General features: G+C 66.6%; 53 protein-coding genes and 1 tRNA gene (2 of these 54 running past the window's edge). 29 read left to right on the top strand and 25 right to left on the bottom strand.

Annotation, left to right across the window (positions count from 1 at the left end; genetic code table 11):
- Window positions 1–765 carry the 5' portion of a DMT family transporter gene (locus JC881_RS11575; protein WP_198785851.1) on the bottom strand. 144 nt of this gene lie to the left of the window's left edge, so 765 of the gene's 909 nt are visible here — the first part of the coding sequence; the start codon lies at window positions 763–765; its stop codon lies off the left edge, out of view.
- Between the two features lie 97 nt (window positions 766–862).
- Between JC881_RS11575 and JC881_RS11570 the strand changes: the two genes are divergently transcribed.
- From JC881_RS11570 to JC881_RS11560, 3 genes are all read left to right on the top strand, one after another.
- Window positions 863–1,849 carry a quinone oxidoreductase family protein gene (locus tag JC881_RS11570; RefSeq protein ID WP_198785850.1) on the top strand — a complete coding sequence of 329 codons (987 nt, stop codon included), beginning with the start codon at window positions 863–865 and terminating at the stop codon, window positions 1,847–1,849.
- A 155-nt stretch (window positions 1,850–2,004) separates the two neighbouring features.
- Entirely contained in the window at window positions 2,005–2,406 is a 402-nt protein-coding gene (locus JC881_RS11565) for a response regulator (RefSeq protein ID WP_198785849.1), read from the top strand.
- Between the two features lie 184 nt (window positions 2,407–2,590).
- Window positions 2,591–3,589: a bile acid:sodium symporter family protein gene (locus tag JC881_RS11560; protein ID WP_198785848.1), complete on the top strand. Its 999-nt coding sequence runs from the start codon at window positions 2,591–2,593 to the stop codon at window positions 3,587–3,589.
- A gap of 511 nt (window positions 3,590–4,100) precedes the next feature.
- Here the strand turns inward: JC881_RS11560 and JC881_RS11555 are convergent.
- From JC881_RS11555 to JC881_RS11510, 10 genes are all read right to left on the bottom strand, one after another.
- Window positions 4,101–5,759 carry a Na/Pi cotransporter family protein gene (locus JC881_RS11555; RefSeq protein WP_198785847.1) on the bottom strand — a complete coding sequence of 553 codons (1,659 nt, stop codon included), beginning with the start codon at window positions 5,757–5,759 and terminating at the stop codon, window positions 4,101–4,103.
- 64 nt (window positions 5,760–5,823) lie between these two features.
- Window positions 5,824–6,678 carry a phosphodiesterase gene (locus JC881_RS11550; RefSeq protein WP_198785846.1) on the bottom strand — a complete coding sequence of 285 codons (855 nt, stop codon included), beginning with the start codon at window positions 6,676–6,678 and terminating at the stop codon, window positions 5,824–5,826.
- The gene (locus tag JC881_RS11545) at window positions 6,675–7,736 is read right to left on the bottom strand and encodes an ABC transporter ATP-binding protein (protein WP_198785845.1); all 1,062 of its coding nucleotides are present in this window, start codon (window positions 7,734–7,736) and stop codon (window positions 6,675–6,677) included. The genes JC881_RS11550 and JC881_RS11545 overlap by 4 nt, the downstream gene beginning before the upstream one ends.
- The gene (locus JC881_RS11540) at window positions 7,726–8,526 is read right to left on the bottom strand and encodes an ABC transporter permease (protein ID WP_198785844.1); all 801 of its coding nucleotides are present in this window, start codon (window positions 8,524–8,526) and stop codon (window positions 7,726–7,728) included. The genes JC881_RS11545 and JC881_RS11540 overlap by 11 nt, the downstream gene beginning before the upstream one ends.
- Window positions 8,527–8,538: 12 nt before the next feature.
- Window positions 8,539–9,360 (bottom strand): ABC transporter permease, encoded by an 822-nt coding sequence (locus JC881_RS11535; RefSeq protein ID WP_198785843.1) that lies wholly within the window; start codon window positions 9,358–9,360, stop codon window positions 8,539–8,541.
- Window positions 9,361–9,378: 18 nt separating this feature from the next.
- Window positions 9,379–10,392 (bottom strand): ABC transporter substrate-binding protein, encoded by a 1,014-nt coding sequence (locus tag JC881_RS11530; RefSeq protein WP_198785842.1) that lies wholly within the window; start codon window positions 10,390–10,392, stop codon window positions 9,379–9,381.
- Window positions 10,393–10,432: 40 nt separating this feature from the next.
- Complete coding sequence (locus tag JC881_RS11525) at window positions 10,433–11,446, bottom strand: LacI family DNA-binding transcriptional regulator (RefSeq protein WP_198785841.1); 1,014 nt, start codon at window positions 11,444–11,446, stop codon at window positions 10,433–10,435.
- A gap of 161 nt (window positions 11,447–11,607) precedes the next feature.
- On the bottom strand, window positions 11,608–12,126 hold the full coding sequence (lspA, locus tag JC881_RS11520; protein ID WP_198785840.1) for a signal peptidase II: 519 nt from the start codon (window positions 12,124–12,126) through the stop codon (window positions 11,608–11,610).
- A complete protein-coding gene (ileS, locus tag JC881_RS11515) occupies window positions 12,126–14,990 on the bottom strand; it encodes an isoleucine--tRNA ligase (protein ID WP_198785839.1) in 2,865 nt (954 codons plus the stop codon). Before ileS ends, lspA begins: the two co-directional genes overlap by 1 nt.
- Window positions 14,991–15,113: 123 nt before the next feature.
- Complete coding sequence (locus JC881_RS11510; protein ID WP_198785838.1) at window positions 15,114–16,163, bottom strand: bifunctional riboflavin kinase/FAD synthetase; 1,050 nt, start codon at window positions 16,161–16,163, stop codon at window positions 15,114–15,116.
- Window positions 16,164–16,330: 167 nt separating this feature from the next.
- Between JC881_RS11510 and JC881_RS11505 the strand changes: the two genes are divergently transcribed.
- Window positions 16,331–16,891 carry an HNH endonuclease gene (locus JC881_RS11505; protein WP_013539832.1) on the top strand — a complete coding sequence of 187 codons (561 nt, stop codon included), beginning with the start codon at window positions 16,331–16,333 and terminating at the stop codon, window positions 16,889–16,891.
- A gap of 4 nt (window positions 16,892–16,895) precedes the next feature.
- Here the strand turns inward: JC881_RS11505 and JC881_RS11500 are convergent, their stop codons facing one another.
- The 4 genes from JC881_RS11500 to JC881_RS11485 form a co-directional block, all read right to left on the bottom strand.
- The gene (locus JC881_RS11500; RefSeq protein ID WP_198785837.1) at window positions 16,896–17,684 is read right to left on the bottom strand and encodes an enoyl-CoA hydratase; all 789 of its coding nucleotides are present in this window, start codon (window positions 17,682–17,684) and stop codon (window positions 16,896–16,898) included.
- A gap of 11 nt (window positions 17,685–17,695) precedes the next feature.
- Window positions 17,696–19,060, bottom strand: coding sequence for an alpha/beta fold hydrolase (locus JC881_RS11495; RefSeq protein WP_198785836.1), 1,365 nt, complete (start codon window positions 19,058–19,060; stop codon window positions 17,696–17,698).
- Between the two features lie 81 nt (window positions 19,061–19,141).
- Window positions 19,142–20,257 (bottom strand): acyl-CoA dehydrogenase family protein, encoded by a 1,116-nt coding sequence (locus JC881_RS11490; RefSeq protein WP_198785835.1) that lies wholly within the window; start codon window positions 20,255–20,257, stop codon window positions 19,142–19,144.
- Between the two features lie 36 nt (window positions 20,258–20,293).
- A complete protein-coding gene (locus JC881_RS11485) occupies window positions 20,294–21,487 on the bottom strand; it encodes an acyl-CoA dehydrogenase family protein (RefSeq protein ID WP_198785834.1) in 1,194 nt (397 codons plus the stop codon).
- A gap of 129 nt (window positions 21,488–21,616) precedes the next feature.
- Between JC881_RS11485 and purN the strand changes: the two genes are divergently transcribed.
- Together purN and JC881_RS11475 are read left to right on the top strand one after the other, a co-directional pair.
- Window positions 21,617–22,219 (top strand): phosphoribosylglycinamide formyltransferase, encoded by a 603-nt coding sequence (gene purN / locus JC881_RS11480; protein WP_198785833.1) that lies wholly within the window; start codon window positions 21,617–21,619, stop codon window positions 22,217–22,219.
- 29 nt (window positions 22,220–22,248) lie between these two features.
- Window positions 22,249–22,578, top strand: a complete 330-nt coding sequence (locus tag JC881_RS11475; RefSeq protein ID WP_198785832.1) for an I78 family peptidase inhibitor — start codon at window positions 22,249–22,251, stop codon at window positions 22,576–22,578.
- Between the two features lie 11 nt (window positions 22,579–22,589).
- On the opposite strand, the gene JC881_RS11470 is transcribed toward JC881_RS11475, so the two are convergent.
- Complete coding sequence (locus JC881_RS11470) at window positions 22,590–22,835, bottom strand: DUF1653 domain-containing protein (RefSeq protein ID WP_198785831.1); 246 nt, start codon at window positions 22,833–22,835, stop codon at window positions 22,590–22,592.
- 51 nt (window positions 22,836–22,886) lie between these two features.
- Between JC881_RS11470 and JC881_RS11465 the strand changes: the two genes are divergently transcribed.
- From JC881_RS11465 to JC881_RS11455, 3 genes are all read left to right on the top strand, one after another.
- The gene (locus tag JC881_RS11465; protein ID WP_198785830.1) at window positions 22,887–24,740 is read left to right on the top strand and encodes a M48 family metalloprotease; all 1,854 of its coding nucleotides are present in this window, start codon (window positions 22,887–22,889) and stop codon (window positions 24,738–24,740) included.
- A gap of 28 nt (window positions 24,741–24,768) precedes the next feature.
- Window positions 24,769–26,040, top strand: a complete 1,272-nt coding sequence (locus tag JC881_RS11460) for an RsmB/NOP family class I SAM-dependent RNA methyltransferase (RefSeq protein WP_198785829.1) — start codon at window positions 24,769–24,771, stop codon at window positions 26,038–26,040.
- Between the two features lie 132 nt (window positions 26,041–26,172).
- Complete coding sequence (locus tag JC881_RS11455) at window positions 26,173–27,387, top strand: DesA family fatty acid desaturase (protein ID WP_042580840.1); 1,215 nt, start codon at window positions 26,173–26,175, stop codon at window positions 27,385–27,387.
- A gap of 165 nt (window positions 27,388–27,552) precedes the next feature.
- Here JC881_RS11455 and rpmG read toward each other — a convergent pair whose 3' ends face one another.
- The 3 genes from rpmG to trxB all read right to left on the bottom strand — a co-directional run bounded on the left by rpmG (window position 27,553) and on the right by trxB (window position 29,114).
- Window positions 27,553–27,726: a 50S ribosomal protein L33 gene (gene rpmG / locus JC881_RS11450; RefSeq protein WP_007830291.1), complete on the bottom strand. Its 174-nt coding sequence runs from the start codon at window positions 27,724–27,726 to the stop codon at window positions 27,553–27,555.
- An 11-nt stretch (window positions 27,727–27,737) separates the two neighbouring features.
- A complete protein-coding gene (gene rpmB / locus JC881_RS11445; RefSeq protein ID WP_007830293.1) occupies window positions 27,738–27,971 on the bottom strand; it encodes a 50S ribosomal protein L28 in 234 nt (77 codons plus the stop codon).
- Between the two features lie 183 nt (window positions 27,972–28,154).
- Window positions 28,155–29,114 (bottom strand): thioredoxin-disulfide reductase, encoded by a 960-nt coding sequence (trxB, locus tag JC881_RS11440; protein ID WP_013539843.1) that lies wholly within the window; start codon window positions 29,112–29,114, stop codon window positions 28,155–28,157.
- A 181-nt stretch (window positions 29,115–29,295) separates the two neighbouring features.
- Here trxB and JC881_RS11435 point away from each other — a divergent pair, with 181 nt between their 5' ends.
- The 8 genes from JC881_RS11435 (at window position 29,296) to JC881_RS11400 (ending at window position 38,644) form a co-directional block, all read left to right on the top strand.
- A complete protein-coding gene (locus JC881_RS11435; protein ID WP_198785828.1) occupies window positions 29,296–29,970 on the top strand; it encodes a Crp/Fnr family transcriptional regulator in 675 nt (224 codons plus the stop codon).
- A 94-nt stretch (window positions 29,971–30,064) separates the two neighbouring features.
- Window positions 30,065–32,497, top strand: coding sequence for a DNA translocase FtsK (locus tag JC881_RS11430; RefSeq protein ID WP_198785827.1), 2,433 nt, complete (start codon window positions 30,065–30,067; stop codon window positions 32,495–32,497).
- A 194-nt stretch (window positions 32,498–32,691) separates the two neighbouring features.
- On the top strand, window positions 32,692–33,324 hold the full coding sequence (gene lolA / locus JC881_RS11425; RefSeq protein ID WP_198785826.1) for an outer membrane lipoprotein chaperone LolA: 633 nt from the start codon (window positions 32,692–32,694) through the stop codon (window positions 33,322–33,324).
- A gap of 22 nt (window positions 33,325–33,346) precedes the next feature.
- Entirely contained in the window at window positions 33,347–34,639 is a 1,293-nt protein-coding gene (locus JC881_RS11420; protein WP_269823157.1) for a replication-associated recombination protein A, read from the top strand.
- A gap of 263 nt (window positions 34,640–34,902) precedes the next feature.
- On the top strand, window positions 34,903–35,832 hold the full coding sequence (locus JC881_RS11415) for a branched-chain amino acid ABC transporter permease (RefSeq protein ID WP_013539848.1): 930 nt from the start codon (window positions 34,903–34,905) through the stop codon (window positions 35,830–35,832).
- A 10-nt stretch (window positions 35,833–35,842) separates the two neighbouring features.
- Window positions 35,843–37,051 carry a branched-chain amino acid ABC transporter permease gene (locus JC881_RS11410; RefSeq protein WP_198785824.1) on the top strand — a complete coding sequence of 403 codons (1,209 nt, stop codon included), beginning with the start codon at window positions 35,843–35,845 and terminating at the stop codon, window positions 37,049–37,051.
- 17 nt (window positions 37,052–37,068) lie between these two features.
- Entirely contained in the window at window positions 37,069–37,863 is a 795-nt protein-coding gene (locus JC881_RS11405) for an ABC transporter ATP-binding protein (RefSeq protein WP_198785823.1), read from the top strand.
- A gap of 16 nt (window positions 37,864–37,879) precedes the next feature.
- A complete protein-coding gene (locus JC881_RS11400; RefSeq protein ID WP_198785903.1) occupies window positions 37,880–38,644 on the top strand; it encodes an ABC transporter ATP-binding protein in 765 nt (254 codons plus the stop codon).
- Window positions 38,645–38,747: 103 nt separating this feature from the next.
- Here JC881_RS11400 and JC881_RS11395 read toward each other — a convergent pair whose 3' ends face one another.
- Both JC881_RS11395 and JC881_RS11390 read right to left on the bottom strand, forming a co-directional pair.
- Window positions 38,748–39,728: a Bug family tripartite tricarboxylate transporter substrate binding protein gene (locus JC881_RS11395; protein ID WP_198785822.1), complete on the bottom strand. Its 981-nt coding sequence runs from the start codon at window positions 39,726–39,728 to the stop codon at window positions 38,748–38,750.
- A 31-nt stretch (window positions 39,729–39,759) separates the two neighbouring features.
- Window positions 39,760–40,824 carry a CDP-6-deoxy-delta-3,4-glucoseen reductase gene (locus tag JC881_RS11390; RefSeq protein WP_198785821.1) on the bottom strand — a complete coding sequence of 355 codons (1,065 nt, stop codon included), beginning with the start codon at window positions 40,822–40,824 and terminating at the stop codon, window positions 39,760–39,762.
- A 56-nt stretch (window positions 40,825–40,880) separates the two neighbouring features.
- On the opposite strand from JC881_RS11390, the gene JC881_RS11385 reads away from it, so the two are divergent.
- Window positions 40,881–41,813 carry an SDR family oxidoreductase gene (locus tag JC881_RS11385; RefSeq protein WP_198785820.1) on the top strand — a complete coding sequence of 311 codons (933 nt, stop codon included), beginning with the start codon at window positions 40,881–40,883 and terminating at the stop codon, window positions 41,811–41,813.
- Between the two features lie 55 nt (window positions 41,814–41,868).
- Here JC881_RS11385 and JC881_RS11380 read toward each other — a convergent pair whose 3' ends face one another.
- Window positions 41,869–42,516, bottom strand: a complete 648-nt coding sequence (locus tag JC881_RS11380) for an SGNH/GDSL hydrolase family protein (RefSeq protein WP_198785819.1) — start codon at window positions 42,514–42,516, stop codon at window positions 41,869–41,871.
- Between the two features lie 66 nt (window positions 42,517–42,582).
- Window positions 42,583–42,667, bottom strand: a tRNA-Leu gene (locus JC881_RS11375).
- Between the two features lie 42 nt (window positions 42,668–42,709).
- Here JC881_RS11375 and cysM point away from each other — a divergent pair.
- The 3 genes from cysM to JC881_RS11360 all read left to right on the top strand — a co-directional run bounded on the left by cysM (window position 42,710) and on the right by JC881_RS11360 (window position 44,472).
- Window positions 42,710–43,612, top strand: coding sequence for a cysteine synthase CysM (gene cysM, locus JC881_RS11370; RefSeq protein WP_198785818.1), 903 nt, complete (start codon window positions 42,710–42,712; stop codon window positions 43,610–43,612).
- Between the two features lie 64 nt (window positions 43,613–43,676).
- Window positions 43,677–44,255, top strand: a complete 579-nt coding sequence (locus JC881_RS11365) for an NUDIX domain-containing protein (RefSeq protein WP_198785817.1) — start codon at window positions 43,677–43,679, stop codon at window positions 44,253–44,255.
- Window positions 44,245–44,472, top strand: a complete 228-nt coding sequence (locus JC881_RS11360; protein WP_013539858.1) for a sulfurtransferase TusA family protein — start codon at window positions 44,245–44,247, stop codon at window positions 44,470–44,472. The genes JC881_RS11365 and JC881_RS11360 overlap by 11 nt, the downstream gene beginning before the upstream one ends.
- Window positions 44,473–44,547: 75 nt before the next feature.
- On the opposite strand, the gene galU is transcribed toward JC881_RS11360, so the two are convergent.
- Both galU and JC881_RS11350 read right to left on the bottom strand, forming a co-directional pair.
- Window positions 44,548–45,438, bottom strand: a complete 891-nt coding sequence (galU, locus tag JC881_RS11355) for a UTP--glucose-1-phosphate uridylyltransferase GalU (protein WP_198785816.1) — start codon at window positions 45,436–45,438, stop codon at window positions 44,548–44,550.
- Between the two features lie 100 nt (window positions 45,439–45,538).
- Entirely contained in the window at window positions 45,539–48,418 is a 2,880-nt protein-coding gene (locus JC881_RS11350; RefSeq protein WP_198785815.1) for a valine--tRNA ligase, read from the bottom strand.
- 209 nt (window positions 48,419–48,627) lie between these two features.
- Here JC881_RS11350 and yaaA point away from each other — a divergent pair, with 209 nt between their 5' ends.
- The 8 genes from yaaA to JC881_RS11310 all read left to right on the top strand — a co-directional run.
- Window positions 48,628–49,413, top strand: coding sequence for a peroxide stress protein YaaA (yaaA, locus tag JC881_RS11345; protein WP_198785814.1), 786 nt, complete (start codon window positions 48,628–48,630; stop codon window positions 49,411–49,413).
- A gap of 129 nt (window positions 49,414–49,542) precedes the next feature.
- Window positions 49,543–50,385, top strand: coding sequence for a 2OG-Fe(II) oxygenase (locus JC881_RS11340; RefSeq protein ID WP_198785813.1), 843 nt, complete (start codon window positions 49,543–49,545; stop codon window positions 50,383–50,385).
- A 19-nt stretch (window positions 50,386–50,404) separates the two neighbouring features.
- A complete protein-coding gene (locus JC881_RS11335) occupies window positions 50,405–51,307 on the top strand; it encodes an alpha/beta fold hydrolase (protein ID WP_198785812.1) in 903 nt (300 codons plus the stop codon).
- On the top strand, window positions 51,304–52,188 hold the full coding sequence (queF, locus tag JC881_RS11330; protein ID WP_198785811.1) for an NADPH-dependent 7-cyano-7-deazaguanine reductase QueF: 885 nt from the start codon (window positions 51,304–51,306) through the stop codon (window positions 52,186–52,188). The genes JC881_RS11335 and queF overlap by 4 nt, the downstream gene beginning before the upstream one ends.
- 130 nt (window positions 52,189–52,318) lie before the next feature.
- A complete protein-coding gene (locus JC881_RS11325) occupies window positions 52,319–53,224 on the top strand; it encodes an SDR family NAD(P)-dependent oxidoreductase (protein ID WP_198785810.1) in 906 nt (301 codons plus the stop codon).
- An 87-nt stretch (window positions 53,225–53,311) separates the two neighbouring features.
- Window positions 53,312–54,202, top strand: a complete 891-nt coding sequence (locus JC881_RS11320) for a LysR substrate-binding domain-containing protein (RefSeq protein WP_198785809.1) — start codon at window positions 53,312–53,314, stop codon at window positions 54,200–54,202.
- A 14-nt stretch (window positions 54,203–54,216) separates the two neighbouring features.
- The gene (locus JC881_RS11315; protein WP_198785808.1) at window positions 54,217–55,104 is read left to right on the top strand and encodes a LysR family transcriptional regulator; all 888 of its coding nucleotides are present in this window, start codon (window positions 54,217–54,219) and stop codon (window positions 55,102–55,104) included.
- Window positions 55,105–55,205: 101 nt separating this feature from the next.
- A protein-coding gene (locus JC881_RS11310) for a mandelate racemase/muconate lactonizing enzyme family protein (protein WP_198785807.1) crosses the window boundary here: on the top strand, window positions 55,206–56,262 show its 5' portion. It continues 98 nt past the right edge of the window; the window shows 1,057 of its 1,155 coding nt (coding positions 1–1,057); its start codon is at window positions 55,206–55,208; the stop codon falls past the right edge of the window.

Below are 56,262 nucleotides of genomic sequence, written 5' to 3'. Positions count from 1 at the left end.
CGGCCCCGCGCGCTGCACGCCGGTGCCCCAGCAGCGGTAGGCCACCACCGCGGGGCCGATGCCGATGAAGGCCATCGCGGCGACGAGCGGCCAGCCCAGGTCGATGTGGGCCGGGGTCAACGCCCACTCGCCGGCGGCCAGCGCGCCCGACCATGCCAGGCCGAACACCAGCTGCGCCATGAGGAACGCGGCCCAGTCCTGCCGCACGGCCTTGGGCTCGTGCGTGCGCGCGAGCAGCCAGCTGTAGAAGGCCCAGGCGATGGTGCCCGCGATCATGTAGAGATCGCCCGGCACCAGCCGCAGCGCGAGCAGCTGGCGCCATTCGCCGCGGCTGAGCACCAGCAGCACGCCGAGCATCGAGAGCAGCGCGCCGCCGATCTCGCGCGCACTGGTACGGGCGCCGAAGAAGAGCATGCCCACCGCGAGCATCCACAGCGGCAGGCTGGAGCCCACCAGCGTCACGTTGATCGGCGTGGAGGTCTGCAGCGCCAGGTACTGGAAGGCGTTGTACAGGCCGATGCCCAGGAGGCCCAGCACCGCATAGCGCTTCCAGTGCGCCCAGAGCGGGCTCGCGCTGCGTAGCACCGAGGCTGCGAACGGCAGCAAAAGCAAGAACGCGATCACCCATCGCACGAAGTTCAGCGTGAGGGGCGACACCAGTTCGCGCACCAGCCGGCCGACGACGGCGTTGCCGGCCCACAGCAGCGGCGGCGTGGTGAGAAGAAGAACGGTGAGCGAGGTGAGGCGCGGCTGCGGTGTCGACATGGCCGCCGACTCTAACGGCCATCGCCCCTGGACGCCTTCGGAGGGCCAAACGTGGCACCATGCGCCTCTTCTTTTTCTGCGCGTGGAGACTGCAACGATGTTGAGCAAAGCTGTCCGTATCGACCGCCATGGCGGCCCCGAAGAACTGAAGATCGTGGAGGTGGAAGTCGGCGACCCGGGCCCCGGCGAGATCCGCATTCGCCACAAGGCCGTGGGCCTGAACTTCATCGACACCTACCAGCGCAGCGGGCTCTATCCGTTCCAGATGCCGCTGCAGCTGGGCATGGAGGCCGCGGGCGTGGTCGAGGCGGTGGGCGAGGGCGTCTCGCACCTGGCGCCGGGCGACCGCGCCGCCTACGCGAGCGGCCCGCCCGGCGCTTACTGCGAGTTGCGCGTGATGCCGGCCAAGAATGTCTGCAAGCTGCCCGACGCCATCTCCTTCGAGACCGGCGCGGCGATGATGCTCAAGGGCCTGACCACGCAGTACCTGCTGAAGAAAACGCTGCCCGCCGAAGGCCTGCAGCCCGGCGACTTCATCCTGTTCCATGCCGCGGCCGGCGGCGTCGGCCTCATCGCCTGCCAGTGGGCCAAGGCGCTGGGCCTGCAGCTGATCGGCACCGCGGGCAGCGATGCCAAGTGCAAGCTGGCGCTGGACCATGGCGCGGCGCACGCCATCAACTACAGCACCGAGAACTTCGCGGCCCGCGTGAAGGAGATCACCGGCGGCAAGGGCGTGAAGGTGGTGTACGACTCGGTGGGCAAGGACACCTACGAGGGCTCCATCGAGTGCCTGCGCCCCTTCGGCCTTCTGGCCGTCTTCGGCAACGGCTCGGGCCCGGTGCCGCCCATCAACCTGGGCACGCTGGCCTCCAAGGGCTCGCTCTACGTGACGCGCCCCACGCTGTTCACCCACATCGCCACGCGCGAGGCCACGCAGGCGATGGCCGACGACCTGTTCGCGGTGGTCGCGAGCGGCGCGGTGAAGATTCCGATCGACCAGCGCTACGCCCTGGCCGACGTGCAGCAGGCGCACCGCGACCTGGAAGCGCGCAAGACCACGGGCTGCACGATCCTCACGCTGTAAGGCGCAGGGTTTCAGGGGTGGGCAGGGCGGCCGCGCAGCCAGTCTTGTCCTACCCGCGGTGGGGTGTCATGCCTTCGACTTGTGGCGGGTGCACTTTGTAGGCTTGTGACCAAGCGCAAGACAGCCAGCAAGCAAGGCAAGGGCAGCAAGAAGTCATGACCACCATCCGCACCTTCATCGTCGAAGACAACCCCACCATCCGCGAGAGCCTCGTGGGCACGCTGCGCGAGGTGGCACGCGTCGATCCCATCGGCGAGGCCGAGACGGAGGCCGAAGGCTCGCGCTGGCTCACGCGCAACCCGGCGCTGTGGGACCTGGCGATCGTCGACCTGTTCCTGAAGGACGGCACCGGGTTCCGGGTGCTGGAGGCCTGCCGCCACCGCGACCCGGCGCAGAAGATCGTGGTGCTCAGCAACTACGCCACGCCCGAGATCCGCCGCAAATGCGCGCACCTGGGCGCCGACGCCGTGTTCGACAAGGCCACCGAGATCGACGACCTGATCGACTACTGCCAGCGCCGCCGCCACGAGCGGTTCAGCTCGCAACCTGCACACTGAAGCGGGGCATTCGGGCGCCGGCCGGCAACGACGCGGCGCTTCGCCGAAAATCATCCTCTATAGGGCGCGAGGAGCACGCGCCGGGCTCCGCAAATTGGCGACGAGATTCATGCGCGGAAATCACTCATCCATCTGCTGAATCTGCTGCCGCACGGGTCGTGTCGTGGGGCGCTCCTGTCCCGCCATGTCCCGCTCCCGCTTTCTTCCCGACAACTTCACCTTCGCGCTTCTCTCGGTCGTCACCTTGGCCAGTCTGCTGCCCGCGAGCGGCGATGTAGCGCACCTCTTCGAACGGGTGACGACGGTGGCCATCGGCCTCCTGTTCTTCCTGCATGGCGCCAAGCTGTCGCGCGAGGCGATCATGAACGGCATCACGCACTGGCGGCTGCACCTTTTGGTGTTCGGCAGCACCTTCGTGATGTTTCCGCTGCTGGGGCTGGCGCTCAAGCCGCTGCTCCTGCCGCTGATGACCCCGGAGCTCTACACCGGGGTGCTTTATCTCTGCGTGCTGCCTGCCACGGTGCAGTCGGCGATCGCGTTCACGGCGATGGCGCGGGGGAACCTGCCGGCTGCGATCTGCAGTGCTTCGGCGTCTACCTTGCTGGGGGTGTTCATCACGCCTTTGCTGGTCAATCTCGTGGTGCTGCCGAATGGCGGGCACGCGAGTTCTTCGCTGGGGTCGATCGGGCGCATCTTGCTGCAGTTGATGGTGCCGTTTCTCGTGGGGCATCTGCTGCGGCCCTGGATCGGCAAGTGGATTCAGCGGCGTGCTGCGGTGCTGAAGTTCGTGGACCAGGGGTCGATCCTGCTGGTGGTCTATACGGCGTTCAGTGCGGCTGTGATCGAGGGGCTTTGGCGGCAGGTGCCTGCGCATGCGCTCGTCGGGCTGCTCATTGCATGCGCGGTGGTGCTGGGGCTTGCGCTGGCCATGACGACGCTGCTGGCGCGCAAGCTGGGGTTCGATCGGGAGGACGAGATCACTATCGTCTTTTGTGGGTCCAAGAAGAGCTTGGCGAGTGGGATTCCTATGGCGAAGGTGCTGTTTCCTTCGCACGCTGTGGGGGCCATCGTTTTGCCTCTGATGCTGTTTCATCAGATGCAGTTGATGGTTTGTGCTGTGTTGGCTCAGCGGTATGCGCGGCGCGGGCGTGTTGAGACTTCTGTCTTGAAGACGGCTGAGTAGGGTTTGTTTTCCGAGGCCGGGTCTCGCCCCGGCGGGCGACCTACTTTTCTTTGCTTCGCCAAAGAAAGGTAGGCAAAAGAAAGGCGACCCCACTGTCTGCGACCCCTTCGCTGCGCTACGGGGCAACCTGCGGTGCTCACGTTTCGCGGGGTCTCGCCGAACTCGCTGCGCGTGTCCGCCTTGCATTGGTGGGTGTGGTCTGTTGAACGTCGGGGGGCGAGCGAAGCGTCGGCCCGAATTGTCTTGAACGCCGAGCGCAGCGATGGCGCGCCCGAAAGCCCTTCTGTATGCGCCGAGGAGCGGAGCGTTTCGCGGATCAGGGCTCGCCCTTGTTTGAGCGAAGCGAGTTTGGGCGAGACCCCGCGAAACGCGAGCACCGCAGGTTGCCCGCAGCGAAGCGAAGGGTCGCAGACAGCAGGGTCGCCTTTTCTTTGCTTACGTTCTTTTGGCGAAGCAAAAGAAAGTAAGTCGCCCGCCGGGGCGAGACCCGGCCTCGGAACAAAAAAGAAACCTACCCCTCGATCTTCCCAAGCCGCGACTCCCGCAACCGGCTAGGCGCCAAAGCCCCCGCCGATTCGAGAATCGGATAAGCAATAGAACAGATGTGCGAATTGATCCGCTTCAAATCGCTGATCAAGTCGATATGCAGCGAACTCGTCTCGATGCTCAGCGTCGTCCGGTCCGACAACCGATCCAGATGGGTCGTCGCATAGGCTCTTTCCAGATCCCGAAAGCGAGCCTTCTCCTCAAGCAGCTTCTGCGCATCCCGAACATTCCCGTTCAAAAACACGCTCATGCTCAACCGCAGGTTGGCCACCAGCCGACCATGCAGCTCGACGATCTCCGCCATCCCGGCCTGCGAAAAGTTGCGCTGCGGCTTGATCTTCTTGTCCTCGATGTCGATGATCACCCGCTCGATGATGTCGCCGATCTGCTCCATGTTGATCGTGAAGCTGATGATGTCCGTCCAGCGCCGGCTTTCCTCTTCGCCCAGCGCCTCGCGCGAGATGCGCGTCATGTAGTACTTGATGGCCGAATAGAGCTCGTCCACCGTGTCGTCCAGCTGCCGCAGCTCCTGCGAGAGCCGCGTGTCGTTGTTGCGGATCACGTCGAGCACGCCGATCAGCATCGTCTCCACGATGTCGGCCTGGTGCAGCGCCTCGCGCGCGGCGTTCGAGATCGCGAGCGAGGGCGTCGAGAGCGCCGAAGGATCGAGGTGATGCGGGCGGCTGGTGCTGGAAGCCTGCGGCGTCGGCAGCATGCGCGTCACCAGCTTGGCGACCCATTGCGTGAGGCCGATGAAGCCGACGCTGATGATGATGTTGAAGGCCAGGTGGAACAGCACCACGCCGTGCGTCTGGTTCGGCAGCTCGGGCTGCACGTAGCGGATCCACAGGCCCACGAACGGCGCGACGATCGCCACGCCCAGCGCCTTGAAGAGCAGGTTGCCCACCGTCACCTGCCGCACCGAGACGGCCGACTTCGCCGTGGTCAGCACGGCGAGCAAACCGCTGCCCAGGTTCGCGCCGAGCACCAGGCCCAGGGCCACGTCCAGCGGCACCACGTTCGACGTCGCCATGGCCGCGACCAGCAGCACCACCGCGAGACTCGAATAGGCCACGATGGCGAGCACCGCGCCGATGGTGATCTCCAGCAGCACGTCGCTGTTGATCGAGGCCAGCACCGCGCGCATCGCGGGGGCCGAGAAGAGCGGCTCGGTGGCTTCCACCACCAGTTGCAGCGCGAGCAGCATCAGCCCCAGGCCGATCAGCACCCGCCCCACGCGGCCCGCCACGGTGGCCGAGCGCGTGATGAACAGCACCACCCCCACGAAGATGAACATCGGCGAGAGCCATGAGAGGTCTGCCGAGAACAGCACCGAGATCAGCGCCGTGCCCACGTCGGCCCCCCGCATCACCGCCAGCGCCGCCGGCAGCGTGACCAGTCCCTGCCCGACGAAGGAGGAGGTCATGAGCGAGGTGGCGGTGCTCGACTGCACCAGCGCCGTCACGCCGATGCCCGAGAGGGCGGCCGTGAACCGGTTGCGCATGCTCTGCACGAGGATCTTGCGCAGGTTGGCGCCGAACACGCGCAGCACGCCGGTGCGAACCAGATGGGTGCCCCACACCAGCAGTGCGACTGCCGCGAGCAGATTCAGGAGATGCTTCATGGGTGTCGGGTTCTGTCCTTTTCGTTTTGGTTCGTTTTGACCCCCATTTTCCACAAGTGGCGATTCAGTCGATCAGCGCCCCGTTGTCGTGGAAGGGGAAAGGGCCTTCGAAGCGGCCGGAGGCCGCCAGATGGGTGACGAGGCGGCCGCTTCGCGCGGACCACGCATGCACGCGGAAACCGGGCGGCTCGAGCGTCCATGCGGAGGGCGCACCCGGTGCCAGGTCGAGGCAGACCTGGTGCGCCGGCGCTGGCGAAGTCGATGCGATGCTTCCGCCGAAGCGCACATCGATGGCGCGGTGCAGGTGGCCGCAGATCACGCGCTCCACGTTGGGGTGGCGGGCGATCAGCGCTTCGAGCGCACCGGCGCCTTCGAGCAGGCCGATCTCGTCCATGTGGCCGATCAGCGTCGTGAAGGGCGGATGGTGCATCGCGACCACCACCGGCTCGCCGCGGCAGGCGTCCAGCTGGGCTTCGAGCCAGCCCAGGCGCTTGTCGCACAGCGTGCCATGGCTCGCGCCGGGCACGCAGGTATCGAGCGTCAGCAGCCGCAACGCGCCGACGCGCGCGGAGTACTGGATGAAGCCCGCCGTGTCGTCGCCGGCGCCGAGGTACGCATGGCCGGGAAAGCTCCGGCGCAACTGGTCGCGGTCGTCATGGTTGCCGGGCATCAGGTAGACCGGCATGGCGAGCGGCGCGAGCAGGCGCGCGAGGTGCTCGTACTCGGCGGCGCGGCCGAAGTCGGTCAGGTCGCCGGTGATCACCACCGCATCGGGCTGCTGCGGCAGCGCGAGCACCGACTGCACCGCCTGCTGGAGATACGGCGCGGTGTCGATGCGGCCATAGGCGAGGCGGCCCGGCTCGCGGATATGGAGGTCGGTCAGCTGGACCAGGAAGGTGTCTTGCGTTGTGGTCGTCATGCGCTGGGCTCCTGCGACGTCATCAGGCGATCGGGGTCGACGCGCAGGCCCACCGGATCGCCCGGACCGAAAGGGTTGTCGCGTCCCACGTCGGCCACCAGCAGGGGCTGGTCGTGCACGCGCAGCTGAAGCTGCACGCGGTCGCCGAGGAAGGTGCGGCGCTCGACGATGGCGGTGCCCCAGTCGGGCTGGGGCGCGCCCACTTCGACGTCTTCGGGTCGCACCAGCAGCATCGCATGGCCCTGCCAGGCGGGCGGGCAAGGCAGGGTGCTTCCGCCGAGTCGGACAACGCCTTGCGCAATGGCCTCGGGCGCGCGCTCCAGCCGGTTGACCCGGCCGAGGAACTCCGCGACGAAGGGGTGCGCGGGTGCGCGGTACAGGTCTTCGCCGCGGCCCACCTGCACGATGCGGCCGGCGCGCATCACGGCGAGCCGGTCGGCAATGGCGAGCGCCTCCTGCTGGTCGTGCGTCACGTGGATGGCGGTGATGTGCAGGCGGCGCAGCAGCTCGGCGAGCTCGTCGCGCAGCGACTCCTTGAGCTTGGCGTCCAGCGCGGCCAGCGGCTCGTCCAGCAGCAGCACGCGCGGTCGCACGGCCACGGCGCGCGCGAGGGCCACGCGCTGGCGTTGGCCGCCGGAGAGTTCGGCGGGGCGCTTGCTTTCCAAGCCGTTCAGGCGCACGAGATCGACCAGTTCGCCCACGGCGCGCTTTTCTTCATCGGCTGACACACCGCGGATGCGCAGGCCATAGCCGATGTTGGCCGCCACCGTCATCTGCGGAAAGAGCGCGTAGCTCTGGAACACCATGCCCACGCCGCGGTGCTCGACCGGGCGCTGCGTGACGTCCTGGCCGCCGAAGACGATGCGGCTGCCCGCGTCGGGCGCCTCCAGCCCCGCGATCAGCCGCAGCAGCGTGGTCTTGCCGCAGCCCGAGGGGCCGAGCAGCGCGAGCACCTCGCCGGCCTCCACGTGCAGGTCGGTCGGCTGCAGGCCGCGCGTGCCGTCGGCGTAGGTCTTCGCGCAGTTGGCGATGTCGATGGGGATGCGTTCAAGTTCCATGGCGTTTCTGCATCAGGTTGGCAAGGTACTGCAGGCCCCACAGCACCGGGAGAATGACCGCGAAGAAGACCAGTGTGTAGGCCGATCCGACCTCGATGCGCATCGAGGCGTAGCTGTCGGCCAGCCCCACGGGCAGCGTGCGGGTGAGCGGCGTGTGCAGCATCCAGGTGAGGTTGAATTCGCCCACCGAGAGCGTGAACACCATCAGGCTGCCGGCCACGATGGCGGGGAACACCGCGGGCACCAGGATGCCCATGAAGCGCTGGCGAAAGTTCGCGCCCAGCGAGCGCGCGGCCTCCTCGAGCGCGAGCAGGTCGTCGCGCTGGAAGGCCGAGCTCACGGTGCGCACCATGAAAGGCAGCGTGAAGACGATGTGGCCCACGAGGATGAAGGCGAAGCTCTGGCGGAAGGCGGTGAGCTGGCCGTAGGCGAGGATGAGCGCGAGGGCGGTGGCAAGGCCTGGCACGGCGACGGGCAGCGTCAGCAGTTCCTCGAAGATGCGAGCGGCCCGCGAGCGGCTGCGCGCCAACGCATAGGCGCAAGGCACGCCCAGCAGCACGGTGCTCATCACGCAGGCGACGGCCAGCCCGATCGACCAGCCGACGGTGCCGCCGTAGTTCTCCCACACCTCGCCGAGCCAGCGCAGCGTGAGCCCGCTTTTCAGGCCCGCGCTGTAGTTGTTGACCAGCCCCGCCATCACCGACAGCAGCATCGGCGCGATCATGAAGAGGCTCACGAGCACGGTGATGGCCAGGAGGAAGGGCGCCTTGGGTTGCGATGTCGTGCGCATTCCGATTCCCTTTCAGCGCGCCACGGGGTTGGCCCCGAAACGCCGCGCGACGAACAGCACCAGCCAGGTCACGATGCCCAGCGCAATCGACAGCGACGCGGCGAGCGCGAAGTTGGCGTAGTTGGTGAACTCGTTGTAGATGGTGATCGGGATCACCTCGAACTTGCTGGCCAGCGTGAAGGCCGTGCCGAAGGCGCCCATCGAGGTCGCGAAGAGGATCGCGCCGCAGGCCAGTGTGGTGGGCGCGAGTTCGTGCATCCACACGTCGCGCGCCACGCGAAGCCGCGAGGCGCCGAGCGAGCGCGCGGCTTCTTCCAGCTGCACGTTCATCGCTTCGGCCGCCGCGGCGTAGGTGGCGATGGCGCGCGGCAGCGAGAAATACAGGTACGCGAGAAAGAGGCCAAGCAGGCCGTAGGCGAAGGTGATGCGCTCGCCGATGAGGCTGTCGCTCACGTCGGCCACGAGCCCTTGCCGCCCGCCCAGCAGGATCACGAAGAAGCCGATGATCACGCCCGGGAACGACAGCGGCAGCGTGAGCAGCGACAGCAGCACGCGCTTGCCGACGAAGGCGTGGCGCGCGAGGTAGATGCCCACCGCGGCGCCCAGCACCAGCGTTGCCAGCGTCACCGCCACCGACAGCACGACGGTGTTGACCATGCTCTGCAGATAGCGCGAATCGGTCAGCACCGCGAAGTAGGTGGCCCAGCCTTTCTCCGCTGGCAGTGCGAGCAGGCGCACCACCGGCAGCAGCCAGAAGGCCGTGAAGAAGGCGGCTGCGGGTGCCACGCAGGCGAGCAGCCGCCAGCGTGGGTTCCAGGCGTTGGCGGGCTTCATCTCAGAGGCGACCGAAGATCAGCGCACCTCTTTGAGGTAGCGGTCGGAGAACGCGCGCTGCGCCTCGGCCATGCGGGCGTAGTCGACGCTCTTGGCGCGCGCGTATTCGCTGGCCGGCAGGAACTGCGCCTCGATCTCCTTGGGCATCGCGTTCGCACGCACCGGGCGCAGGTAGGCCTTGGCCCAGATCGCCTGGCCTTCGTCGGACAGCGTGAAGTCGAGCACCTTCTTCGCGTCGGCCGCGTGCGGCGCCTTGGCGACCAGGCTCATCACGTAGGGCACGACCAGCGTGCCTTCGCTCGGGATGACGAAGGCGACGTTGGCCTTGTCCTTGTACTTGGCGCGGTAGGCGTTGAAGTCGTAGTCCAGCAGGATCGCGATTTCGCCCGAGAGCACGCGCGCGTAAGACGTCTGCTTCGGCACGATGGGCTCGTTCTTCTGCAGCGCCTTGAAGTAGTCGATGCCCGGCGCGAAGTTGTCCAGCGTGCCGCCGCGCGCCTGGTTGACCGCCACCGCACCCACGTAGCCGACGAAGGCCGAGGCGGGGTCGAGATAACCGATGAGCCCCTTGTATTCGGGCTTGAGCAGGTCGGCCCACGACTTCGGAATCGGCTTGCCCTTGAGCGCATCGACGTTGACCATGAAGCCGAGCGTGCCCGAGTGGATGGTGAACCAGTTGCCGGCCGGGTCCTTGAGGCCCTCTGGAATGTCTTTCCATGCGGCCGGCTTGTAGGGCTCGACCAGGCCGTCCTTGGCGGCCTGCACCGCGAAGGTCACGCCCAGGTAGGTGACGTCGGCGACGGGGCTCGATTTCTCTGCCGACATCTGCGCGAGCGACTGGCCCGAGTTCTTGTTGTCGGGCGGCACGGTGACGCCGGTCTTGGCCTTGATGGCCTTGAGCTGCGTGCCCCAGTCGGCCCATTCGGTGGGGCAGTTGTAGCAAATGGCGGTCTGGGCCATGACGCTGCCGGCGGCAACGAAGGTGGCTGCGATCAGGCCCAGGCGGGCCATGCGAGAGATGCGGAGGGACATGAAGAAGCTCCTTGAAGGGATGGAAGGTGTAGCGGGTTGATCAATCGGTGGTGGCGGCGTCGCACGCGGATGCGCACGACTCGCCATCGCGAAAGGTGTGCGGCAGCAGCAGGCTCGCATCGGCCTGCAGCGTGGTGCCGCCGGCCATCGCCTGGACCAGCAGCTCGACGCTGTGCCGGCCGATGTCGCTGTTGGGCTGGGCGATGGTGGTGAGCGCGGGCGTGAGGTCTTCGCCGAGCGCGATGCCGTCGAAGCCGATCACGCTCAAGTCGTCGGGCACCGAGAGGCCGCCCAGGTGCGCGGCGCGAATGCTGCGGATGGCGAGCAGGTCGTTCGAGCAGACGAGCGCGGTGGGGCGGTTGTCGGCCTGCAGCACATGGGCGAGCGCATCGACGGCGCTCTCGACGAAGGGCACTTCGATCAGCGGCGGTGCCTTCAGCCCCGCGTCGGCCATGCCCTTGCGGTAGCCGCGCAGGCGCTGCTGTGCGCGATCGGAGGCGGCGAGCGTGCCGCTGACCATCGCGATGCGGCGATGCCCGAGCAGCACGAGGCGCGCGACCGCATCGGCCACGGCGGCTTCGCTGTCGACGGTGACGCAGGGGTGGTCCGCGTGCCGGTTGTAGGCGAGCACATAGGGCGTGCCGGTGGTGCGCAGCCGCGCGAGCGCCTTCGAGGTGGACGGGTTGGAGACCACGAGGATCAGCCCGTCGACGTTGCCGGCGAGCAGCAGCTGCACCGCGCGCTCTTCCTCGTCGAGCCGGTAGCCCGTGGTGACCGGAAGGATCGCGTAGCCGCCCGCGATGGCGGCGCGCGCGATGCCCTGAAGGCACTCGGCGAAGGTCGGGTTCAGCAGCGTGGGCAGCACGACGCCCAGTGTGCGGCTGCGCTGGGTGCGCAGGGTGCGCGCGCTCGCGTTGGGCACGTAGTGCAGCTCGCGCGCCACGCGCTCCACCAGCTCGCGCGTGGCGGGCGTGACCTTGTCGGGGAAATTGAAGGCCCGCGACACGGTGGCCACGGAGACCTTGGCTTTGGCGGCTACGGCTTGGATGCTCATCGTGCGGTATTCATGTAATCGATTACATTGAACCGCGGCAGTATGACTTCGTCATGACATCGATTGAAGCGGGGAGAAACCCTCGGCGTGCCGCCAAAGGCGGGGCGCTTGCGGGCCGGGCCCAAAGAAAAAGGGCCCGAAGGCCCTTTGCAAAACTTGGCTTACTTGCCCCGGCGAACCCGCCGGATCTCGTCCACGATGAGGCAGATGGCCCCGAGCGTGATCGCGCTGTCCGCCGCATTGAACGCCGGGAAATACCAGTTGCCCGCGTGAAAGCTCAGGAAGTCCACGACGTAGCCGTGCATCATCCGGTCGACCACGTTGCCGATGGCGCCGCCCAGAATGCAGGCCATCGCGAACGAAAAGAGCTTCTGGCCCGCGTGCGACCTGAGCATCCAGACGATGAAGATCGCCGCTGCCACGCCGATCGCCGTGAAGAACCAGCGCTGCCAGCCCGAGTGGTCGGCCAGGAACGAAAACGCGGCGCCCGTGTTGTGCGCGCGCACGACGTTGAAGAAGCTCGTCACGTAGGTCGCGTCGCCGAGCTTGTAATAGCCCAGGATCAGCGTCTTGGTGAACTGGTCGATGATCACGATGATCACCGCCAGCCCGAGCCAGGGCCAGATGCCCAGGCTGCCGCCGCGCGAACGCGATGCAGATGCGGAGCGTGCGGTGGCCATCAGGCAAAGCTCCGCGATTCGCCGGCGCCGAACAGGTTGCTCGTGCAACGGCCGCAGATCGTCGGGTGCGCCGGGTCGTGGCCCACGTCCTCGCGGTAGTGCCAGCAGCGCTCGCATTTCTGCGCGGTGCTCGGCGCGACCGTGGTCGCGAGCGTGTCGCCCGCCGCCAGCGCGATGGCCGAGGTGATGAAGACGAACTTCAGGTCGTCGCCCAAGCTATCAAGTGCTTTCCAAAGTTCTGCGTGAGTATCTTGCGGAACGGTCAGCTGCACGTTGGCTTGCAATGACGAACCAACCATTCCGGCCGCGCGCTGAACTTCGATTTCTTTGTTCACGAATTCTCGGGCCCCTCGAATGCGTACCCACTTGTCGATGAGATTTCCGTCGAAGAAGTGGGTGAGGTCCGAATACGTCTCCGCGAAGATTGATTCGCCCGGCTTGCCGGTGCTCACGAACTTCCATGCTTCCTCGGCCGTGAAGCTCAGGAACGGCGCCATCCAGCGCAGCATCGCTTGCGAGATGTGCCAGAGCGCGGTCTGCGCGCTGCGGCGCGCGAGCGAGCCCGGTGCGCTCGTGTAGAGGCGGTCCTTCAGGATGTCGAGGTAGAAGCCGCCCAGGTCTTCCGAGCAGTAGATCTGCAGCTTGGAGACCACCGGGTGGAACTCGTACACCTTGTAGTGCGCAAGGATCTCGGCCTGGAACTGCGATGCGCGCGCGAGCGCGTAGCGGTCGATCTCGAACAACTGGTCCAGCGGCACCGCATCCTTGGCGATGTCGAAGTCGCTGGTGTTGGCCAGGAGGAAGCGCAGCGTGTTGCGGATGCGGCGGTACGAATCGACCACGCGCGCGAGGATCTTGTCGTCGCCCGCGATGTCGCCCGAGTAGTCGCTCGCGGCCACCCAGAGGCGGATGATTTCCGCGCCCAGCTTGCTGCTGATTTCCTGCGGGTCGATGCCGTTCTTGAGCGACTTGCTCATCTTGATGCCCTTGGCATCGACCGTGAAGCCGTGCGTGAGCAGGCCGCGGTACGGCGCGCGGTCTTCCAGCGCGCAGGCGATCAGGAGCGACGAATGGAACCAGCCGCGATGCTGGTCGTGGCCTTCGAGGTACAGGTCGGCTTCGGGCCCCGTTTCGTGGTGAACGTTCGGGTGCGTGCCGCGCAGCACGTGATAGAAGGTCGAGCCCGAGTCGAACCACACCTCCAGGATGTCGGTGCTCTTGGTGTAGCTGGGCGCGTCTTCGGCGCCCAGGATCTCTTCGGTCGTCACGCGGCTCCAGGCCTCGATGCCGCCCTTCTCGACGATGTCGGCGGCCCGGTCGAGGATTTCCATGGTGCGCGGATGCAGCTCGCCCGAATCCTTGTGCAGGAAAAACGGGATCGGCACGCCCCAGCTGCGCTGGCGGCTGATGCACCAGTCGGGCCGGCCGGCGATCATGTCGTGCAGGCGCGCCTTGCCGTTCTCCGGATAGAAGCTGGTCTGCTCGATCGCGTCGAGCGCGGTCTGGCGCAGCGTCTTGGGCGCCTTGTCCTTGGTGAACACGCCTTCGCCCTCGTCCATGCGGACGAACCACTGGGCGGCCGCGCGGTAGATCACCGGCGTCTTGTGGCGCCAGCAATGCGGGTAGCTGTGGGTGATGGTCTCGGTGGTCATCAGCCGGTTGGCGTCGCGCAGCGCGGCGATGATCACCGGCACGGCCTTCCAGATGTTCTGGCCGCCGAAGAGCGGAAAGTCGGGCGCGTAGCTGCCGTTGCCCTGCACCGGATTCAGGATGTCGTCGTAGGCGACGCCATGCGCGATGCAGGAGTTGAAGTCGTCCACGCCGTAGGCGGGCGAGGAGTGCACGAGGCCGGTGCCGTCGGTGGCGGTGGCGTAGTCGGCCAGGTACACGGGCGACAGGCGCTTGTAGCCGGCGTCCACGTCGTACAGCGGATGCTCGAATTCAAGCCCGCCGAGCGCCTCGCCCTTCACCGTGGCCAGCACCTTGCCGTCGAGCGCATAGCGCGTCATGCACATCTCGACCAGCGAGTTGGCCAGGATCAGGAGGCCGCGCTCGGTGTCCACCAGCGAGTACTCGATCTCGGGGTTGAGGTTGATCGCCTGGTTGGCGGGGATGGTCCACGCGGTGGTGGTCCAGATCACCGCGAAGATGTCGCCCAGGATCGTGTGGTCGGTGCCGAAGGCCTTGAGCACCTTCTCGTGATCGTGCGCCTTGAAGGCCACGTCGATGGTCTGGCTCTTCTTGTCGGCGTATTCGATCTCGAATTCGGCGAGCGACGAGCCGCAGTCGAAGCACCAGTACACGGGCTTCAGGCCCCGGTACACGAAACCGCGCTCGATCACGCGCTTGAACGCGCGCAGCTCGCCGGCTTCGTTGGCGAAGTCCATCGTCTTGTAGGGATGGTCCCATTCGCCCAGCACGCCCAGGCGCTGGAAGTCGAGCAACTGCTGGGCGATCTGCTCGGTGGCGTAGGCGCGGCTCTTGGCCTGCATCTCGTCACGGCTCAGGTTGCGGCCGAACTGCTTTTCGATGGCGTTCTCGATCGGCAAGCCGTGGCAGTCCCAGCCGGGCACATACAGCGCGTCGAAGCCTTCGAGCTGGCGCGCCTTGGTGATCATGTCCTTCAGGATCTTGTTCACCGCATGGCCCATGTGGATCTGGCCGTTGGCGTACGGCGGGCCGTCGTGCAGGATGAACTTGGGGGCGCCGTGGCGCGCGTCGCGCAGGCGGTGGTAGCGGCCTTCGTCGTTCCATTCCTTCACCCAGCCCGGTTCGCGCTTGGGCAGGTCGCCGCGCATCGGGAAGGGGGTGTCGGGCAGGTTCAGCGTGGAGCGGTAGTCGGTGGGGGAAGCAGCGTCAGACATGTTGGGAGTGCGAAACAGAGGGGCTTCGACAGGCTCAGCCCGAACTGCATTGAGCGGTCGGTGCGGAAGATATAGCCGTTCGCCCTGAGCTTGTCGAAGGGCGGCAGCACGGGGCGTGCAGGGCTAAATTCGGTCGCGCGTGGTCTGGCGGTGGACTTCCGCGTGGTGTTGGGCGTGGGTCGATGCAAAGAACGCGCGTGCGTCGCGCCCATCCTTGGCGATGCCCGCAGTGAGGGCCTCGAGGCTGGTGTAGCGCAATTCGTCGTGCAGTTTGTGCAGGAGTTCCACGCGGACGATTTTACCGTAGGCCCCTTCGGACCCCAGATGCGAGGGCCACTCCAGGCAGTGCGTCTCCAGCAGCACCCGGCCGGCATTGACGTCGTTGGCGTCCAGCGAGGGGCGCACGCCCAGGTTGGCCACGCCCGGCAAGGGCTTGTCGGCCAGGCCATGCACCAGCACCGCGAAGATGCCGCTGGCGGCCGGCTTCCAGTGCTTGAAGCGCAGGTTGAGGGTGCGAAAGCCGTCGTCCTTGCCCGGCGCCGAGGCGCCCAGCGCGCGGCCGAGCTTGCGGCCGTGGACCACGTGGCCCGAAATCGCGTAGGGCCGGCCGAGCAGCGTTTGCGCATCGGCCATGCGGCCTTCTGCCAGCGCCTCGCGCACCGCCGAACTCGAGACGCGCAGGCCGTGCACCTCGTAGCTGTTCATGCGCGCCACGTCGAAGCCGCGCGCGTCGCCGGCCGCGTCCAGCATGGCGTAGTCGCCGGCCCGCTTGGCGCCGAAGCGGAAGTCGTCGCCCACCAGCACGTAGCGCGCGCCCAGGCCGTCGACCAGCACGTTCTGGATGAATTCCTCGGGCGATTGGGAGGCCAGCCGGCCGTCGAACGGCAGCACGATGGTCTGCGCCACGCCGCAGGCCGCGAGCTCGCTCAGCTTGTCGCGCAGGGTGCCGATGCGGGCCGGCGCGAGGTCGGGTTTCTTGGTGAGCGCGGCGAAATAGTCGCGCGGGTGCGGCTCGAAGGTCAGCACGCAGCTGGGCAGCCCGCGCTGGCGGGCCTCGGTCTGCAGCAGCGCAAGCATGGCCTGGTGGCCACGGTGCACACCGTCGAAATTTCCAATGGTGAGGGCGCAGGCCGGAGCCACGCCCGGGTGCCGGAAGCCGCGAAAAACCTGCATCGGTGAGTATCTTTTTGATAGCGCCTTGCGCCCGTCGAATGGGCGAATCAGGCCGTTTTGTCACAAAGCCGGTATATTGTGACGCAGTGCGTCGCCTGGCGTGGGTCTCCGATGCGCTCCGTGTCCCTGGTCTTTCCGTGTTCTCTCACTTTCTTGAGGAGGCGTGTGTGAAGGTCTTGAAGCTGTCGGCCCAAGGGCTGCCCCAGTCATGGATATCGCTCGAACAGGCGGTGATCCACTACGCGGCGGACGAAGTTCGCTGGGAAGTGGGCGCGCAGGTGGCGGTGTTTCGCGGGGGCCACAACGCCGTCACGGGCGAGCAGTCGCAGATCGCGATCAACAGCATCATCGGCACCAAGGGCGTGCCGCGCATCAATCCCTTCACCCAGCGTCCGGGCCTGACCAACAGCAAGCTGTTCTCGCGGGACCGCAATGTCTGCGCCTACTGCGGCGGCCATTTCCACGAAGACGAGCTCACGCGCGAGCACATCATTCCCTTCGCCCAGAAGGGCATCGACACCTGGATGAACGTGGTCACGGCCTGCAAGCCGTGCAACCACCGCAAGAGCAGCCGCACGCCCGAGCAGGCGAACATGCCGCTGCTGTACGCGCCCTACGTGCCCAGCCTCTGGGAAGACTTCATTCTGCGAAACCGCCGCATCCTGGCGGACCAGATGGAATTCCTGATGGCGCACCTGCCGCAAAGCTCGCGGCTGCACGACACCTAGCCTTTCAGCGTTTCCAGTCCGGCGGGCGCTTTTCGATGAACGCCTGCACGCCTTCGAGCGCGCTCGCGTCCATCATGTTGCAGGCCATGGTCTGGCTGGCGTCGGCCAGCGCCGCTTCGATGCCGGTCTCCAGCTGGCGGTAGAACAGGGCCTTGCCCAGCGCCAGCGCCTTGCGGGGCTTGGCGACGATGCTGGCGACCAGCGCTTCGACGGCCGCATCGAGTTCAGCCGGTGTCGCCACCCGGTTGACCAGCCCCTTCTCCCGCGCTTCCTGCGCGCTGATGAATTCACCGGTCACCAGCATCTCGAACGCTTCCTTGCGGCCGAGGTTGCGCGACAGCGTGACGCTCGGCGTGGCACAGAACAGCCCCACGTTGACGCCGCTGACGGCAAAGCGCGCATCGCTCGACGCCACGGCCAGGTCGCACACCGCGACCAGCTGGCAGCCGGCCGCGGTGGCGATGCCGTGCACCCGCGCGATCACCGGCACGGGCAGCCGCTGGATCGACAGCATCATCGCGCCGCAACGCTCGAAGAGCTGCTGGTAGTAGCCGAGCGACGGCTCGGCGCGCATTTCCTTCAGGTCATGTCCCGCGCAGAAGGCCTTGCCTTCGGCTGCGATGACGACTGCGCGCATGGTCTCGTCGGCTGCGACGTCGCCCAACGCCTTTTCCAGCGCGCCGAGCATGCCTTCGGAGAGGGCGTTGAAGGACGCCGGACGGTTCAGCGTCAGCGTGACCACGCCGCGCGCATCGCGCGCCGCGAGCACGAAAGGGGAGGCCGTGTCGTTCATCTCGGTGATCCTCAATAGGTCAGTTCGAGCACGGTCACATGCTCCTTCACCGCGGGCCATGTCAGGCCGGTGAGGCGTTCGCCGTTGAACTCGCCGGTGACCGCGCGCTGCTGTTCGCTCGCCGCGATGCGCAACCTTGAGCTCGACACGCCCGAGCCCTTGGGCGGCACGCCGGCCGGCAGGCTTTGCCCGTCGAAGCGCATCGTGTCGCGCTCCGCGTCGAAATACCCGCGCGGCCGCGTGAAGACCACGACCACGTTGGCGCTGCCATCGGCCGGCGTGAGGCGCTCGGGCCGCAGGTTCACGACGCCGCTGCTGCGCGGGAAGGGGCTGCGGTAGATGTGCGTGGTGCCGTAGCCGGCCGCGCTCAGCACGAACTCGTAGGCCGTACCACTGCCGGCACTGAACGGGCCCCAGCGGCCGTCGGCGCCAATGTTCTTGCTGTGCACCGCGTCGCCCTGACGCACGCCCGTGGCCGGATCGACGGCGTAGATGCGCAGCTGCCCGCCGTTCAGCGAGAGGTTTTCCGCGCCGATCGCGCGGCCGTTGAGCACGACGTTCGGCTCGGCCACGACCGCTGTGGTGCGCGGCGCCTCGCCGGTCAGGAACTGCCACGTGGCCGCGAATGCGGCGGGCGAGAACGAGGTCTCGCGGTGATCTGCGCGCGGCAGCACGACATTCGTCGCGCCCTTGAGCGCCGGCCCGTCGAAACCGATGTTCGTCGGCTTGCCGGGCACGCCGATCCAGACGCCGTCGGGCTGCGCGTACTTGTCGTTGTTGTCCGAGCGCAGCGTGAGCCACTTCACGCCGGGCGTGACCTCGTCGCCGTTCGCGCCCTTGGGCGCATTGAGCTGCTGCATGAAGCCCGAGAGGCCCGAGAACTCGTTGTTCTCGCGGAAGCCCTTCACCGCCCAGATGCCGTGCGCCGGGTTGCCGCCCAGCACCACATGGCTCACCACGGCCGCGCCGCCGCCGTTCTGCACGTAGTTGCGGATCGTGTTGCCGCCGCGCGAGTTGCCGATCAGCACCACCTTGCTCGCGCCCGTGGCCTTGAGCACCTTGTCGACCTCGGCCTTCAGGAAGACGGCCGAATCGGTGGTCGAGCTGCGACCGGTTTGAGCAACCGCGTCATCGTCGCGGGCGACCGGGTTCGGCTGGTCGACCGCAAAGAGCCGGTCGCGCGGCCAGCCGTTCGACTCGAAGCGCCAGATGGTGGTCTGCCACAACGCCGCCGAATCGCCGTTGCCGTGCATGAAGACGATCGGCGGGCGCTCGGTGTACGAAGGCGTTGGCGCCGTGGCGCAGGCGGTCAGCATGGCGGTCGATGCGAGCCCCAGGGCGAGGGGCAGTGCGAGGATGGTGCGGCGGGAGTGCATGTTTCGTTCCTGGCGGAGTCCAAGTGAAAACGCCCGCCGGCGCAAGGCGGGCGGGCGTTGGATGCTATGGGAAAACGGCTCTCAGGCAAAAACGCCGGCCGTGTCCTGCATCCGGGCGGAGACTTCGCTCAAGTGATGCAGCGTGTCGCCGAAGGTCATCTCCAGCTGCGTGAGCTTGCGGAAATAGTGGCTGCCGATGTACTCGTCCGTCACCCCGATGCCGCCGTGCAGCTGCACCGAGTTCGCGGCCACGTAGCGCATCGACGTGCCCAGCTGGTACTTGGCGCGCGCCAGCGCCTGGCGCCGTTCCTCGGCTGGGGCGTTGAGCTTGAGCGTCGCGTAGTAGCTCATCGAGCGCGCGAGTTCCAGCTGCATCTTCATGTCGGCGACGCGATGGCGCAGCGCCTGGAAGGTGGAGATGGTCACGCCGAACTGCTTGCGCTGGTTCATGTATTCGACGGTGAGGGCGACGGTCTTGTCCATCACGCCGACCGCTTCGGCGCAGGTGGCGGCAATGCCGACATCGACCGCGTATTCCAGCGCGGCCAGGCCATCGGCCGTGACCAGCGTGGCGTCGGCCTTGTCGAACACCACCTCGGCCGCGCGGCCGCCGTCCTGCGTGCCGTAGCCGCGGGCCTCGACGCCGCTGGCGCTGCGCTCGACCAGGAAGAGGGCGATCTTGCCGTCCACCTTGGCCGGAACGAGGTACGCATCGGCTTCGTCGCCCACGGGCACCACGCTCTTGGCGCCGGTCAGCGACCAGCCGTCGCCGGCCTTGGCGGCATGGGCGTCGCACACGTCCAGGCGGTAGCGGGCCTTGCGCTCCTGGTAGGCCAGCACCACGATGGCCTGGCCGCCGGCGATGCGCGGCAGCCAGTTGTCCTTGGTGCTGGCGTCGGCGTAGCCGCCGAGCACGGCGCCGGCGATCAGCGTCTGCGCGAAGGGCTCCAGCACGATGCCGCGGCCCAGTTCTTCCATCACGACCATGCCGGCCACCGGGCCCATGCCCAGGCCACCGTCGTCTTCGGCGATGTAGAGGCCGCCCAGGCCCAGCTCGGCCAGTTCGTCCCACGCCTCGCGCGAGAAGCCGCCCTTGGCCTCGATGCCGCGGCGGCGCTCGAAGTCATAGCCCTTGTCGACCCATTTGCGGACGGCGTCGCGCAGCTGTTCCTGGTCGTCGGTGAAATTGAAATCCATATTTATCTCCGTTCGTCCTGAGCTTGGTCGAAGGGCTCAGCCCAGGACCGTCTGCGCGACGATGTTGCGTTGCACTTCATTGCTGCCACCGTAGATCGTGGTCTTGCGCATGTTGAAGAAGGTCGACGACAGCGGCGCGATCGCCGGGTTGCCGCCGGGGAAGTTGCCTTGCCAGCCGGCTTCCATCGCTTCGCGGATGAGCGGCAGCGCGTACGGGCCACCGGCCAGCATCATCAGTTCGCTGTAGCGCTGCTGGATCTCGCTGCCGCGGATCTTCAGGAGGCCCGCGACATCCAGCGAGTTCTTGCCCGAGGTGGCGGCCGACAGCACGCGCAGCACCATCATCTCGAGCGCGACGATGTCCACTTCGAGCTTGGCGATCTCGTCGCGGAAGCGCTGGTCTTCATAGACGCCTTCGCTCTTGGCGATGCGCTTGAGGCGTTCGAGTTCGCGCTTGGCGCGGTTCACGTCGGCGATGTTGGTGCGCTCGTGCGAGAGCAGGTGCTTGGCGTAGGTCCAGCCCTTGTTCTCCTCGCCGATCAGGTTCTCGGCGGGCACCTCGACGTTGTCGAAGAACACTTCGTTGACTTCATGGCCGCCGTCCAGCAGCTTGATCGGGCGCACGGTGACGCCGGGCGACTTCATGTCGAGCAGGAGGAAGCTGATGCCGGTCTGCGGCTTGCCTTCGTTGCTGGTGCGCACGAGGTTGAACATCCAGTCGCCGTACTGGCCGAGCGTGGTCCAGGTCTTCTGGCCGTTGACGATGTATTTATCGCCCTTGCCGTCCGTGACGCGTTGGGCCTTGGTCTTCACGGAAGCCAGGTCGGAGCCCGAGCCCGGTTCGCTGTAGCCCTGGCTCCACCAGACTTCGCCGCTCGCGATGCCGGGGAGGAAGCGCTTTTGCTGCTCGGCGTTGCCGAAGGCCATGATCACCGGGGCGACCATCACGGGGCCGAACGGAATGATGCGGGGCGCGCCGGCGAGGGCGGTTTCTTCCTCGAAGAGGTGGCGCTGGATGGCGGTCCAGCCGGGGCCGCCGAATTCGGTGGGCCATCCGTAGCCCAGCCAGCCCTTCTTGCCGAGGATCTTGGCCCAGTTCTGCAGATCGTCGCGCGTGAGTTCGAGCGCGTTGTGCACCTTGTGCGAAATCTCTTTGGGGAGGTTTTCCTTGACCCATGCGCGAATCTCTTCGCGGAACTTCTGTTCTTCGGGCGTGAAGCTCAAATCCATGCGTGCCTCGCTGTGTTGATCGGTCACCGCAGACGCGGTGTGTCTCCGGAACGTCGAGTTTTAGCACGGTCGTGCTGTGAATCGGTGTCCGCGCGGCGACAAGCGTGGCACGGATAATCCCGCCCTCCCATGAAGAACATCGTGATCCTGATTTCCGGCGGCGGCTCCAACATGGCGGCCATCGTGCGTGCCACCGAGCGCGACCGCTGGGCCGAGCGCTTCGGCGCGCGCATCGCCGCGGTCGTGAGCAACAAGGCGGAAGCCGGCGGACTGGCGCTCGCCGCCGCTCATGGCATTGCCACCGAAATCGTTCCGCACAAGGAATTTCCGACGCGCGAGGCTTTCGACGAGGCGCTGGCGAAGGTCGTCGACGCGCATTCGCCCGATCTGGTGGTGCTGGCGGGGTTCATGCGCATCCTGACGCCCGGCTTCGTCGAGCGCTATGCGGGGCGGCTGGTGAACATCCATCCCTCGCTGCTGCCGGCCTTTCCGGGGCTGAACACCCACCAGCGCGCCATCGACGCCGGCTGCAAGGTGGCCGGCGTGACCGTACACCAGGTCACCACCGAACTCGACCACGGGCCGATCCTTGCCCAAGCCGTAGTGCCCGTGCTGCCCGACGACACCGCGGCTACTCTGGCGGGCAGGGTGCTGGCGCAGGAACATCAGTTGTATCCACGCGCCATTGCCGGATGGCTGGCAGATACATCACGTCACATTCGTAAATTTTGATTATATTGACGGGTTTTCGGGAGCTCGAAGTGAGGAAGAAAACCCCAACGCTGCTGGTCGCCATTGCCGGCGCCGCCCTTCTGGCCGGCTGCGCAGCGTCGTCGTCACCGGCATCCGCACCCGCCCAGGCTCCCGCCGCGCGGGCGGAGCCCGTCTACCAATGCAATGCCGATGGCGCCAGGTTCGCGGTCGGCCAGCCTCTGACGCCGCAGCTGGAAGCCGCGGCCCGGGTCCGGGCCGGCGCAGGAATCGTCCGTGTGCTGAAGCCGGGCGAGGCCGTCACGATGGAACTCAACGGCGGCCGGCTCAACCTGGATGTCGATGCGCGCAACCGCGTGACCGACGTTCGCTGCGGTTGACCCGGGGCCCCTCAGCCGGGCTGGATCGGCGTGAACCTGCGCTGCATCTGGCCGTCGATCTCGATCGTTTCGCCGAACATCGCGGCGGGGCGGACCCAGAGGCCGTGGGCCCCATAAAGCGCGCGGTACAGCGTCATGGGCTCCAGGGTCTCGCTGTGGCGCACGGTGCCCAGGACGTCGTACTCGCCGCCCTTGTAGTGGCGGTAGCGGCCTGGCGGCGTTTCGATCAGGGGCGGCAGGTCGTTGTCGTTGTTCAACGGGAGCTTCTTTCTTTGAAAACGGTCAGTGCTTGATTTGACGGGAGTCGAATGGATCGCGCGGATTTTGTTCACCTGGTTCGACTGAGCGAGCATGCCAGCGCCGACAACAGCGCGCGCTACCGGCGCAGCGTGGCGGCGTTTGCCGCGCTCGGTTATGCGTGGGTGCTGGGCTGTCTCGGAATCGCGGTGGGCCTGATTGTCTGGGTGGTTTCGTCGCTCGGGCGCGAGCGCTTCAGCCTGACGCGCGGCTGGCTGCTGGTCTTTGCGCTGGGGCTGCTCTGGGCCACGGTGCGCGCGCTCTGGGTGCGTTTCGACGAGCCGGAGGGCAAGGAACTCTCGCGCGCCGACGCGCCGGCGCTCTTCGAGGCGCTGGACCGCATCCGCGGCAAGATCAAGGGCCCGCCGGTCCACCGCGTTTATCTTGACGACGACTTCAACGCCAGCATCCGGCAGGTGCCGCGCTTCGGCCTCTTCGGCGGCGCGGTCAATTCCCTGAGCATCGGCCTGCCGCTTTTGATGATGCTGAACCGGCAGCGGCTGCTGTCGGTGCTGGCGCACGAATACGGCCACCTGCGCGGCAACCACGGCAAGCTGAGCGCCTGGATCTACCGCACGCGGCTCTCCTGGCTCAAGCTGGACGCCAGCCTGCAGCGCGATGAAGGCGTGATGGCGCTGTTCTCGCTCGCCTTCTTCCGTTGGTACTTTCCGCGCTTCGCGGCCAAGACCTTCGCGTTGGCCCGGCAGGACGAATACGAGGCCGACCGCATCTCGGGCCGGCTGCTGGGCACCGCGGTGGCCGCGGCCGCGCTGACCGAGATCGCGATCAAGGGCAACTGGTACGCCAACGAGTTCTGGCCCTCGCATTGGGCCCGGGCCGAACTGGAGCCCCAGGCGCCGGGGCCGTTCGCTGCCCTGCGCAAGCTCGCCCACACGCCGCCGGACGACGATTTCGCCCGCCAGGCGCTGCGCGAGGCAATGCGCCGCGTGAGCGACCTGGACGACACCCACCCCGTGCTGCGCGACCGGCTCGAAGCGCTGGGCCAGAAGGCGGTTCTGCCGCCATGGTCGGAGCGACCGGCGCTCGATCTGCTGGCCGACAGCGCGAAGTGGATCGGCCATTTCGACAACCTGTGGCGCCGCGCCCACGCCGGCGACTGGAAGCAGCACCATGCGCACCGCTCGCGCATCCGCGAGCGCATCGCGGTGCTGGCGGCGCGCGGCGAGCGCAACACGCCCGACGAGATGGTCGAGTGGGCCGATTCGGAGCGCCGGCTCGATCCGGCGGCGCCGGTGCGCGTGCGCTACGAGAGCGCGTTGCGCATCGCGCCGGAGCATCCGGGGGCGCTGCGGGGGCTGGTCCAGATGCTGCCCGTGAGCGACCGCGCCAGCCGCCTTGCGGTGCTGGAGCGGCTGCACCAGTCCGGCGCCGCGAGCCGCTGGTGGGCTGCCAGGAATGCTGTCGCTTCGCTGGAAGACCCGGATGCCGGGTCGCACGACGAAGACGCGCTCAAGCTGTGGCGCGGCCGGCTCAAGGAAGCGGAGGAGGCCGAGGCGCGCGCCTGGGAGGAAATCACCGAGACGCCGTTCTTCAGCCAGATCACGCGGCATGACCTGAACGACTACGAGTTGGGCGAACTGCGGGCGGACCTCGTTCGCTGCCTCCCCGCGTCGCGGGCCTGGCTGGTGCGCAAGACCCTGCGCGAATTTCCGTGGCGCCGCGCCTACATCGTGTTCGTCGAGCTGCCGGCGCTGGACGACGACGACCGCTGGCAGCTGTGCCGGCAGCTCGAGCAGACGCTGACCCTGCCGGGCGCGGCGCTGGTGCTCTGGGCCGGCCATTCGCCCACGCTGGCTGATATCGAGCAGCATGCTTTCGGGGCGGTCTGGACCCGCGAGGCCTAGCACGGCGACCGCCTGAGACAATCGGGGGATGCACCCCAAAGCCCTGTTGGAGGCCACCGCCGATCTGGTGGGCCTTGTCCTGAAATTCGATCACCCGGCCGACCAGGTCGTTTCCCGCTTCTTTCGCGACCACCGCGAGTTCGGTCCGCGCGAGCGCGCCACGCTGGCAGAGACCGTCTACACCGTGCTTCGCAAGAAGCTGCTGTTTGACCATCTCTCGCCCTCGGGCAGCGGCTCGAAGGAGCGCCGCATGGCGATCCTCGGCTTTCACGGCCCGCGCGACTTCCTGAAGAGCGCGCTCAACGACACCGAAAAGCGCTGGCTTGACAACTGCGATGCCGTCAAGCCGGACGACTTGCTGGAGCGCCATCGCCACAACCTGCCGGAATGGCTGGTGACGCCGCTCAAGGCGCAACTCGGCGACGGCTTCTGGCCGCTGGTCGAAAGCCTGCAGCAGCCGGCGCCGCTCGATCTGCGCGTCAATGCGCTGACCGACAAGCGGGCGGAAGTGAAGGCGGAGCTTGCGAAGGCTGCTATCAAATCTGAAGCGACGCCGTTCTCGCCGTGGGGCTTGCGCATCGAAGGCAAGCCGGCGCTGACCAAACTGGACGCGTTCGCCCGCGGCGCCGTCGAGGTGCAGGACGAGGGCTCCCAACTGCTCGCGCTGTTGCTGGACGCCAAGCGCGGCGAAATGGTGGTCGATTTCTGCGCCGGCGCAGGCGGCAAGACGCTGGCCATCGGTGCCACGATGCGAAATACCGGACGGCTTTACGCCTTCGACACCTCGGCGCACCGGCTCGACGCGCTCAAGCCACGGCTGGCGCGCAGCAAGCTTTCGAACGTCCATCCGGCGGCCATCGCCCATGAGCGGGACGACCGGATCAAGCGCCTCGCGGGCAAGATCGACCGGGTGCTGGTCGACGCGCCGTGCTCGGGGCTGGGCACGCTGCGGCGCAATCCCGACCTGAAATGGCGCCAGTCGCCCAAGTCGGTGGAGGAATTGACGGTCAAGCAGACGGCGATCCTGCAAAGCGCGGCCCGGCTGGTGAAGTCGGGCGGCCGGCTGGTCTACGCCACCTGCAGCGTGCTGCCGGAGGAAAACGAGGCCATTGCCGAGGCTTTCAGCGCTGCCAACCCCGATTTCGAGGCCGTGGACGCCGCAGAACTGCTGCAGGGGCTGAAAGTGGAGGGTTTCGAGGCGCTTTGCGCTGGGGGGGCGGACGGCAGGCGCTATCTGCGCCTCTGGCCGCATCGCCATTCGACCGACGGTTTCTTCGCCGCCGTGTGGAACCGCAAATAGGGGCAGGACTCCAAACTAGGGTTAATCAGCGCTTTTCTTGAAGGGTAAACGGCCTCGTTTTGACCCTCTCGCTTTAAAATCGCTGGTTAGCTTAAGGCTGCACCTTCGTGTGGCTATGGAGTACCTGACTCAATGTTGCTTCCTGACTCTGCCGTTCTCAATGCGGCCATCCAATGGCTCGGACACGGCTTGTGGGACATCACATGGTGGCAAGTCGTGTTGTACACGCTCGTCACCACGCACATCACGATCGCTGCGGTCACGATTTTCCTGCACCGCACGCAAACGCACCGGGCCATGGATCTGGGCCCGATTCCTTCGCATTTCTTCCGCTTCTGGCTGTGGCTGGGCACCGGCATGGTGACCAAGGAATGGGTTGCCATTCACCGCAAGCACCACGCCAAGTGCGAAACGCAGGAAGACCCGCACAGCCCGCAGGTCAAGGGCATCGACGAGGTGTTCTGGCGCGGCGCAGAGCTCTACCGCAAGGAATCGAAGAACAAGGACACGATCGATCGCTACGGTCACGGCACGCCCGATGACTGGATCGAACGCAACCTGTATTCGCGCTACAGCTGGCAAGGCGTGGGCCTGATGCTGGTGATCAACCTGGCGCTGTTCGGCACGCTCGGGATGGCCGTGTGGGCTGTCCAGATGCTCTGGATCCCGATCACCGCCGCCGGCATCATCAACGGCATCGGTCACTACTGGGGCTACCGCAACTTCGAGGCACCCGATGCCAGCCGCAACATCATGCCCTGGGGCCTGATCATCGGTGGCGAAGAGCTGCACAACAACCACCACACCTATCCGACGTCGGCCAAGTTCTCGGTCAAGAAGTACGAATTCGACATCGGCTGGATCTACATCCAGGCGATGCAGGCCATCGGCTGGGCCAAGGTCAAGAAGGTGCCGCCGAAGATGCAAATGGGCGACATCCAGCCCGTGGCCAACGAGAAGACGCTCGAGGCCGTCATCGCCAACCGCTACGAAGTCATGGCCGGCTATGCCCGCGAGATGCGCCGTGCGACCAGTGAAGAGCTGGCCCTGCTGAAGACCAAGGGCGCCGACCTGTCGGTGCTCAAGGCGGCCAAGCGCTGGCTGCACCGCGACGACGACAAGGTGCCGGCATCGGCCCGTACGCACATCGTGCAGGCGCGTGCCGCTCACCCGGTGCTCGACAAGATGGTGACGATGCGCGAAGAGCTGCGCCAGCTCTGGCTGAACACCTCGCAGTCGCGCGAGCAATTGGCGGCCGATCTGGCAGCCTGGTGCCATCGTGCTGAGGCCAGCGGTATTGCGGGTCTAAGGGAGTTCTCGACGCGTTTGCGCGCTGCACGCGCTTAAGAGATTCAGTCCTCAATAAAAAAAGCCGACCTTGGGTCGGCTTTTTTGTGCCCGTCGTATTTGCGTCTTGGTATTGCGCAATGGTATTGAATGCAATGCAAATCGACAGTCAACAAAAAACCCGCTGGGTAAGCAGCGGGTTCTTCTTTGAAAATCAGGGCTGAATTACTTCAGTTTGATTTCCTTGTATTCGACGTGCTTGCGCGCCTTCGGGTCGAACTTCATGATCGACATCTTTTCAGGCATCGTCTTCTTGTTCTTGCTGGTCGTGTAGAAGTGGCCGGTACCCGCGGTGGATTCCAGCTTGATCTTTTCGCGTCCGCCTTTGCTCGTTGCCATGATTCAGCTCCTTAAGCTTGGCCGCGTGCGCGCAGGTCTGCGAGCACGGCGTCGATACCGTTCTTGTCGATCAGGCGCAGTGCAGCGCTCGAAACGCGCAGGCGAACCCAGCGGTTTTCAGTCTCGACCCAGAAACGGCGGTATTGCAGGTTCGGCAGGAACCGGCGCTTGGTTTTGTTGTTGGCGTGGGAAACGTTGTTTCCGACCATCGGGCCTTTGCCCGTTACGTCGCATACGCGTGCCATGTGGACACTCTTTCTTGAACAGCTGGCACCGGCGCAATCAAAGGTGATTGCAGGTGTTTTGCAGCTTGACCTCGCCAGAAACGGGTGGCGGTACCCCGGCTTTGCCTGAATGCAGCAAGCCCCCGTGAGAGGGCCTTGTTTCGGCAAAGCCTCGGATTATAGCCCTTTTGGGCCGCACTCCGATCAGAGCGTACCGTCCTGCTCCAGGAAGCGCTGTGCGTCCAGCGCGGCCATGCAGCCCGTGCCCGCACTCGTGATGGCCTGGCGGTACACGTTGTCCTGCACGTCGCCGGCGGCGAAGACCCCCGGAATGCTGGTCATCGTCGCGAAGCCCTGCAGGCCCGAACGGGTCAGGATGTAGTTGTCCTTCATCTCCAGCTGGCCCTGGAAGATGTCGGTGTTCGGATGGTGCCCGATGGCGATGAAGCAGCCCTTCAGATCGATCTGCTCGGTCTCGCCGGTCTGCGTGTTCTTGATCCGGATGCCGGTCACGCCCGTGCCGTCGCCCAGCACCTCGTCGAGCTCGTTGTGCAGCTTCAGCACGATCTTGCCCTCGGCGACCTTTTCCTTGACCTTGTCGATCAGGATCGGCTCGGCGCGGAACTTGTCGCGGCGATGCACCAGCGTCACCTTGTTCGCGATGTTGGCCAGGTACAGCGCTTCCTCGACAGCCGTGTTGCCGCCGCCGATCACGCAGACTTCCTGCTCGCGATAGAAGAAGCCGTCGCAGGTCGCGCAGGCCGAGACACCGCGGCCCATGAACTTCTCTTCGGAATCGAGGCCCAGGTATTTGGCCGAAGCGCCCGTCGCAATGATCAGCGAATCGCAGGTGTAGGTGCCGCTGTCGCCGGTCAGGGTGAAGGGGCGCTTGCTCAGATCGACCTTGTTGATATGGTCGAAAACGATCTGCGTCTTGAAGCGTTCGGCGTGTTCGAGAAAGCGCTGCATCAACTCGGGCCCCTGCACGCCATGCACGTCCGCCGGCCAATTGTCGACTTCGGTGGTGGTCATCAATTGACCGCCCTGGGCAATGCCCGTGATGAGCAAAGGCTGCAGGTTTGCGCGGGCTGCATAGACCGCTGCGGTATAGCCGGCGGGGCCGGAGCCGAGAATCAAAACCTTGGCGTGTTGGGGAGCGGACATGAGTAGAAAACCTAGGATATACGCTGCGTCAGCGTGTACATTTTCAGGGTGGTAGCGATATATGTGGAGTATCACCGCCCGGTTCAACACCGGGTGCACGGTGTTTTCAATGCGCGCGATTGTAGTAATCCATTGGCTTGCCTTTTGGACCAACTCCGCGCGCTGTATCAGGGATTGATAAATGTCGATGCTGTCCAACCTTGAATTGCTTCGGCGCGTTCCTTTGTTCGCGTCGTTGACAGCCACGCAGTCCGCAAGCATCGCGGACGCGATCATCAAGAAGCGCTTCAAGCGTGCCGAAGTCGTGGTGGAGCAGGGCAAGAAGTCCGATGCGCTCTACATCATCCTCACCGGGCGCGCCCGCGTGACCAGCGCCGACAGCCGGGGCCGCGAAGTCATCCTGGCCACGCTGAACCCCGGCGACTACCTGGGCGAAATGAGCCTGATCGACGACGAGCCGCACTCGGCCACCGTGCGCACCGAGATCCAGTGCGACGTCCTCATGCTGGGCCGCGACGCGTTTGCGCGCTGCCTTCCCGAGAATTCCTCGATGGCTTACAACATCATGCGCGGCCTGGTGCAGCGCCTGCGCCACGCCGACCGCAAGATCGAGTCCCTGGCGCTCATGGACGTCTATGGCCGCGTGGCCCGCTCGCTGCTCGACTTCGCCGTCGACGACGGTGCCGGCAATCTCAAGGTGCGCGACAAGATTTCCCGCCAGGACTTGGCAAAGATGGTCGGCGCCTCGCGCGAAATGGTGAGCCGCGTGATGAAGGACCTGGAAGAGCGCGGTTTCGTTCAGACCCTGGATGACGGGGCAATGATCGTCAAGGAACGGCTCCTGACGCTCACTTGAGCCTTCGGGCCGGACGCCGCGGGCGGTCCCGGCCTTTTGTTGTAGTGTTCGGGCGTCCGGCCTCCGATTCACAGGGCCGGGTGCCGTGTTTTTCATGACCTATTCGCTCAATACGCTTCAATCTTCTTCCGCCGCCGATGGGCAACCCGTGCGCCTGCGCGCCATGCGCTTCGCCCACGAAATCACGCTGATCGCAGGATTCGCAGCGCTGCTGTTCTGGCTGCTCGCCATGCTGAGCTTCACGCCCTCCGATGCCGCCTGGTCGACGTCGGGCACCGGCGGCGAGGTCAAGAACTGGGGCGGCCGCATTGGCGCCTGGCTGGCCGATGGCAGCTATTACGCGGCCGGCTATTCCGTCTGGTGGTGCCTTGCGGCCGGCCTGCGCGCCTGGCTCTCCTCGCTGGCGAACTGGCTGCGCGGCGGCGAGACCGCCCCGGCCGAGCAGCCGCCCCGCGGCCGCTTCAACCGCAGCCGCGTGGCGTTCTGGTTCGGTCTCATCCTCCTGCTGTGCGCGAGCGCCATGCTCGAATGGTCGCGCCTGTACCGGCTCGAATCGCACCTGCCGGGCTCGGGCGGTGGCGCGCTCGGCTACCTCGTGGGGCCGGCCAGCGTCCGCTGGATGGGCTTCACCGGATCGGCGCTGGTGGCCATCGCCGGCGGCGTGATCGGCTCGGCACTGGTCTTCCGCTTCTCGTGGAGCCTGATTGCCGAGCGCATCGGCGCCCGCGCCTATTCGCTCTTCGAATCGCGCCGCGAAAAGCGCGAAATGGCCGCCGACATCGCCATGGGCAAGCAGGCCGCCCGCGAGCGCGCCGAGGCCGACGAGCCCTCGTTCACGCGCAGCGGCGATCCGGGCAGCAAGGGCAGCACGGGCGAGGGGCCCGCCATGACGACCGATTTCCCCGACGACGAGGAAATCCTCATCGAGCCGCGTCCCAAGCGCCGCCCGCCGTCGCCGCCGGTTCAGATCGAGCCCGCGATGACCGAGGTGCCCCGGAGCGACCGCGTCGTCAAGGAGCGCCAGAAGCCGCTCTTCAAGGAACTCCCCGACAGCAAGCTGCCGCAGGTCGACCTGCTCGATGCGGCGCTGGTGCGCCAGGAAACCGTCTCCGCCGACACGCTCGAGATGACCTCGCGCATGATCGAGAAGAAGCTCAAGGACTTCGGCGTCGAGGTGCGCGTGGTGCTCGCCTCGCCGGGCCCGGTGATCACGCGCTACGAAATCGAGCCCGCCACCGGCGTCAAGGGCTCGCAGATCCTGGGTCTTGCCAAGGACCTCGCGCGCTCGCTCTCGCTGGTGTCGATCCGCGTGGTCGAGACCATCCCGGGCAAGAACTACATGGCGCTCGAGCTGCCCAACGCCAAGCGCCAGTCGATCAAGCTCAGCGAAATCCTGGGCTCGCAGATCTACAACGAAGGCAAGTCCATGCTCACCATGGGCCTGGGCAAGGACATCATCGGCAACCCCGTGGTGGCCGACCTCGCGAAGATGCCGCACGTGCTGGTGGCCGGTACCACCGGCTCGGGCAAATCGGTCGGTATCAACGCGATGATCCTGTCGCTGCTCTACAAGGCCGAGGCACGCGACGTGCGGCTCTTGATGATCGATCCGAAGATGCTCGAAATGTCGGTCTACGAAGGCATTCCGCACCTGCTGGCGCCCGTGGTCACCGACATGCGCCAGGCCGCGCACGGCCTGAACTGGTGCGTGGCCGAAATGGAGCGCCGCTACAAGCTCATGAGCAAGCTGGGCGTGCGCAACCTGGCCGGCTACAACACCAAGATCGACGAGGCCAAGGCGCGCGAGGAGTTCATCTACAACCCCTTCAGCCTCACGCCCGACGATCCGGAGCCGCTCAAGCGCGAGCCGCACATCGTAGTGATCATCGACGAACTCGCCGACCTCATGATGGTGGTCGGCAAGAAGATCGAAGAACTCATCGCCCGCCTCGCGCAGAAGGCGCGCGCCGCCGGCATCCACCTCATCCTGGCCACGCAGCGGCCCAGCGTGGACGTGATCACCGGCCTCATCAAGGCCAACATCCCCACGCGCATCGCGTTCTCGGTGGGGTCCAAGATCGACAGCCGCACCATCCTCGACCAGATGGGTGCCGAGGCGCTGCTGGGCATGGGCGACATGCTCTACATGGCCAGCGGCAGCGGCCTGCCGATCCGCGTGCACGGCGCCTTCGTGAGCGACGAGGAAGTGCACCGCGTGGTGGCCTACTTGAAGAGCCAGGGCGAGCCCGACTACATCGAGGGCGTGCTCGAAGGCGGCACGGTCGATGGCGACGGCGACGGCGACCTCCTGGGCGGCGGCGATGCCGAAAAGGACTCGATGTACGACCAGGCGGTCGAGGTCGTGCTCAAGAACCGCAAGGCCAGCATCTCGCTGGTGCAGCGCCACCTGAAGATCGGCTACAACCGCGCCGCGCGCCTGGTCGAGGACATGGAAAAGGCCGGCCTCGTGAGCGCCATGAGCGGCAGCGGCCAGCGCGAAATCCTGGTGCCCGCGCGCAGCGAATAATCGGTGCGGCGGCGGCTCGCGATTCCGGATCGCGCGGATCGCGCGAAATTGCGGTTACGTGCTGAAAGGCAATTTGCACAAGCGCCCGCCGGCATTGCAAATCTTCATGAAGACCTACACATGCCGCAATTCGCGGCGGGTAGGGTCGATGCCCAGTGCAATAGCTTTTTCCGAGCTTTTTCGAGGAATCCAAATTGAAAATCCGCCATTGGCTACTGATCGGCCTTCTCTGCTCCGCCAACGCCTGGGCCGGGGGGCTTGAAAGCCTCGAGACCTTCGTGAAGACGGTCAAATCGGGCCGCGCCGAATTCACCCAGACCGTGACCGCGCCTTCGCGCGAAGGCCAGCCCGGCCGCGTCAAGACATCGACCGGCACCTTCGAATTCCAGCGTCCCGGCAAATTCAAGTTCGATTACCGCAAGCCCTTCGCCCAGAGCATCGTGGCCGATGGCAAGACGCTCTGGCTCTACGACGCCGACCTGAACCAGGTCACGCAACGCGCCCAGGCGCAGGCGCTGGGCTCCACGCCCGCCGCGCTGATCGCCGCGGCCCCCGACCTGCGCGCGCTGCAGGCCGATTTCGCGCTCGAAGCCGCGCCCGAGCACGACGGCCTCGAATGGGTCAAGGCCACGCCCAAGAACAAGGACGGCCAGCTGCAAAGCGTGCTGGTCGGCTTCCAGGGGGACGCGCTGGCGGCGCTCGAAATTCTCGACAGCTTCGGCCAGCGCTCGGTGCTCAAGTTCAGCAAGGTCGAAGTGAATCCTCCGCTCGCGGCCAGCGTGTTCGATTTCAAGGCGCCCGCCGGCGCCGATGTCGTCAAGCAGTAACCATCACGCAAGCAGCGCAAGTTTGGCCACCAGCTCTCACCAACCCCTTGCCGAGCGCCTTCGCCCGAAGACGCTCGGCGAAGTGATCGGCCAGCAGCACCTGCTCGGCCCGGGCATGTCGCTGCGCATCGCCTTCGAGTCGGGCCAGCCGCATTCCTGCATCCTCTGGGGGCCGCCGGGCACCGGCAAGACCACCATCGCGCGCCTGATGGCCGATGCCTTCGACGCGCAGTTCCTGAGCATCAGCGCGGTGCTGGGCGGCGTGAAGGACATCCGCGAGGCCGTCGAGCGCGCCACGGCCGCGCGCGACGGCCTGGAACAGCAGCGCACCATCGTCTTCGTGGACGAGGTGCACCGCTTCAACAAGAGCCAGCAGGACGCGTTCCTGCCGCATGTGGAGTCGGGGCTTTTCACCTTCATCGGCGCGACCACCGAGAACCCGTCGTTCGAGGTCAATTCGGCCCTGTTGTCGCGGGCAGCGGTGTACGTGCTGCAGCCGCTCACCGAGGGCGACCTCAAGGAGATCGTCGCCAAGGCGCAGTCGATCCAGGCGGTCCCGGCCATCGAGGAGGCGGCCATCGACCGGCTCGTGGCGTATGCCGACGGCGACGCGCGCCGCCTGCTCAACACGCTCGAGACGCTGGCCGTCGCGGCCCGTGCCGAGAAGCTCGAGAACATCGGCGACGAATGGCTGCTGCGCGTGCTCGGCGAGCGCATGCGGCGCTACGACAAGGGCGGTGAGCAGTTCTACGACACCATCAGCGCGCTGCACAAGTCGGTGCGCGGCAGCGATCCCGACGCCGCGCTCTACTGGTTCGTGCGCATGCTCGATGGCGGCGCCGACCCGCGCTACATGGCGCGGCGCCTCGTGCGCATGGCGAGCGAAGACATCGGCCTGGCCGACCCGCGCGCACTGCGCCTGGCGCTCGATGCGGCCGAGGTCTACGAGCGGCTGGGTACCCCGGAGGGCGAACTCGCGCTCGCCGAATGTGTGGTGTATCTCGCGATCGCGCCCAAGTCGAATGCGGTCTACAAGGCCTACAACGCGGTGCGCGCCCTCATCAAGAAGGACAGCACGCGCCCGGTGCCCATGCACCTGCGCAATGCGCCCACCAAGCTCATGAAGGAGCTCGACTACGGCAAGGGCTACCGCTACGCGCACGACGAGGCAGGCGGTTTCGCGGCCGGGGAGAACTATCTTCCCGAGGGCCTGGAGGGCCAGGTCTTCTACGAGCCCGTGGAGCGGGGCCTGGAAATCCGCATCGGCGAGAAGCTGCGCGAACTGCGCCGCCTGAACGCTGAAAAGGGCGACTGATACCCCACCGATACCCTCTTGCGCGCCTTCGCTCGCCCTCGCGCGAGCCGCGCATGAACTTACGCCCATACAGCATGGCGTGAGCGGGTAAACCCCGGTCGCTGCGCACCAAATCAGCGCTGGTGCGTGCTTACAATCCCGCCCACAAATCCGCCTGCGACACATGCTGGCTGGTTTTTTGCTTGTCCAGCCAAGGGCGCCAAACCGGTGCCACGGTGGGTGAATGGCACCCCGCAACGGTGCAACACATAGGGAATCGCGTTATGGAAATATTGCTGCAGCAGATCATCAACGGTCTGGTACTCGGCAGCATGTATGCCTTGATAGCCTTGGGCTACACCATGGTGTACGGCATCATCAACCTCATCAATTTCGCGCACGGAGAAGTGCTGATGGTGGGGGCTCTCACAAGCTGGACCATCATCGGACTCATGAAGGACGGCATGCCCAACACGCCGGGCTGGCTGGTCCTTCTCATCGCATTGATCATTGCCTGCATCGTCGCGGCCACGCTCAACTTCGTGATCGAGAAGGTGGCCTACCGGCCGCTGCGCAACAGCCCCAAGCTCGCGCCGCTCATCACGGCCATCGGCATGTCGATCCTGCTGCAGACGCTGGCCATGATCATCTGGAAGCCGACCAACAAGGCGTATCCCAACCTGCTGCCCACCGACCCCATCCACGTGGGCGGCGCGGTCATCTCGCCCACGCAGGTCATGATCCTGAGCGTCACGGCGTTCTCGCTCGTGGTGCTGATGTGGCTGGTCAACTACACCAAGCTCGGACGCGCCATGCGCGCCACCGCCGAGAACCCGCGCGTCGCCGCGCTCATGGGCATCCGCCCCGACATGGTCATCTCGGCCACCTTCATCATCGGCGCTGTGCTCGCGGCCATCGCCGGCGTGATGTACGCATCCAACTACGGCATCGCGCAGCACGCGATGGGCTTCCTGCCCGGCCTGAAGGCCTTTACCGCGGCCGTGTTCGGCGGCATCGGCAACCTGGCCGGCGCGGTGGTCGGCGGCATCCTGCTGGGCCTCATCGAGGCCATCGGCTCGGGCTACATCGGCACCCTCACGGGTGGCGTGCTGGGCAGCAACTACAGCGACATCTTCGCGTTCATCGTGCTGATCGTCATGCTCACCCTGCGACCGTCGGGCCTGCTCGGCGAACGCGTGGCGGACCGTGCGTAAGGAGCGAGACATGAAGAACAGCAAAAACCTCGCTCTCTACGTCATCGGCGCCATCGCGGTGCTCGCGCTGCCGCTGCTCCTGCAGATGCAGGGCAACGCCTGGGTGCGCATCGCCGACATCGCACTGCTCTACGTGCTGCTGGCCCTGGGCCTCAATATCGTGGTCGGCTATGCCGGTCTGCTCGACCTGGGCTACGTGGCCTTCTTCGCGGTGGGCGCGTACCTCTTCGCGCTCATGGGCTCGTCGCACCTGACCGAGACTTTCCCGTGGTTCGCGCAGATGTTCCCGAACGGGCTGCACACCTCGTTGCTCATCGTGATTCCGCTCGCGCTCGTGGTGGCCGGTTGCCTGGGCGTGCTGCTCGGCGCGCCCACGCTCAAGCTGCGCGGCGACTACCTGGCGATCGTCACGCTCGGCTTCGGCGAAATCATTCGCGTGTTCCTGAACAACCTGGACCAGCCGGTGAACATCACCAACGGTCCGAAGGGCATCACGGCGATCGACTCCATCAAGTTCTGGGGCCTCGACCTCGGCAAAGCCTGGAAGTTCGACGGCTTCACCGTTTCTTCCGTGTCGCTGTACTACTACCTGTTCCTGGCGCTCGTGATCGCCACCATCATCATCTCGCACCGCCTGCAGGTCTCGCGCATCGGCCGCGCCTGGATGGCCATCCGCGAAGACGAAATCGCCGCCAAGGCGATGGGCATCAACACCCGCAACATGAAGCTCCTGGCCTTCGGCATGGGCGCGAGCTTCGGCGGTGTGTCGGGCGCGATGTTCGCGGCCTTCCAGGGCTTCGTGTCGCCCGAGTCCTTCAGCCTGATGGAGTCGGTGATGATCGTCGCGATGGTGGTGCTGGGCGGCATCGGGCACCTGCCCGGCGTCATCCTGGGCGCGGTGCTGCTGGCGGCATTGCCCGAAGTGCTGCGCTACGTGGCCGGCCCGCTGCAGTCGCTGACCGACGGGCGCCTGGATGCATCCATCCTGCGTCAGCTCTTCATCGCGCTCGCCATGATCATCATCATGCTGGTGCGTCCGCGGGGCCTGTGGCCCTCGCCCGAGCACGGCAAGACGCTGACCCGCAAGGGCGGCGTGCCGGTCGACCCGGCCCATGCGGCCGTCGCCCCCGGCTCGCTGCAGACCCATGCGCCGGGCATCGATACGCCCGCCGACGAATTGCCCGGCGGTGCCGAGCGTCCCATGTCGATCAATCCGTGAGCAAAGGAGCAACCGACATGACGACCACTACCTCCACCACCACCACCGACACCATCCTCGACGTCCGCGGCATCTCCAAGCGCTTCGGCGGCCTGCAGGCGCTTTCCGACGTCGGCATCACCATCAAGCGCGGACAGGTCTATGGCCTGATCGGCCCGAACGGCGCCGGCAAGACCACCTTCTTCAACGTGATCACCGGGCTCTACACGCCCGACAGCGGCACCTTCGAGCTGGCCGGCAAGCCCTACCAGCCGACGGCGGTGCACGAAGTGGCCAAGGCCGGCATTGCGCGCACCTTCCAGAACATCCGCCTCTTCGCCGAAATGACGGCGCTGGAGAACGTGATGGTCGGGCGCCACATCCGCACCCATTCGGGCGTCTTCGGCGCGATGCTGCGCACCGGCAGCTTCAAGGCCGAGGAAAAAGCCATTGCCGACCGCGCGCACGAGCTGCTCGACTACGTGGGCATCGGCAAGTTCGCCGACTACAAGGCGCGCACGCTGAGCTATGGCGACCAGCGCCGCCTCGAAATCGCCCGGGCCCTCGCCACCGACCCGCAGCTCATCGCGCTCGATGAACCCGCCGCCGGCATGAACTCGACCGAGAAGGTGCTGCTGCGCGAGCTGATCGACCGCATCCGCAAGGACGACCGCACCATCCTGATCATCGAACACGACGTCAAGCTCATCATGGGCCTGTGCGATCGCGTGACCGTGCTCGACTACGGCAAGCAGATTGCCGAGGGCACGCCGGCCGACGTGCAGAAGAACGAAAAAGTGATCGAGGCTTACCTCGGAACGGGGGGCCATTGAAATGAGCACAGCAACGATGACGAGCGAAGAAGAAACCCGCGCCACCGCGGTCGAGGCCAAGGCCGCTGGCAAGACGCTGCTCAAGGTCAGCGGCCTGAAGGTCGGCTACGGCGGCATCCAGGCCGTCAAGGGCGTGGACTTCGAGGTGCGCGAGGGCGAGCTGGTCTCGCTGATCGGCTCCAACGGCGCCGGCAAGACCACCACCATGAAGGCCATCACCGGCACGCTGCCGGCGGGCGCGGGCAACATCGAATTCCTCGGCCGCAGCATCAAGGGCCGCGGCGCCTGGGACCTCGTGGGCGAAGGCCTCGTGATGGTGCCCGAAGGCCGCGGCGTCTTCACCCGCATGACGATCACCGAGAACCTGCAGATCGGTGCCTACATCCGCACCGACAAGGCCGGCATCGCGAGCGACATGGAGCGCGTGTTCGTCACCTTCCCGCGCCTTCGCGAACGCAAGGACCAACTGGCCGGCACGATGTCGGGCGGCGAGCAGCAGATGCTGGCCATGGGCCGCGCGCTGATGGCGCGCCCCAAGGTGCTGCTGCTGGACGAACCCACCATGGGCCTGTCGCCGATCATGTGCGACAAGATCTTCGAGGTGGTGCAGACCGTGGCCGCGCAAGGCGTCACGATCCTCCTGGTGGAGCAGAACGCCAACCGCGCGCTGCAACTGGCCGACCGCGGTTACGTCATGGAGTCCGGCCTCATCACGATGGACGGCGACGCCAAGGAACTGCTGCGCGACCCGCGCGTGCGGGCCGCCTACCTAGGCGAGTAAATGACGGCCCCCCGGCTTTTCACTTCGCTTCGCTGCGTGTAATTCGCCACCCCCCGAGGGGGAGGCGCGGCCCGCCTTGGGGCGGCCCGGCGACGGCCGCCTTTCAGTCGACTTTTGCGCCGGTGGCCTTGACCACTTTTTCGTACTTGGCCAGTTCGGTCTTCATGAAAGCGCCGAACTGCTCGGACGAGTTGCCCACCGGCTCGGCCAACAACGATGCGAAGCGGGTCTTCGTTTCCGGCGCATTCAGCGCGGCGACGAAGGCCTGGTTGAGCTTGGCGACCACGTCCTGCGGCGTGCCGGCCGGCGCAACGAGGCCCCACCAGGTGTCGATCGAGAAGCCCTTGAGCGTGTCGGCCACCGGCGGCACGTCGGGCAACGAGGCGCTGCGCTGCAGCGTCGTTACCGCAATGGCCTTCAGCTTGCCCGAGCGGATGTTCGGCGCGGCGGTCGCGAGGTTGTCGAAGTTGAAATCGACCTGCCCCGAGATCAGCGCCAGCTGCGCCGGGTTGCCGCCGTTGTACGGAATGTGCAGCGCGAAGATGCCCGCTTCCTTCTTGAAGAGCTCGCCCGCCAGGTGGCCGGCGCTGCCGTTGCCGCCGCTGCCGTAGTTGAGCTTGGCGGGGTTGGCCTTGGCGTAGCGGATCAGGTCGGCCACCGAATTGATGTTCAGGCGCTTGGCCGTGTCGGCGTTCATCACCAGCACGTTGGGCACGCGGACCATCTGGGTGATCGGTGCGAAATCGGTCGCGGCGTTGAACGGCATCTTGCTGTAGAGCCACGGATTGACCGCATTGGTGGCCGTGGCCGCGATGCCGATCGTGAGGCCGTCCGGCGGCGCCTTGGCCACCATATCGGAGCCGATGTTGCCGCCCGCGCCGGGCTTGTTGTCGATGATGACCGGGCCCAGCACGTCCTTCACGCGCTCGGCCAGCATGCGTGCGGTGACATCGACGGGGCCGCCCGCCGCATAGGGCACGACCAAGCGGATGGGGCGCTGCTGCTGCTGCTGGGCCGTGGCGTGGCCCGCGGCGAGGGTTGCGGCGCCTGCGAGCAGGGTGAGGAGGAAGTGTCTCGTTTTCATTTTTCTGTCTGCGGATGGGAAATCGAAAAAATCAGGGCAAGGCCTTGTCGGCCTCGGTGGTGAACGCGTCGGCAAAGAACTCTTCTTCGGGCAGGCCTGCCAGCGCCACGTAGTCGCGCTTGGCCGAGTCGACCACGATGGGCGCGCCGCAGGCATAGACCTGGTGGCCCGACAGGTCTGCGAAGTCTTCCAGCACGGCCTGGTGAACGAAGCCGGTGCGGCCGGTCCAGTTGTCGTCGGGCGTGGCGTTGGAGATCACGGGCACGTAGCGCAGGTTCGGCATGCGGGCCAATTGGCCGCGCACCCATTCGTCCATGTACAGGTCCTCGGGCCGGCGGCCGCCCCAGTAGAGCGTGGCAGGCCGGTCGATGTCCTTGAACTTCATGTGCTCCAGCAGCGCCTTGATCGGTGCGAAGCCCGTGCCCGAGGCCAGGAGGATCATCGGCTTGTCGGAGTCCTCCCGCAGGAAGAAGCTGCCGAACGGGCCTTCGATGCGCAGGATTTCCTTTTCCTTCATGACGCCGAAGACGTGGTCGGTGAACTTGCCGCCCGGCAGGTGCCGCAGGTGCAACTCGATGCCCGTGCCCGGCTGGGCCAGCGTGTGCGGCGCATTGGCCATCGAGTAGCTGCGGCGCGCGCCGTCGCGCAGGATGAACTCCACGTACTGCCCCGCGTGGAACTGCAGCGGCTCGCCGGCCGGCAACTGCAGGCGCAGCATCATCACGTCGTGCGATTGGCGCGTGAGGGCCAGCACCCGCACCGGCATCTTGCGGATCGGCAGCGCCCCGGCCTCGGTGACCTGGCGCGATTCGAGCACCACGTCGCTCGTGGCGTGCGCGCAGCAGGTCAGCACGTAGCCCGCGAGCTGTTCCTCGGCGCTCAGGGCCTTGCTCTGGTGGGGGCCGAGGGTGACCTCGCCCGAGAGCTTCTTGCACTTGCAGGAGCCGCAGGCGCCGTCCTTGCAGCCATAGGGCAGGCCGATGCCCTGGCGGATGCCGGCCGCGAGGATGGTTTCGTCGCCATGAACCGTGAAATGGCGCCCGCTGGGCTCGACGGTGATGGAAAAGCCGGCTTCGTGCGGCGGTGCAGCAGTCATCTGTATTCTTCGGCTTGTTTTTCAGCCTGGGTCTGAAACGGAAAGGGAACAGGATTTTGCCTTCAATCAATAGCCCCTCCGGCGCGCTGCCGGCGCGGTTCCGGCGCGAGCGCCTTCTGATCGTCGGTTGCGGCGATGTCGGCCAGCGGGTGGCGCGCGACCTGCGCGGGCGCATGCAACTGGTGGCGCTCACGTCTTCGGCCGAGCGGGTCGCCGCGCTGCGTGCCGCCGGCATCCGCCCGCTGGTGGGCAACCTGGACGAGCCGGCCACGCTGCGCCGCCTGGCGGGCATCGCGACGCGGGTGCTGCACCTGGCGCCACCCGCGCGCGATGGCGGCGCCGCCTGGTGGCGCGACCAGCGCACCACGGCCCTGGCACGCGCCTTGAGGCTGCGCTCGGTGCCTCTGGCCCTGGTCTACGGCTCGACCAGCGGCGTGTACGGCGATTGCGGGGGCGCCCGCGTGAGCGAAACGCGCGCCGTGCGGCCCGACACGCCGCGCTCCCACCGGCGCGTGGACGCCGAGCGCGCCGTGCGCTGGCTCGGCCGAAGCGCCGGCGTGCGCGCGAGCATCCTGCGCATTCCGGGCATCTATGCGCCGGACCGCGAGAACGGCACGCCGCGTGGCCGCCTGCAGCGCGGCACGCCGGTGCTGCGCCGTGAAGACGACGTCTACACCAGCCACATCCATGCCGACGACCTGGCGCGCGCCTGCATTGCGTCGCTGTTCCGCGGCCGGCCGCAGCGCATCGTCCACGCCTCGGACGACACCGAGCTGCGCATGGGCGACTACGTCGACCTCGCTGCCGATCTCTACGGCATGGCGCGCCCGCCGCGCGTGGCACGCGAGGAGGCCGAGCGCCAATTGCCGCTGCAGTTGCTGAGCTTCATGGGGGAATCGCGCCGGCTCGACAACACGCGGCTCAAACGCGAGCTGCGCGTGCGGCTCGCGCATCCGACGGTGCACACCGGCCTGCGCGCCGAGGCCTGATGGCGTGATGCCCAGCCTGCCCGCGGAAGCCTTTCACCGCGATTGAAGCGATCGGCTAACCCTGTCGGGCGGGCGGCGCGCACTCGGGCGCGACCTGGTCGAGCGCCAGCACGAGCCGCTCCACGAGGCGCGTGCTGTACGGTTGCCGTGGGTGGATGTCGTCCACCATGTCGGCGGTGTCGAAGCGCGCGGCGCCCCAGTCGGCAAACAGCACGCCTTCTTCCTGGGCCACGCGACGGGCCGTGGCGTCGTAGCCGTCCCGCTGCGGCATGCGGTCGGCCTTCACTTGCGAGAGACCGGTGACGATCGATGTCTTGCCGGCCGCCTGGACGTAGTCGACCATCCCGCGCAGGGCCGGCTCGTACTGGTAGCCGTTGCCGGCATCGTTGATGCCGTACTGCAGCACCACGACGCGCGCCGGCATCGGCTGCAGCACGAAGCTCGGCAGGCGCTTGTGGGCGCTGTCGCCGGGCGTGCTGTAGTCGGCAATCGTCCAGGCGGGGCGAATGCGCTTGAGCGCGGCGGCCGGCGGCTCCTCGATGCGGTTCGTGAGCGACGCGCCGAACCCGCCGTAGAGGATCGAATCGCCCCACAGGGCGACGGTGCAATCGGGTGCGGCAACAGCGGACGTGGCACCCAGTGCCAAGGCCAGCCAGAGAAGAACGGGGAGGGTGCGCACGGTGCGGCGCGAGCGATTTCGCATGGCGTCCAGTGTGCCTTCCGAAGATGACGAGGAAGCCCTTTTCCCATTTCGACATCAAGGTATCGATGGTGCCCGGGGCCGGAATCGAACCGGCACACCTTTCGGTGGGGGATTTTGAGTCCCCTGCGTCTACCAATTTCACCACCCGGGCAGGGTTCTGAACGAAGCCCAAAATTATGGCACAGTGGCTGCCATGAATTATCCGACGATCGAAGATGCCATCGGCAAGACCCCCCTGGTCGCCCTGCAACGCATCGATGCAGCCGAAAACGCCAAGCGCGGCAACGTGATCCTCGGCAAGCTCGAAGGCAACAACCCCGCCGGTTCGGTGAAAGACCGGCCGGCCCTCTCGATGATCAAGCGCGCCGAGGAGCGCGGCGAAATCAAGCCCGGCGACACCCTGATCGAAGCCACCTCGGGCAACACCGGCATCGCGCTCGCGATGGCCGCGGCCATCAAGGGCTATCGCATGGTGCTGATCATGCCGGAGGACCTCTCGGTCGAACGCGCCCAGACCATGAAGGCCTTCGGCGCCGAGCTCGTGCTCACGCCCAAGAGCGGCGGCATGGAATACGCCCGCGACCTGGCCGAGCAGATGGTCACGCAGGGCAAGGGCCGGGTGCTCGACCAGTTCGCCAACCCCGACAACCCGCGCATCCACTACGAGACCACGGGCCCCGAGATCTGGGCCGACACCAAGGGCAAGATCACGCATTTCGTGAGCGCCATGGGCACCACCGGCACCATCACCGGCGTGTCGCGTTTCCTGAAGGAAAAGAACCCCGCGGTGCGCATCATCGGCGCGCAGCCGGCCGAAGGCTCGCGCATCCCGGGCATCCGCAAGTGGCCCACCGAGTACCTGCCAAAGATTTACGACCCGAGCCGCGTCGATGAAGAAATCAACGTGAGCCAGGACGACGCCGAGGAAATGTGCCGGCGCCTCGCGCGCGAAGAGGGCATCTTCGGTGGCATCTCCGCCGCCGGCGCGCTGTGGGCGGCGCTCGAAGTCGCCAAGAAAGTCGAGAACGCGACCATCGTGTTCGTGGTGTGCGATCGGGGCGACCGCTATCTGTCGACCGGCGTCTTTCCCGCATAAATCAACCGATCCCGCTGCAGCCCTGATCACCGGGCGCTGCAAGCCATAACAAGAGCAGAGCCCCATGCCCCACCCCAAGTTTTGCCAGGTCTGTGCCACGCCGCTGGAATGGATCGCGTTGATGGAAGACGGCGGTCCCAAGGAACGCCTGCGCTGCCCGAACTGCGGCCACACGCACTGGAACAACCCGACGCCCGTGCTCGCGGCCATCGTCGAATACCGCGGCCAGGTGCTGCTGGCGCGCAATGCGGCATGGCCCGGCAAGATGTTCGCGCTCATCACCGGCTTCATGGAAGCCGGCGAAACGCCCGAGGAAGGCATCGCGCGCGAGGTGAAGGAAGAAACCAACCTCGACGTGAGCGCCACCAAGCTCGTGGGCGCCTACGACTTCCAGCGCATGAACCAGATCATCATCGCCTACCACGTGGTGGCCGATGGCGAGGTGAAGCTCTCGCCCGAGCTGGTGGACTACCGCCTCTACGACCTGCCGGACCTCAAATGCTGGCCCGCGGGCACCGGCTATGCGCTGGCCGACTGGCTGCGCACGCGCGGCCACGAGCCCGTGTTCTTCACCGCGGCCGAGAACGAGGAACGCCGCCGCGGGCTGCAGCTGCCGCCCGAGGAGCCCAAGCATGGAAGTTGATCGCGAAATCGACACGCGCGGACTGAACTGCCCGCTGCCCATTCTCAAGGCCAAGAAGTCGCTCAACGACATGGCAAGCGGGCAACTGCTCAAGGTGGTGTCGACCGATCCGGGCTCGGTGCGCGACTTCCAGGCCTTCGCGCGCCAGACCGGCAACGAGCTCATGGAGCAGCAGACGGTCGGCACCGACTTCATCCACGTGCTGAAGCGGCGCTGACGAGTACACGCGCACACGAGCGCAAAAGGAAAGGGGCCCTGCGGCCCCTTTTTCTTTCGTGCTTTCCGGTGTGCCTCAGAGCTTCAGGCTCTTGAGGTATTCACGGAATTCAGCGCCCACTTCGGGGTGCGCGAGCGCCAGTTCGACGCTGGCCTGCAGGAAACCTTCCTTGCTGCCGCAGTCGTAGCGGATGCCCTTGTACGAGTAGGCGTAGACCGATTCCTTCTTCATCAGCGCCGCGATGCCGTCGGTCAGCTGGATTTCGCCGCCCGCACCCTTGGGCTGGTTGCGGATCTCGTCGAACACGCCCGGCGTGAGGATGTAGCGGCCCGCCACGCCCAGGCGCGAGGGCGCGTCTTCGGGCTTGGGCTTCTCGACCATGCGGTTGACCTTCACGAGGCCCTCTTCGATCGCATCGCCGGCCACGATGCCGTAGCGCTTGACGTGCGCGAGCGGCACTTCCTGCACCGCCAGCAGCGAGCCGCCCAGGCGCGCGAACGCAGCGGTCATCTGCGCGAGCACCGGCTCGCCGCCTTCGGGGCCGACCATCAGGTCGTCGGCCAGCAGCACGGCGAAGGGCTCGTTGCCCACGAGGTGCTCGGCGCAGAGCACCGCATGGCCCAGGCCCAGCATGCGTGGCTGGCGCACGTACGAGCAGGTCATGTCGTCGGGCATCACCGAGCGCGCGATCTTCAGCAGCGCATCCTTGCCGCTGGCTTCCAGCTGGCTTTCGAGTTCGTAGGCGGTGTCGTAGTGATCTTCGATCGCACGCTTGTTGCGGCCGGTCACAAAAATCATGTCGCGAATGCCTGCGGCGTAGGCTTCTTCGACGGCGTACTGGATCAGCGGCTTGTCGACCACGGGCAGCATTTCCTTGGGTTGCGCCTTGGTGGCTGGCAGGAAGCGAGTACCAAAGCCTGCAACGGGGAATACGGCCTTGCGGATGCGGGTCGAGGAAGTGGACATGGGCAAGTCAGCGTCTTTCTTCAAAGGGAGAGGGCAGGATGCGGCAGAGCGGCGCGAGGCCGCTCCAATCATCCTAAACGCCTTCCGGGCCCCGTGTGTGTCAGCCGAGACGCACAAGCTGGTCGCGCAAACGCTCCAACATGGCGGTGAAGTCAGCCAGACGTTTACGTTCTTGCTCGATCACCGCCGGCGGGGCCTTCGCGACGAAGGCTTCGTTGCCGAGCTTGCCGTGCACCTTGGCGATTTCGCCCTCGATGCGCGCGATCTCCTTGCCGATGCGAAGCTTCTCTGCCGCCTTGTCGATCTCCATGTGCAGGCACAGGCGCGCCGCACCCACCACCGCGACGGGCGCCGCCTCGGCCGCGGCCGACCACGAGGCTTCGTCGTCGAAGACCTTCACTTCCTTGAGCTTGGCCAGCGCCTGCAGCACCGGCGCCGATTCGCGCAAAAACGCCGCGCCTTCGGCATCGTCGGCCACCGCGTAGAGCGGCAGGCGCGTGGCGGGCGACACGTTCATCTCGCCGCGCAGCGTGCGGCATGCATCCACCAGCGCCTTCAGGCGCGCCACATGCGCCTCGGCTGCCGCGTCGATCTTCTCGGGCTGGCTCTTCGGATAGGCCGCGATCATGACCGACTCGCCTTCGCGACCCGCCACCTTCGAGACCTTTTGCCAGAGCTCTTCGGTGATGAACGGAATCACCGGATGCGCCAGGCGCAGCAGCGTCTCCAGCGTGCGGATCAGCGTGCGGCGCGTGGCGCGCTTTTGCGATTCGTCGCCAGTCTGGATCTGCACCTTGGCGATTTCCAGGTACCAGTCGCAGAACTCGTCCCACGCGAACTGGTAGATCGCGTTGGCCACGTTGTCCAGGCGGTACTCCTCGAAGCCCTTGGCCACTTCGGCCTCCACGCGCTGCAGCTGCGAGACGATCCAGTAGTCCGCGCGGCTGAACTTCAGGTACCCGTGCGCGGGGCCGCCGACCTTGCAGTCTTCCTTCGTGTGCTCCAGGAGGCCGCAGTCCTGGCCCTCGCAGTTCATGAGCACGAAGCGCGTGGCGTTCCAGAGCTTGTTGCAGAAGTTGCGGTAGCCCTCGCAGCGCTTCGAATCGAAGTTGATGCTGCGCCCGAGCGAGGCGAGCGATGCGAACGTGAAGCGCAGCGCATCGGCGCCGAAGGCCGGAATGCCCTCCGGAAATTCCTTCTGCGTGTTCTTGCGCACCGCGGGCGCCGTCTCGGGCTTGCGCAGGCCCTGCGTGCGCTTGTCCAGCAGCGCGGGCAGCTCGATGCCGTCGATCAGGTCCACCGGGTCGAGCACGTTGCCTTCGGACTTGCTCATCTTCTTGCCCTGCGCATCGCGCACGAGGCCGTGGATGTACACGTCCTTGAACGGCACCTTGCCCGTGAAGTGCTTGGTCATCATGATCATCCGGGCGACCCAGAAGAAGATGATGTCGTAGCCCGTCACCAGCACCTGCGAAGGCAGGTAGAGCTCCAGGTCCTGCGTCTTCTCGGGCCAGCCCAGCGAAGAGAAGGGCACCAGCGCCGCCGAGTACCAGGTGTCGAGCACGTCCTCGTCGCGCACGAGCGTCTTGCCGGGCGCCTTGGCCTGTGCGTCGGCCTCGTTCTCGGCCACGTACACGTTGCCTTCCTGGTCGTACCAGGCCGGGATCTGGTGGCCCCACCAGAGCTGGCGCGAAATCGTCCAGTCCTGGATGTTCTCCATCCAGTGGTTGTAGGTGTTGACCCAGTTCTCGGGCACGAAGCGCACCTCGCCCGACTTCACCACGTCGATGGCCTTCTGCGCGATCGACTGGCCGTCGGCGCCCGAGCGCGTCATCGCCACGTACCACTGGTCGGTGAGCATCGGCTCCACGATGGCGCCCGAGCGCGCGCAGCGCGGCACCACGAGCTTGTGCTTCTTCACCTCGACGAGCAGGCCCAGCGCCTCCAGGTCGGCCACGATGGCCTTGCGCGCCACGAAGCGGTCCATGCCGCGGTACTTCTCGGGCGCGTTGTCGTTGATGGTCGCATCCAGCGTGAGGATGCCGATCACCGCGAGCTTGTGGCGCTGGCCGACCGCATAGTCGTTGTAGTCGTGCGCGGGCGTGACCTTCACCACGCCGGTGCCGAAGGCCTTGTCCACGTAGTCGTCGGCAATGATCGGGATCAGCCGGTCCACCAGCGGCAGCTTCACGCGCTGGCCGATCAGGTGCTTGTAGCGGTCGTCCTCGGGGTGGACCATCACGGCCGTGTCGCCGAGCATGGTCTCGGGCCGGGTGGTGGCCACGGTCAGTGTGCCGCTGCCGTCTTCGAGCGGGTAGGCGATGTGCCAGAGCGAGCCGTCTTCCTCTTCGCTCTCCACTTCGAGGTCGCTCACCGAGGTCTTCAGGACCGGGTCCCAGTTGCCCAGGCGCTTGCCGCGGTAGATGAGGCCCTCTTCGTACAGCTTCACGAAGGTCTGCGTCACGACCGCCGAGAGGTCGTCGTCCATCGTGAAGTACTCGCGGCTCCAATCGACCGTGTCGCCCATGCGGCGCATCTGCTGGGTGATGGTGTTGCCCGACTTCTCTTTCCATTCCCACACGCGCGCCACGAAGTTCTTGCGGCCCAGGTCGTGGCGGCTCACTTTCTGCTCCTGCAACTGGCGCTCCACCACGATCTGCGTGGCGATGCCGGCATGGTCGGTGCCCGGCAGCCACAGCGTGTTGTCGCCCTTCATGCGGTGGTAGCGCGTGAGGCTGTCCATGATCGTCTGGTTGAACGCATGGCCCATGTGCAGCGTGCCCGTCACGTTCGGGGGCGGCAGCTGGATCGCGAACGAAGCGGCGCCTTCCTTGGGCTGCTGCGTGCCGCGGTAGCCCGCCTTGGCGTAGCCGCGCTTCTCCCATTCGGGGCCCCAATGCGCCTCGATGGCGACGGGTTCGAACGATTTGGAGAGGCTCTCCAGTCCAGGTTGGGCGGCAGGGGTGGTGGGTTCGCTCATGGGGAATGCAGGGAAGTGCAGAACGGCGCCTTGGGGGCGCCGCGTGGGGACAAGGGAGATAGCCCGCGATTTTACCGGCGGCGCCCTCTCTTCCGGGAACGCCGCGGAACCGGCTTTGCCGGGCCGCTGGCGTTGCCCCGTGCAAGGGGGTTGGCGAAGCGACACGAAGTGCGCGAAGACTGGGGGTGGGCCTATTCCATAATTCCGGGATGCTCTTCTTGCTTTCCCCTGCAAAGTCGCTCGACTACGACACTCCGGTTCCTCCTGAAGTCCCTGCCACCCAACCCCATTTCGAAAGCTCCCGCGGCCCCTCGACCGAGCTCATCAAGATCCTGCGCGAGAAGTCGCCGCTCGAAATCTCCGAGCTGATGAACCTCTCGGACAAGCTCTCGGCCCTCAACGCGGCGCGCTACGAGGCCTGGTCGGCCAAGAGCACCGCGAAGAACGCGCGCCAGGCCGCCTTCGCCTTCGACGGCGACGTCTACGGCGGCCTCGACGCCCGCAGCTTCACGCCCGCGCAACTGGCCTGGGCGCAAGACCACGTCTGCATCCTCAGCGGCCTCTACGGCCTGCTGCGCCCGCTCGACCGCCTGCAGCCCTACCGCCTCGAAATGGGCACCCAGCTGGCCAACCGCCACGGCAAGGACCTGTACGCCTTCTGGGGCTCGCGCATCGCCGAGCACCTGAACGAGCGCCTGGCGGCCGACCGCACGCCGGTGGTCGTCAACGTGGCCTCGCAGGAATACTTCAAGTCGGTCGACCGCAAGGTGCTCAAGGCGCGCGTGGTCGAATGCGTGTTCCAGGAGTGGAAGGGCGACAAGTACAAGATCGTGAGCTTCTTCGCCAAGCGCGCCCGCGGCCTGCTGGCCCGCTGGGCCGTGCAGCACAAGGCGGCCACGCCCAAGGCGCTGGAAAAATTCGATCTCGAAGGTTATGGTTTCGACGCGAGCGTATCGACAGCCGAAAGGCTGGTGTTCAGGAGGAAACTGGAGTGACCCCCAGTCTTCGCGCACTTCGTGTCGCTTCGCCAACCCCCTTGCAGGGGGCAACGCCAGCGGCCCGGCAAAGCCGGTTCCGCGGTGTTTCTCGAATGGGTTCGTGGGATTCGATGGAGGAATGCTGAGATGTCCCAACCGATCAGTCCGGAGCTGCGCGAATGGCTGGTGGCCCAGCTGGCGGCCGGTCACTCGGTGCCTGCGCTGCGTGCGTCGATGCGCGCGGCCGGCTGGCACGATACGGCCACCGACGTGGCGCTGGCCCAGCTGGAGGCCGGCTTCCCGAATGTCGAGGTGGTGCCGCCGCCCGCGCGCACCGAGATGCCCGGCCCCGATCTCGATGGCGCGCCGCTGTACCTGGATGCCGGCGACCGCCAGGTGCAGGTGCTGCAGACGATGCGGCATCCGCGCGTCATCGTCTTCGGCAACCTGCTGTCGGCCGAGGAATGCGAAGGGCTGATCGCCGCGGCGCGCGTGCGGCTCGCGCGCTCGCTCACCGTGGAAACGCGCACCGGCGGCGAGGTGCTCAACGTCGACCGCACCAGCGACGGCATGTTCTTCGAGCGCGGCGAGAACGAGATCGTCGGGCGGCTCGAACAGCGCCTGGCCACGCTGCTGCGCTGGCCGCTCGAATACGGCGAGGGCCTGCAGATCCTGCGCTATGCGCCCGGCGCGCAGTACCGCCCGCACTACGACTACTTCGACCCGAACGAGCCCGGCACGCCCACCATCCTCAAGCGCGGCGGCCAGCGCGTGGCCACGCTCGTGATGTACCTGCAGGAGCCCGAGCAGGGCGGCGCCACCACCTTCCCCGACGTCGGCCTCGAAGTGGCGCCCGTGCGCGGCACCGGCGTCTTCTTCACCTACGACCGGCCCGACCCGGTCACCCGCACGCTGCACGGCGGCGCGCCGGTGCTCGCGGGCGAGAAATGGGTCGCCACCAAGTGGCTGCGCGAGCGCGAATTCAAATGACTCCAATGACAGGGCATCGATGAAAGTCACCGCCAACGGGCTGCAGATCGAGGTCGACGACACCGGGGGCGAAGGGCGCCCCGTCATCCTGCTCATCATGGGCCTGGGCATGCAGCTGGTCGCATGGCCCACCGCCTTCGTGCAGCAGCTGGTCGACAAGGGCTTTCGCGTGGTGCGCCACGACAACCGCGACATCGGCCTGAGCCAAGGCTTCGACCACGCGGGCGTGCGCAACATCGTGTGGGAAACCATCCGCCACCGCCTCGGCCTGAAGGTGCGCTCGGCGTACACGCTGCAGGACATGACGCACGATTCGATCGGCGTGCTCGATGCGCTGGGTATCGCGCGCGCCCACATCGTCGGTGCCTCGATGGGCGGCATGATCGCGCAGCGCCTGGCCGCCACGGCGCCCGAGCGCACCGCCAGCCTCGTGAGCATCATGAGTTCGAGCGGCGCGCGCGGCCTGCCCGGCCCGCGCCGCGAAGTGGGCGCCATGCTCATGAGGCGGCCGCTGGGCAAGGGTGAGGCCGAACTCGTCGCGCACAGCATCCGGCTGCTGCGGCTGATCCAGAGCCCGGCCTATCCGCAGACCGACCAAGAGCTGGCCGAGCGCCTGACCTTCAGCATGCGCCGCGCCTACCACCCCGCGGGGCTGATGCGGCAGATGCTCGCTATCGGCGCCGACGACGACCGCCCCCAGGTGCTCGCGCGCATCCGGCGCCCGACGCTGGTGTTGCACGGCGACGCCGATGCGCTCGTGCCCATCGCCTGCGGCAAGGATTCGGCCGCGCGCATTCCGGGCGCGACCTTCGTCCCCGTGCCCGGCATGGGCCACGACCTGCCGCCCGAGGTCTGCACCATCCTCGCCAACCACATTGCGCCGTTCGCCCATGCCGCGGACGCCAAGGACCAGACGCCATGAGCCTCGACAACCACCCCGACAACCCCCACAACCCCAACACCCCCGAGCAATCGCAGCTCGGCCGCGCCTCGGCCTACGCCGACAGGTACGACCCGTCGCTGCTCTTTCCCATTGCCCGCGCCACGCAGCGCGAGGCCATGGGCATCAAGAGCGACGCGCTGCCCTTCTTCGGCGCCGACCTCTGGACCGCCTTCGAGGTGAGCTGGCTCAACCCGCGCGGCAAGCCGCAGCTGGCCATCGCGCACTTCACCATTCCCTGCGAAACGCCCAACATCATCGAGAGCAAGTCGTTCAAGCTGTACCTGAACAGCTTCAACAACAGCACCTTCGCGAGCATCGAGGCCGTGCGCGAGCACCTGCGCACCGACCTGGCCGAAGCCGCGTGGCGCGGCAGCGACCAATCCGCCAGCATCGGCGTGAAGCTGCTCACGCCCGACCTCTTCGACCGCGAGCCGGTGCACGAGATCGACGGCCTGGATCTGGACCGCCTGGACATCGAATGCACCCACTACCAGCCCGCGCCCGAGCTGCTCACGAGCGACACCACGCAGGTGCATGTGAACGAAACCCTCACCAGCCGCCTGTTGAAAAGCAACTGCCTCGTCACCGGCCAGCCCGATTGGGGCAGCGTGCAGATCCGCTACAGCGGCCCGCCGATCGACCAGGCGGGCCTGCTCGCGTACATCGTGAGCTTTCGCAATCACAACGAATTCCACGAGCCGTGCGCCGAGCGGATGTTCACGGACATCTGGAGCCGCTGCAAACCCACCAAGCTCGCGGTGTATGCGCGCTACACGCGGCGCGGCGGCCTCGACATCAACCCGTTCCGAACGAGCTGGCCGCAGGCGCTGCCGGCGAACATCCGCACGGCGCGGCAATAAGCGCGGCAGTAAGGCCAGCAGGGGCTGAAGCCCCTCTTCGGAAATCAGAAAGCCGCTCTGCGCGCCCTGTGGCATTCTGGGTCGAGCCCGCGAACCCGCGGTCGAACGAACATCCGGAGCAGAGACAAACATGGTTGAAGGAAAAGTGGTCGTCGTCACCGGCGCGGGCGGCGGCATCGGGCGCGACATCGCGCTGGCCATGGCGAAGAACGGCGCGAAGGTGGTGGTCAACGACATCGGCGCGGCGCTCGATGGCGTGGGCGGAAGTGCAGGCCCCGCGCAGCAGGTGGTCGACGAGATCCGCGCCGCGGGCGGCGAGGCCGTGCCCAACACCGACAGCGTGGCCGATGCCGCGAGCGCCGCGCGCATCGTCGAATGCGCCGTCGAGCACTTCGGCCGCATCGACGCGGTGGTCAACAACGCGGGCATCCTGCGCGACCGGTTCTTTCACAAGATGTCGGTGGACGAGTGGGACGCGGTGCTCAAGGTGCACCTCTACGGCGCCTACTACGTGAGCCGCGCGGCCGCCACGCACTTCAAGGAACAGAACGCCGGCGCGATGGTGCACATGACATCCACCTCGGGCCTCATCGGCAACTTCGGGCAGGCCAACTACGCGGCGGCCAAGCTGGGCATCGTGGCGCTGTCGAAGTCCATCGCGCTGGACATGCTGAAGTTCAACGTGCGCTCCAACTGCATCGCGCCCTTCGCGTGGAGCCGCATGATCGGCGCGATTCCCACCGACACCGACGAGCAGCGCGCCCGCGTCGACAAGATCAAGCAGATGACGCCGGCCAAGGTCGCGCCGCTCGCCGTGTATCTCGCGAGCGATGCGGCCAGCGCGGTGAACGGGCAGATCTTCTCGGTGCGCAACAACGAAATTTCGCTCATCAGCCAGCCGCGGCCGGTGCGCTCGGTGCATCGCTCCGAAGGCTGGACGCCGCAGAGCATCGCCGAGCACGCCATGCCCGCGATGCGCGCGAGCTTCTATCCGCTGGACCGCTCGGCCGACGTGTTCAGCTGGGACCCGGTTTGAGCGCATGAGGACAAACCCGCAAGCGGGTGCGGGCGGCGCCGTTCGCCGGACAATGGACGTTCCTTTCGCTCTCTTCGTGCCTCCCCGGTGAACCTGCATTTCGACCTGTTCGACCTGAAACTGTTCGTCTACGTGGCGGATGCGCGCAGCCTCACCCGCGGCGCCGAGAAGGCCTGCATCTCGCTGGCGGCGGCCTCCACCCGCATCAAGCAGATGGAGGAGGCCGTGGGCGGCAAGCTGCTGCACCGCAGCGCCCAGGGCGTGAGCCTCACGGCCGCGGGACAGGCGGTGCTGTATCACGCCAAGCGCGTGATGCAGCAGATGGAGCACCTGCGCTGCGACATGCAGGACTTCGGCAAGGGCATCAAGGGCCATGTCCGCGTGTTCGCCAACACCACCTCGATCACCGAATACCTGCCGCAGAAGCTCGCGGGCTTTCTCACGCAGCATCCGGCCGTGCAGGTGGACCTGCGCGAATACCTGAGCGAAGAAATCGTGCGCGCGGTGGCCGACGGCGAGGCCGACATTGGCATCCTCGCGGGCGACGTGCACACCGGCGATTTCGATGCGCGCGCGTTCGGCAGCAACCAGCTCGTGCTGGTGGTGCCCAAGGCGCACCACCTGGCCGACGCGCCGTCGGTGGCCTTTGCCGACACGCTCGACGAGCAGCATGTGGGCCTGCACCACGGCAGCGCGATCCATCGCTTTCTCCAGCGGCGCGCGGAGCTGGCGGGGCGCGGTTTCAATCCGCGCATCCAGGTCAGCAGCTTCGAGGCGATCTGTCTGATGATCGAAGCGGGCGTGGGCGTCGGCGTGCTGCCGGCCTCGTCGGCGCAGCGCCTGTCGATGGCGATGCGGATCGCGACCGTGGCGCTCAGCGATGCATGGGCCGAGCGCGAGCTCAAGCTCATCGCGCGCAACCGGGAGCAGTTGCCCGCCTCGGCGCGCGAATTGTTCGATCATCTCGTCGCGCCCTGAGCGCGCACCTTCGCATGTCGGCCGACCCGAAATCGCTGCGCCTCTTCGTGGCCATCGCCGACCACGGCAGCATCAGCGAAGGCGCCAAGCGCTGCCACATCGCGCTCGCGGCGGCCAGCAAACGCATCTCCGACCTCGAAGCCCGCGCGCGGCTGCCGCTGCTGGTGCGGCATGCGCGCGGCGTCACGCTCACTTCGGCGGGGCACGGGCTGCTGCTGCATGCGCGCGCGGTGCTCTCGGCCATGGACCGGCTCGGCGCCGAGCTCGACGATTTCCAGAACGGCGTGGCGGGCGTGGTCAGCATCACGGCCAATGCATCGACCATCGCTCAGTTCCTGCCGGCGCAGATCGGCTCGTTCCTGCGGCTGCACCCGGTGCTCAAGATCGACCTGCAGGAGCGCGCCAGCACCGAGGTGGTGAAGGCGGTGCAAGCGGGGCTGGCCGACATCGGCGTGATCGAGGGCAATACCCCCGCCGAGAACCTCGAATGCCTGCCGTACCGCACCGACGAGCTGGCGGTGATCGTCGCGCGCGACCATCCGCTCGCGCGGCGCAAGCGCATCGGCGTGGACGAGGTCTTGCGCCACGACCATATCGTGGTGCGCGAAGGCACGGCGTTGCACCGCGTGCTGCTGAGCGCCGCGCTCGAGGCGCAGGTGCCGCTGAAGGTGCGCATGCAGGTGGGCAGCTTCGACATGGTCTGCCGCATGGTGGAGCAGGGCGTGGGCATCGGCGTGCTGCCCTATGCCGCGGTGCTGTCGCAACTGCAGATCCTGAAGCTGCGCTGCTTGAAGCTCGACGCGCCGTGGGCCATGCGCCGGCACCTCCTGTGCGTGCGCAGGCAACAGGAGCTCACCGTGGCCGCGCGCTCCGTGCTGGCCCATCTCGGCCAGCCTGATTGAGCCATGAGCCTTCGCGCCGCGCGAAGGCTCGAAGTCGCCAAAAACGAATTGTTCTCCGGTGGACCGCGCGCAAAGATGCGTGCACACCCAAGGAGACAAACTTGAAGATCGTTCGCGTCAGCGCCACGCCGCTGAACATTCCCGTCACCATCGACGTGCTGGGCCTGAACAAGCAGACCTCGCTCTCGCTCTGTCTCACCGAGATCGAGACCGACACCGGCCTCGTCGGCCACGGCATGACCGCCATCACCGAGGAAGAAGTCATCGCCGCCGCCGTGCGCGAAGTGGCCGGCCCCGCGTTGATCGGCGAAGACCCCATGGCCACCGAGCGCCTCTGGGACAAGCTCTACTGGCTGCTCTCGCCGCGCGGGCAGACCGGCTACGCGAGCCACGCCATCGCCGCGCTCGACATCGCGCTGTGGGACCTCAAGGCCAAGGCGCTCGGCCAGCCGCTGTGGCGCCTGCTCGGCGGAGCGCGTTCGAAGGTGCCGGTGTACGCCACCTTCGGCTTCGGCTTCTTCGAGCGCGACCAGCTCGCCGCCGCCGCGAAGCTCTGGGTGTCGCAGGGCTTCCAGCGCCTGAAGATGACCGTCGGCGGCCACGCGCTCGCGCGCCGCGACGAGCCGAGGCCCATCGACGAAGTCATCGCCGAAGACGTGCGCCGCGTGGCGGCCGTGCGCGAGGCCGTCGGCCCCGACGTGAAGCTGTACGTCGATGCCAACTGCGGCCTGGATCTCTTCCACGCCACCGAGCTCGCGCGCCGCATCGAGCCCTACGGCATCAGCTTCTTCGAGGAGCCGCTCACGCAGAACGACGTGCGCCAGATGGCGCAGCTGCGCGCGCGCACCAGCATCCCGCTGGCCTGCGGCCAGAACGAGGGCCTGGCCTTCCGCTTTCGCGACCTGCTGGTGAACCAGGCGGCCGACGTGCTGCAACCCAACGTGACCATCTCGGGCGGCTACTCGCAGTGCCTGAAGATCGCGGGCATGGCGCAGGCCTTCAACGTGCCCATCGACAACGGCGGCGCCTGGCCCTTCCACAACATGCACCTGCATGCGGGCGTGTCGAACGGCGGGCTGGTCGAGTACCACTACGTGGCGGTGAAGATGCTCGCGCAGATCTTCGACGGACTGCCCGTGCCCGACCAGGGCTGGCTCA

The sequence above is a fragment of the Variovorax sp. IB41 genome, from assembly GCF_016405905.1.
GTDB lineage: Bacteria > Pseudomonadota > Gammaproteobacteria > Burkholderiales > Burkholderiaceae_C > Variovorax.
This window is presented reverse-complemented; position numbering and strand designations above follow the sequence as displayed.

Bases quoted from the DNA above. Each gene is read 5' to 3' on its own strand.
- JC881_RS11570 (WP_198785850.1), top strand. From the start codon at position 863: ATGTTGAGCAAAGCTGTCCGTATCGACCGCCATGGCGGCCCCGAAGAA.
- JC881_RS11565 (WP_198785849.1), top strand. From the start codon at position 2,005: ATGACCACCATCCGCACCTTCATCGTCGAAGACAACCCCACCATCCGC.
- JC881_RS11560 (WP_198785848.1), top strand. From the start codon at position 2,591: ATGTCCCGCTCCCGCTTTCTTCCCGACAACTTCACCTTCGCGCTTCTC.
- JC881_RS11555 (WP_198785847.1), bottom strand. From the start codon at position 5,759: ATGAAGCATCTCCTGAATCTGCTCGCGGCAGTCGCACTGCTGGTGTGG.
- JC881_RS11550 (WP_198785846.1), bottom strand. From the start codon at position 6,678: ATGACGACCACAACGCAAGACACCTTCCTGGTCCAGCTGACCGACCTC.
- JC881_RS11545 (WP_198785845.1), bottom strand. From the start codon at position 7,736: ATGGAACTTGAACGCATCCCCATCGACATCGCCAACTGCGCGAAGACC.
- JC881_RS11540 (WP_198785844.1), bottom strand. From the start codon at position 8,526: ATGCGCACGACATCGCAACCCAAGGCGCCCTTCCTCCTGGCCATCACC.
- JC881_RS11535 (WP_198785843.1), bottom strand. From the start codon at position 9,360: ATGAAGCCCGCCAACGCCTGGAACCCACGCTGGCGGCTGCTCGCCTGC.
- JC881_RS11530 (WP_198785842.1), bottom strand. From the start codon at position 10,392: ATGTCCCTCCGCATCTCTCGCATGGCCCGCCTGGGCCTGATCGCAGCC.
- JC881_RS11525 (WP_198785841.1), bottom strand. From the start codon at position 11,446: ATGAGCATCCAAGCCGTAGCCGCCAAAGCCAAGGTCTCCGTGGCCACC.
- lspA (WP_198785840.1), bottom strand. From the start codon at position 12,126: ATGGCCACCGCACGCTCCGCATCTGCATCGCGTTCGCGCGGCGGCAGC.
- ileS (WP_198785839.1), bottom strand. From the start codon at position 14,990: ATGTCTGACGCTGCTTCCCCCACCGACTACCGCTCCACGCTGAACCTG.
- JC881_RS11510 (WP_198785838.1), bottom strand. From the start codon at position 16,163: ATGCAGGTTTTTCGCGGCTTCCGGCACCCGGGCGTGGCTCCGGCCTGC.
- JC881_RS11500 (WP_198785837.1), bottom strand. From the start codon at position 17,684: ATGAACGACACGGCCTCCCCTTTCGTGCTCGCGGCGCGCGATGCGCGC.
- JC881_RS11495 (WP_198785836.1), bottom strand. From the start codon at position 19,060: ATGCACTCCCGCCGCACCATCCTCGCACTGCCCCTCGCCCTGGGGCTC.
- JC881_RS11490 (WP_198785835.1), bottom strand. From the start codon at position 20,257: ATGGATTTCAATTTCACCGACGACCAGGAACAGCTGCGCGACGCCGTC.
- JC881_RS11485 (WP_198785834.1), bottom strand. From the start codon at position 21,487: ATGGATTTGAGCTTCACGCCCGAAGAACAGAAGTTCCGCGAAGAGATT.
- purN (WP_198785833.1), top strand. From the start codon at position 21,617: ATGAAGAACATCGTGATCCTGATTTCCGGCGGCGGCTCCAACATGGCG.
- JC881_RS11465 (WP_198785830.1), top strand. From the start codon at position 22,887: ATGGATCGCGCGGATTTTGTTCACCTGGTTCGACTGAGCGAGCATGCC.
- JC881_RS11460 (WP_198785829.1), top strand. From the start codon at position 24,769: ATGCACCCCAAAGCCCTGTTGGAGGCCACCGCCGATCTGGTGGGCCTT.
- JC881_RS11455 (WP_042580840.1), top strand. From the start codon at position 26,173: ATGTTGCTTCCTGACTCTGCCGTTCTCAATGCGGCCATCCAATGGCTC.
- rpmG (WP_007830291.1), bottom strand. From the start codon at position 27,726: ATGGCAACGAGCAAAGGCGGACGCGAAAAGATCAAGCTGGAATCCACC.
- rpmB (WP_007830293.1), bottom strand. From the start codon at position 27,971: ATGGCACGCGTATGCGACGTAACGGGCAAAGGCCCGATGGTCGGAAAC.
- trxB (WP_013539843.1), bottom strand. From the start codon at position 29,114: ATGTCCGCTCCCCAACACGCCAAGGTTTTGATTCTCGGCTCCGGCCCC.
- JC881_RS11435 (WP_198785828.1), top strand. From the start codon at position 29,296: ATGTCGATGCTGTCCAACCTTGAATTGCTTCGGCGCGTTCCTTTGTTC.
- JC881_RS11430 (WP_198785827.1), top strand. From the start codon at position 30,065: ATGACCTATTCGCTCAATACGCTTCAATCTTCTTCCGCCGCCGATGGG.
- JC881_RS11415 (WP_013539848.1), top strand. From the start codon at position 34,903: ATGGAAATATTGCTGCAGCAGATCATCAACGGTCTGGTACTCGGCAGC.
- JC881_RS11410 (WP_198785824.1), top strand. From the start codon at position 35,843: ATGAAGAACAGCAAAAACCTCGCTCTCTACGTCATCGGCGCCATCGCG.
- JC881_RS11405 (WP_198785823.1), top strand. From the start codon at position 37,069: ATGACGACCACTACCTCCACCACCACCACCGACACCATCCTCGACGTC.
- JC881_RS11400 (WP_198785903.1), top strand. From the start codon at position 37,880: ATGACGAGCGAAGAAGAAACCCGCGCCACCGCGGTCGAGGCCAAGGCC.
- JC881_RS11395 (WP_198785822.1), bottom strand. From the start codon at position 39,728: ATGAAAACGAGACACTTCCTCCTCACCCTGCTCGCAGGCGCCGCAACC.
- JC881_RS11390 (WP_198785821.1), bottom strand. From the start codon at position 40,824: ATGACTGCTGCACCGCCGCACGAAGCCGGCTTTTCCATCACCGTCGAG.
- JC881_RS11380 (WP_198785819.1), bottom strand. From the start codon at position 42,516: ATGCGAAATCGCTCGCGCCGCACCGTGCGCACCCTCCCCGTTCTTCTC.
- cysM (WP_198785818.1), top strand. From the start codon at position 42,710: ATGAATTATCCGACGATCGAAGATGCCATCGGCAAGACCCCCCTGGTC.
- JC881_RS11365 (WP_198785817.1), top strand. From the start codon at position 43,677: ATGCCCCACCCCAAGTTTTGCCAGGTCTGTGCCACGCCGCTGGAATGG.
- JC881_RS11360 (WP_013539858.1), top strand. From the start codon at position 44,245: ATGGAAGTTGATCGCGAAATCGACACGCGCGGACTGAACTGCCCGCTG.
- galU (WP_198785816.1), bottom strand. From the start codon at position 45,438: ATGTCCACTTCCTCGACCCGCATCCGCAAGGCCGTATTCCCCGTTGCA.
- JC881_RS11350 (WP_198785815.1), bottom strand. From the start codon at position 48,418: ATGAGCGAACCCACCACCCCTGCCGCCCAACCTGGACTGGAGAGCCTC.
- yaaA (WP_198785814.1), top strand. From the start codon at position 48,628: ATGCTCTTCTTGCTTTCCCCTGCAAAGTCGCTCGACTACGACACTCCG.
- JC881_RS11340 (WP_198785813.1), top strand. From the start codon at position 49,543: ATGTCCCAACCGATCAGTCCGGAGCTGCGCGAATGGCTGGTGGCCCAG.
- JC881_RS11335 (WP_198785812.1), top strand. From the start codon at position 50,405: ATGAAAGTCACCGCCAACGGGCTGCAGATCGAGGTCGACGACACCGGG.
- queF (WP_198785811.1), top strand. From the start codon at position 51,304: ATGAGCCTCGACAACCACCCCGACAACCCCCACAACCCCAACACCCCC.
- JC881_RS11325 (WP_198785810.1), top strand. From the start codon at position 52,319: ATGGTTGAAGGAAAAGTGGTCGTCGTCACCGGCGCGGGCGGCGGCATC.
- JC881_RS11315 (WP_198785808.1), top strand. From the start codon at position 54,217: ATGTCGGCCGACCCGAAATCGCTGCGCCTCTTCGTGGCCATCGCCGAC.